Below are 56,669 nucleotides of genomic sequence, written 5' to 3' on the forward strand. Positions count from 1 at the left end.
GTTCTCGGTGCTCCAGTTTCCCCGGGGCTCAGCCAATCTCACGTATCGGGTCACCGTGGGTGACACACCGCTCGTGGTCCGTCGCCCCCCGTTCGGGAAGCTGGCGCCCGGTGCCCACGACATGGGCCGGGAATACAAGATTCTGTCCCGGTTGTACACGGCATATTCTCGCGCTCCGCGGGCACTGCTGCACTGCGCGGACCCCGCCATCATCGGCGCCGAGTTCCTCGTCAGCGAGTACCGCGAGGGAATAGTGGTGTGGGATTCGATCCCGGAGTCCATGAGTACCGTCGGCGACGCCGGTGTGCGGATCGGTCTGGCGGTGATCGATGCCCTGGCCGATCTGCACGAAATCGATCCTGTCGCGGCCGGACTGGAAGACCTCGGTCATCCCGAGGGATATCTGGAGCGTCAGCTGACCGGGTGGCAGAAGCGATGGGCGGCGGTCGAGGCCGAGGTCGGCGACGAGGACACGGTAAAGCTGGTTCGGGACGTCACAATTCGCCTGACGGCCCGCACACCGGTCAGTCAACGCAGCGGCATCGTGCACAACGACTACAAGGTCGACAATTGCCAGTTTGCTCCGAGCGATCCCGATCGGGTCACTTCGGTGTTCGACTGGGACATGGCCACAGTCGGTGACACCCTCGTGGATCTGGGAACGTTGTTGAACTACTGGCCCGACGACACGGTGGAACCGGGGTCGGACGCGGCATTCACCGCGGTGCCAGGAATGCACGCGCTGGGCCTGCCGTCCCGCCGCGCCGTTATCGAGCAGTACGCCCACCGCAGCACCCTCGATCTCGACGACATCCACTGGTACGAGGCTTTCGGCTGCTGGAAGACGGTCGTCATTCTGCAGCAGCTCTACGCACGATTCGTGCGAGGGGAAACCATCGACGCACGGATGGGTGAACGGGGTGCAGCCGTTGCGCCCCTGGCTCGGCGGGCTCGGGACCTGCTGGCTTGATTCGAGCCGGTGCCCACACCCCGGGCGTCGGAGACGCCCGGCTTCCGCGTTTTTGTGTTTCGCCCGCACACTGTGCGGGCAGAGAGAAGGTGCCAGATGCGAGATCACACACTCGAGGAGTTCCGTACCGCAGCGCGGGACTGGTTGGACCGGTCGGGAGTGCCCAGGTGCAGCGCTGCGGGGGCGGGGGTGCCGGTGTGGGGTGAGGGTTCCGATGATGTGTCGGTGTTCCACGATTTGTCGTTCGAGGCGGAGAAGGCACTGCTCGACCGGTTACGGGAATGGCAGCGGACCAAATTCGAGGCGGGGTACGGGGCGTTGACGTGGCCCGAGGAATTCGGTGGTCGTGGACTTACGCCGGAGTTCGAGGATGCATTCGTCGCCGAGGAGCGTGCCTTCGACACCGGTGGTGCGCATGAATTGTTGTCGGTCACTCTCCATCTGATCGCGCCGACAATTCGGTTGCTGGGCACCGCGGAGCAGCGGCAGCGGTTCATCGAATCGTTTCTGAGCGGGCGGGAGCTGGCGTGTCAGCTGTTCTCCGAGCCGGGGGCCGGTTCGGATCTGGCGTCGCTGGGAACGCGGGCGGTGCGCGATGGTGACGACTGGGTGATCAGTGGGCAGAAGGTGTGGACGTCGGGTGCGCAGTTCGCGCAGTGGGGTGAGCTCATCGCGCGAACCGATCCGGGGGTTCCGAAGCATCAGGGGATGACGGCGTTCCTGGTTCCCCTGGATCTGCCGGGGATCGAGGTCCGCCCGTTGCGGCAGATGTCGGGCGGGACCAGCTTCAACGAGGTGTTCTTCGACGAGGTACGCATTCCGGACAGTCAGCGACTCGGCAACGTCGGGGAGGGGTGGAAGGTGGCGTTGACCACCCTGGGTTTCGAACGTGGTGCCAGCTCGTCGACCGCCGGGGTGGGTGGCAGTGTGCTCCAGACGGTCGGTTTGGCCGGCTTTACCGGCGCGGACCGTGACCCGGTACTTCGGCAGCAGCTCGCGGAGGTGGTCATCGCGCATCGGTTGGGGGAAATCGCCCATGCCCGTGACGAGCACGCCCGTACGCGCGGCGAACCTCTGGGAGCGGTCGGTTCGATCCGCAAGATGCAGTGGGTCAGCCGGATGCGGGGCATCTCGGATTTCGTCGCTGCGGCGCTCGGGCCGCGGCTGGTGGTCGACTCCGGCGAGTGGGGCACCTTCGCGTGGGGTCGGCACGTGCTCGGGGTGCCGGGATACCGCATCGCGGGCGGGTCGGACGAGATTCAACGCAACATCATCGCCGAACGCCTGCTCGAGCTGCCTGCCGAGCCGCGTACCGACCGCACTACTGCGTGGCGTGAGAGCCGACGCTGACGGGTGGATGCGGTGTGCGCCGGCACACCGCACACGCAACGAAAATCAACACTTGCCCATTTTCCTCATGATGAATACAGTGAGCGGTATTGGGTGTGATCCGCATCCCACCCCGACCGACGGGCGTCAGCCGTCACCAGGGCGTGACGCCGCTTCCCGGGTCACCTTGTCCACCCCGTCATCGCGCCGCAGGCGTACCAGGAAAGGAAGGACGTGAAAGCGATGCCGTACCGACTGATCGACCGGACCCTGTTCTCGAACGATATCGACACCGGCGCCGGAACCGATCCCGCGCTGTGCGGGAGTCGATGCGAGGATTGCGCGACAGTGGTTTTCCCTTTTCATGACGCGTGTCCACGGTGTAGTCGCACGAACACCCGCCCACACGAATTGCCTCGCGAAGGAACACTGTGGGCTTTCACCGTGCAGGGATTCGAACCGAAGCCGCCGTACCGCTCCGACGGAGGATCGTTCACTCCCTACGGAGTGGGATACATCGATCTCGGAGACGTCCTGGTCGAATCCATCCTGACCGAGAACGACCCAGATCGCCTGCAGAACGGGGACCGCTACGGACTTCGGTTGATCCCGGCGTTCACCGATCCCGACGGGACGACGGTACTCACCTTCGCTTTCGCCCCGATCGACGCGGACCGGGAGGGTGCGTGATGAGTTCGAACGACGTCGCCATCGTTGGCATCGGAATCCACCCGTTCGGCCGGACGCCGGGTGTCAGTGGGCGCTCGCAGGGCGCGCACGCGGCCCGGCAGGCCCTCGCCGATGCCGGGGTGAAATGGGAAGATATCGAGTTTGCCTACGGAGGAAGCTATTCCGCCGGTGACGCGGACACGCTTGTCTCAGAGCTCGGGATGACCGGACTGCCGTTCATCAATGTATCGAACGGATGCGGGACGGGCGGATCGGCGTTGACGTCGGCACGGCATGCGATCCTCTCCGGTGCCCATGATCTCGGCATGGTGGTCGGTTTCGACAAGCATCCTCCCGGCGCATTCAACGAGGATCCGTTGAATCTGGGGCTCGGCGCCTGGTACGGCGAGACCGGAATGATGGTCACCACCCAATTCTTTGCCATGAAAATCCAGCGCTACATGCGCACGCACGGCATCGACCCCTCGACCCTCGCCGAGGTGGCAGCCAAGGCATTTCGCAACGGCTCACTCAACCCCCACGCGTGGCGCCGCAAGCCGCTGTCGGTCGACGAGATCGCCGCCGCACCGATGATCAGCTACCCACTCACCCAGTACATGTTCTGTTCTCCCGGGGAAGGGGCAGTGGCACTCGTGCTGGCGCGAGCGGACCGCGCGAAACAGTACACCTCGAATCCGATCTACCTGCGGTCGTGCGAATTCCGGTCGCGCCGATTCGGATCTTTCGAGGTGTACAGCCCATGGACGTCGCCGACCGTCGCGGACGGTCCGACCGTCGAAGCCGCAGCGGCAGCCTTCGACGCCGCCGGAATCGGCCCGGAAGACATCGATCTGGCACAGATCCAGGACACCGAATCCGGCGCCGAAATCATGCACATGGCCGAGACCGGCCTGTGCGAGCACGGAGAGCAAGGCGCGCTGATCGCCGCCGGCGCCACGGAGATCGGTGGCCGGCTCCCGATCAACACCGACGGTGGTGTCCTCGCGAACGGCGAGCCGATCGGAGCGACCGGATTGCGTCAGGTGTACGAAAACGTCCTGCAATTGCGCGGTCAAGCCGGGGAGAGGCAAATTCCGGGGTCGCCGCGGGCCGCTTTCACCCACGTATACGGTGCCCCCGGCATCAGCGCCTGCACCGTGCTCACCCGCTGAGCCCACAGAAGAGAGAGACCACCATGAGCTGGGGATTCGAACCCGACGACGACTACCGCAAAGATCTGGACTGGGTCGAGGACTTCGTCACCACCGAGATCGAGCCGGTCGACCGCGTCGTCGAGCACGCCTGGAACGTCAACGATCCGGTCCGCAATTCGCTGATCAAACCGCTCCAGGCGCAGGTCCGCGAACGCAACCTGTGGGCCTGTCACCTCGGTCCCGAACTCGGCGGCCCGGGCTACGGGCAGCTGAAACTCGCGCTGCTCAACGAGAAACTCGGCCGCACCCACAGCGGCCCGGTCGTCTTCGGCTGTCACGCCCCAGATTCGGGCAACGCGGAGATCCTCGCGCACTACGGGACCGAGGAACTCAAGAAGCGTTACCTCGAGCCGCTGCTCGAGAACGACATCGTCTCGGCCTACTCGATGACCGAGCCGCAGGGTGGCTCGGACCCCACGGCCTTCATCACCCGTGCCGACCTTGTCGGAGACGAATGGGTGATCAACGGAGAGAAGTGGTTCTCCTCGCACGCGAACTTCGCATCGTTCCTCATCGTGATGGCAGTCACCGATCCGGGCGCCGACCGCCACCAGCGGGCGTCGATGTTCGTGGTTCCCTCCGACACCCCTGGAATCGAAATCATCCGCAACGTCGGTGTGTCCGGCCACGAAAGCCTCGGCGGTACCCACGCCTACATCCGCTACACCGACGTCCGCATCCCGAAAGACCACCTGCTCGGCGACCGGGGCCAGGGATTCGCCGTGGCCCAGACCAGGCTCGGCGGCGGACGAATTCACCACGCGATGCGCACCGTCGGTCTCGTCCAGCAATCGCTCGACATGATGCTCGAGCGCGCCGTATCGCGACAGAGCCGCGGTGGCACGCTCGCCGATCACCAACTCGTACAGGAGATGATCGCCGACTCCTGGATCCAGCTCCAGCAATTCCGCTTGCTGGTTCTGCAGACCGCATGGAAGATCGACAAGTATAACGACTACCGCAAGGTCATCGTCGACATCTCCGCCGTCAAGGCCGCGATGCCGAAAGTGCTGCTCGACGTCGCCGGCCGCGCAATACAACTGCACGGCTCCCTCGGAATCTCCACCGAGATGCCCTTCGGTACCTGGGTGATGGAAAGCTTCCACATGGCACTTGCCGACGGAGCCACCGAGCTCCACAAGATACAGGTCGCCAAGCAGTTGCTGCGCGGCGTCAAACCGGCCCCGGGACTGTTCCCGTCCGGCCATCTGCCCGCCCGCCGGGAACAGGCACTGACAAAATTCCGCGAACTTCTCGCGGACGACGAGCTCCTCCCGAGCTGACACCCGTGCGAGCAAACCTCCAGTCCTTCAGAAAGTAGACGAGACATGAAACCGGGAACCAAACTCCGTAGCACCGTGTGCGACACGTCCGTGGTCATCGTCCGGCCGGCCGGCGACCTGGTCATCGACTGCGGCGGTCACCCGATGATCGACGCCGCAGACCCCGACACTGGCGCCGGCCAGCCCGCCGCCGGACTCACCGACGGCACCCTAGTCGGAAAGCGATACGAAGACCAGGACACCGGGCTCGAGGTGCTGTGCGTCAAGGCGGGCGTGGGATCACTCACCGTCGACGGCCGTCCGCTCACGCTCAAGTCCTCGAAGCCCCTCCCGTCTTCGGACTGAGGACAGACCGATGAATCTCACCATGCTCCTCGAAATGGCCGCCGACACCGGACCCGACCGTGTCGCCGTCGGATCCCGCGACGGCGGGGTGACCTACCGCCAACTGCTCGACCGAGCCCGGACCCTGGCCGCGCAGTTGACAGTGTCCGAACATCGGCACGTCGCGCTTTTGGACCTCAACACCCCGGCCGTTCCGGTCCTCCTCTTCGGAGCGGCCGCCGCCGGGCTGCCGATCGCACCACTGAACTACCGGCTCACCAACCAACAACTCGACGAGGCCGTTGGTCGGCTCGCCCCGGCGACGGTCGTGACCGGCGCCGACACGGCCAGTCGCCTCACTCCGCGGGCAGACCTGGTGATCCGCCGTACCGACGACGTCATCCGCGAGGCAGCGTCGAGTGCCGCCGAGGCCGACCTGCCCTTCGTGGACCCGGACGACCCGGCCGTGCTCCTGTTCACCAGCGGGACCACGGGAGCACCGAAGGCTGCACTCCTGCGCCACCGGCACCTCACTAACTACATCGTGAGCACCGTCGAGTTCTGGAACGCGGACGAGGACGAGGCCATCCTGGTCTCGGTTCCGAACTACCACATCGCCGGCATCAGCTCGATCCTCAGCTCCGTGTACGCGGGACGCCGCATGGTTCAGCTGCCGTCATTCACGCCCGAGGGTTGGGTGAAACTTGCTGCCGCCGAGAGAATCACCCAGGCCATGGTGGTCCCGACCATGCTCGGCCGGATCCTCGACGTTCTGGAAGAAACCGGAACATCGCTGCCGACGCTGCGCGCACTGTCCTACGGCGGCGGCCGGATGCCCCAGCAGACCGTCGAACGCGCGATGACGCTGCTTCCGCACGTCGACTTCGTCAACGCCTACGGCCTCACCGAAACAAGCTCGACGATCGCCGTCCTCGGCCCGGACGATCACCGCGCCGCGCTGAACAGCGACAGCCCCGAGATCCGGGCCCGTCTCGGGTCGGTCGGACGGCCGCTGCCCTCGGTGGAGGTGGAGGTCCGGGACCACAATGGCTCCCCGGTCTCGGCCGGGGAGTTCGGTGAGGTGTTCGTTCGCGGCGAGCAGGTCGCGGGCGAGTACACCTCCCACAGCGCCCTCGATTCCGACGGCTGGTACCCGACGCGGGACCGCGGTCGACTCGACGCCGAGGGCTTCCTGTTCCTCGACGGACGTGCCGACGATGTGATCGTCCGCGGTGGCGAGAACATCTCGCCCGGCGAGATCGAGAACGTCCTCGTCGACCATCCCGCGGTTGCCGAAGCCGCTGTCGTCGGTGTCGCCGACCCTGAATGGGGCGAGCGAGTCGAGGCGGTCGTCGTCGCCGCGCCCGGAACGGTCGTCCTGGAATCCGAACTGCAGGAATGGGTCCGCGATCGGCTGCGCTCGACGCGGGTACCGACACACGTCCACGAATGGGATGCACTGCCGTTCAACGAGACCGGAAAGCTGCTCCGGCGCGCATTGCGAGACGAACTGAATGCCCGCGCCCCGCTGCGAAAGGTGACCCGATGATCCTCAAAGAGGACGAGAACCTCGTGACACTGCGCGAGGTGGTCCGAGACTTCCTGGACGAAGGAGACATCACCGCCGCGCCCGAAGGCCAGCCGAGATGGGACCCGGCGCGATGGGCCCGCGCGTGCAAGGAACTAGGGCTCGCCGGCGTTGCGGAACCCGAAGAACTGGGCGGTGCCGGCATCGGCCCGGCGGGTCTGATGATCGTGCTCGAAGAAGCGGGACGGGTGCTTTCTCCCCTGCCGATCCTCAGCTCCGTCGTCCTCGGTCAAGGTCTGCTCGCCCGGGCCGGAGACTACCACGCCCGAGCCGAGATGCTCCCGGCGCTGCTCGACGGATCACGCACGGCGACAGTCGCACTCGGTGCGTTCGGTGACGGCGGTACCGGTTTCGAGGCCCTCGACGCCGCTGCGAACCCCGACGGAACCTGGACGCTCACCGGATTCACCTCGTACGTCCTCGACGGTGCCACCGCCGGATGGGTGTTCGTTCGCGCCCGCGCCGCAGACGGACCGAGACTGTTCGCGGTCGACACCGACGATCCCAATATCACCTGCACGGTCCAAGAGTCGATGGACCTCACCCGGGCTTTCGCCCGCCTCGATCTCGATCGGGCGTCGGCCCGTCCTGTCGGTGATCCCGGCATCGCAGACGCGGTCCTCGCCGATCTGCGACACCTTCTGACGATCGCGGTGGCGTCCGAACAATTGGGCGGTGCGGAAACGACCGTACGCATGGCGGTCGACTATGTGAAGGTGCGGGTACAGTTCGGCCGCGAGATCGGTTCGTTCCAGGCAATCAAGCATCGTTGCGCGGACCTGGCGATCGAAGTCGACGACGCTCGCTCCGCCGTCGCCTACGCAGTCTGGGCGCTGCAGGAAGGATCCGACCAGCTGGCGATGGCGGCATCGATGGCGGCCGTTGTGTGTACGCGTGCGTTTGTCGACGGCGCTCGGGAAAACATCCACCTGCACGGGGGAATCGGATTCACCTGGGAGCACTCGGCCCACCTGTACTTCCGCCGTGCCACCTCCGACGCCGCACTGTTCGGAGACAGCAACCACCATCGTGAGGCAGTACTCGACGCTGCCGGAATCTGATTCCTCCAATTTCGTATCAGGTCAAACGTGCTATCCCACGCTGCGGCGAGGGAACCCAGAACATACCGCGGCATCGGGAGTTGCGGTGATCGTGATCAGACCAGCCTCAGCGTCGACGACGATGTCGGATGCATTCGATGCCCCTATCGCTCCGCCGATATCAGTATGCCGTTGTTGGATAACTTTGAATCATACTGTGCCTGCTCGGTTTCCTTCAGTCAGGTGGTGGTGGACCGTCGCACACCGGGACGCGCCCTGGCCAAACGCCCTTCGAGTCGCGGGGTGTCCGCACCAAACACAATGCAAACGCGCGTATAGATGGATGGTCGGCGGTCACGTCTTAGCGCCGATACTGAATCCGGCCGCGGATAACGGTGCAGCGCAGGGACTCCGCATTGGGAGTGTCGAGTGCGTCAGTGAGTGAGCGGTCGAGCAGGACCAGGTCCGCGGGCTCTCCCACCATGACAGTGCGGGGCGGACCTCCGGGGCGATCGAGAGGGGGCAGGTACCGGTCGAATGCCTCTGTGGTGGTGATTCGTTCCTGCGGGCCGATGACGTCGCCGGTGGGTGCGCGGCGTGTGGTGGCGGCGGAGATTACCGCCCAGGGGTCGAGGGGGCCGTAGGGGGCGTCGCTCGACAATGCAAGGGGGACCGAGTGATCGAGTAGGGATCGGCAGCGGTACAGGTCCGGCAGATCCCTGGTCTCGACGCGGTCGAGATAATCGTCACCGCGATGCGCGAGGAACCCGGGTTGGGTGACGACGACCAACCGGAGACGGCGCAGCTCGTCGATGGATTCGGCCGGGATCAGCGCCCCGTGCTCGATGCGGTCCCCGGGCACGGTTCCGACATGGTCGAAGACCGCGAGCAGCAACAGCAGTGCCTCGCGGCTGACGCAGTGCACGGCCACCGGCCGTCCGCGGGTGTGGCTGTGTCGGATGGTGTCGGTGAGGGTGTCAAAATCGGGCAGGCCGGAGTCGGCGAGGACGATCTTGTACGGCCCGACGGTCACGGTCGCCGGTCGGCTATGGGACTCGTCATTCACGGGCGCGCCGAGGAGATGTAGTCGTTGCGGCAGGGCCCCGGAGCGGTGCGCGTCGATCAGCGCGGCCATCGAGTCCGCTGGAAGGTCGGGTGTGGCGTCGGTGACCCCGGTGACCCCGAACCGGGCCAGGTCCGCGCCCACCGTGTCGAGCGCCGGAGGACCGGCCGCAGGTAGTCGTTCGCGCAGCCACGCGTCTGCTCGCCATACCCGTCCGGTGGGGCGACCGGTGTCGTCGCGCTCGACTCCGGGCTGCTCGGCTGAGTCGAGCCCGACGAGGGCTGATGCTTGGGTGTTGAGGATCCACATTGCGCCGCTGCGGTGCTGCAATCGCACCGGTCTTTGCGCGTGCAGGCGGTCGAGGGCTGCGGCGTCGAGCAAGCCGGCGACCGTCTCGACGTAGCCGACCCCCCGAATCCACCCGTTCCCTGGTGCTGAAGCGAGGGCGCGGGCCAGGTCGTCGGGTGTCCGCACGTGCGGGGGGCCGCACCGAACGGAGGACGCGTCGGCGGCGATCGCGTGCAGGTGCAGGTGGTGATCGTGCAGTCCGGGCAGTAGCGCTCCGCCTCGGCCGTCGATCACCTCGGCACCGCGGGCGTCGAGTTCGATCCCGATCGCGGAGATGGACTCGTCGCGGATCAGGACGTCGCGCAGTCCGGCCGGAAGCTCGACTCCGCGCAGCAGCAGGGCTGTCATCGGGTGATTCCCAGCTCGGTGAGGACCGCGGTGGTGTCCCGGCCCGATTCGGCGACGTTCCCGCGTGGGGGGCGTGGTCGGGGTTCGGCGAGCTCGACCGTGACGGTTGGAGTGTCGACGTACCAGCGGCCTTGGGATCGATAGGGCTGTGCGACACCAGTGCCCGTACTCGTCAGGGTCGCGGCCACCACCGAGGACATGGCGACATCCCACAGCACCCCACCCCCGTCGGCGGGCGCGGACATCGCCAACGCTGCCGCCGTCAGCCCGGTGAGCGGGTCGGCGATCGCGTCACCGACGAAGACCGGGCCGCCGTGGGTGTAGCCGACGAGTCCGGCCGTGGCGGCGATGTCGTCCCCGAAACCGACCCGGTTCGAGGTGCGTCCGTGCGCGGTGATCGACACCCACGTCCCCCCGTTCGCGACGAAGTCGGCGGCGTCGAGACCGAATCCGATCAGGGCGCGTGGTCGGGAGGCCTCGATCACGATGTCGGCGGCCGCGACGAGCGTGGCGAGCGCGTTGCGGTCGCCGGGGAGGGTGGGGTCGAGCATCACCGAGTCGTGGCCGCCGTGCAGCAGGTGATAGAAGTCGGGGTTTCCGCGGCGCGCACCGTCCGGTCGGGACGGGGTCTCGACCTTGACCACGCGGGCACCGGCCAGACTCAGCAGATGCGCGCAGAGCGGTCCCGCCCACAACGCGCTGAAGTCGACGACCAGACGGCCGGACACCGGCCGCGGCGCGAGTGGCCGGTAGGGCTCCGGGGCCGGGGTCTGTGGTGCTGCGACGGGTCCGGCGGCCACCCCGAGCAGTTCGGCGCGCTCTTCGAGTTCGGACCCGGCGTGCTCGCGCAGCCAGGCCTCGACCGCCGGCCACGGGTCGTCCCCGATGTCGGCACCCACCAGGGCGCCCAGCAGCAGTGGGTCGTCGAGGCGGGCGCAGGAGACGGCGGCCCACCCGTCGGCCGTCGGCAGAAGCCGGCACGATCCCCCGGGCGATGTTGCTCCGGAACGGCGGTGCCCGGTGAAGGCGGCGCGCTCGGCGAGCAGTCGCGCACCGTCGAGGGCGACCGCGCCGCCGGTGACGTCGGCGATCCACGCGGTTCGCTCCCGTGCGACGGTTGCCGCGCGGCCCGGCGGAATCAGCAGGGGACCGTCGGGACGACCGGTGAGAGAGGCGATTCCGCTTTCGGCCCAATCTCGTATCGGGTCGGGGTGCACGGTGGTCCACACCCTGCCGATGCTACATTCCGCACAACGACTTCCAGGACGGCAAACTATGGACGCAGGCGTACGAACCATCACCGTGGCAGAGCTCGCGGACGGCGCCGCGGATACCCCCGTACTCGGCGACGCCGCCGCCCTGCTCGAACCCGTGCTGATTGTCGACCTCGACGACGCCGACGCCGACTCGGGAATGATCGCGAGGGCGGCCGCCCGGATTCCGGTGTTGGACAGGATCACCGTCGGTCGCTGCACGGGCGGTGTCCCGGCCGCGCTCGCACCGCTGACCGCCGCGCTGGACCTCACCTACGCCACGGGTCCGGATCCCACGGATCGCGCGGTGGTCGGCACCGAGAACGTCGATGCGACTGTGGCCGAGTTCGTGAACGGGGTGGCTCGGTGTCCGCAGTCGGCGCTGGTCGCCGCACAGGTCGTGCGGATCTCCCAGACGCTCCCGGTGCCCGAGGCGGTCGACGTCGAATCCCTTGCCTACTCCACCCTGCAGGGCGGCAGCGAGTTCAAAGGATGGCTGGACGAGCGCCGCACGCTCGGGCGGCCGCTGCCACCGCCGCCGGCCACGGATCCGGTGCTGATCGACCGCGACGGTGACACCCTGCGGATCACGCTCAATCGGCCGGAGCGCCGTAATGCGTACGGCACCGCGTTGCGCGACGCCCTGGTCGAGGCGCTGCGCCTGCCGCTGCTCGACGACACGATCGTGACGGTGGTTGTCGACGGCGCCGGCTCGTCGTTCTGTGCGGGCGGTGACCTCGACGAATTCGGCTACACCCCGGACACTGCGACCGCGCACCTGATTCGCACCCGCGGTGGTGCCGGCCGTTTGATGGCGCGGCTGGCGGACCGGACGGAGGTGCGGGTGCACGGCCACTGCGTCGGTGCCGGAATCGAGGTCCCGGCGTTCGCCGGTCGGATTGTTGCCGCCGCCGACACGATCTTCCGGCTACCGGAGGTCACGATGGGGTTGATCCCCGGCGCCGGCGGCACGGTGAGCGTGCCTCGCCGCATCGGACGATGGCGGGCGCTGCACCTGTTCGTCACCGGCGCCGCGCTGGAGGCCCCGCGCGCACTCGCGTGGGGACTGATCGACGAAATCTCTTGATCGAGTCGGCCGCCGTCAGTCATGCCGATCGGAGTCAGCATTCGCAGAGCCTCGAAGCATGTTGGCGTTTCTGCGCTTCCCTCCTTTTCGATTGAGTTTCGGAATCCGGCGGTGGGGTCACCGCGCGAGGAATTCGGCGGTGCATGACGTGGGGGAAGGAACACATAGATGGGGCCCACGAGACCGATGAGCGGTAGGTGCTATTTGTCCTGAAAGTGAGAGGGCGAAGGACCCGCAGTGCAGCACGCCGGCGGTCACGCGGCGGTTCTCGGTCCGTGCGGGCGAGGGCCAGGCGAGACACCAAAAGCTGCAAGCGGTACGACGCTTCGTACGGTCTTTCCGCAGTGGCACCTTTCAATGACGACTGTATGACAGCGAAGAAAGATGTCGCCGGTTGGTAGCCGTCGCTGCTTTTCAGCCGAAGGGTAGATTCACAATCGGGTTGACGTTGTGACGACGATCTCACTATGCGGTAATCGCTCCGCCGGGTCGTTCGTCACATCCCAGAACGTGCAGGCTGTCGGTGATGTGATGGTGAGGATGGTCGGTTGACGACACAACGAAACGACGCCGCCGTGAAACGCGAGTTGAGCGCGTCGGGGTTGACGGAAGCCTCCGAGATCGGCCGTGGCGGGTTCGGAGTGGTGTATCGGTGTTTGCAGCCGTCCTTGGATCGCACGGTCGCGGTCAAGGTGCTCATCGGCGCGATCGACGACGAGAATCGAATCAGATTCTTCAGGGAACAGCGTGCCATGGGTCGCCTGACCGGCCACCCGAACATTGTCAATGTCCTGCAAGTCGGTTCCACGACGAGCGGCCACCCGTTCATCGTCATGCCATATCACCCCATGGACTCGCTCGATACGCTGATCCGGAACGACGGCCCCCTCGCGCCAGATCAGGTGTTGAGACTCGGGGTCAGAATCGCGGGTGCAGTGGAGACCGCCCACCGACTCGGGATCCTGCACCGCGATATCAAACCCGGCAATATTCTGCTCTCGAGCTACGGCGAACCTGCGCTCACCGACTTCGGTATCGCACATGTTACGGGCGGTTTCGAGACGTCCAAGGATCTGATCACGGCTTCGCCGGCCTTCACGGCTCCTGAGATCTTGAGAGGAGATCCGCCGACCCCGGCGTCGGACGTGTATAGCATAGGCGCGACCCTGTTCTGTGCTTTGACCGGGCACGCAGCCTTCGAGCGCCGGTCGGGTGAGCAGGTGGTTGCGCAGTTCGTCCGTATTGCGAGACATCCGGTCCCTGATCTGCGGGAACGTGGAATTCCCGACGACATCGCCGTAGCCGTCGAACATGCCATGGCACGCGAGCCCCGAGACCGTCCTGGCAGTGCTGTCGAGTTCGGCGACGAGCTGCGTGCCATCCAGGCGCGGAATGGGCTCGAGGTGGACGAAATGGCGCTTCTGATGGAGCAGCGAGTGGCACCGCTCGGCCGGCGCGATGCGGTCGCGACAACATCCGGCGAGGAGAGCTCAGGTCACCGAACCGTACGTCAGAGTCGCGCGGGAAATCTCCCCCTCGAGTTGACCAGCTTCGTCGGGCGCCAGGACGAGCTGTCCGAAGCCAAGCGCATGTTCCACACTGCACGTCTGGTCACGTTGACGGGAATCGGAGGGGTCGGGAAGACCCGGCTCGGATTGCGACTCGCTGCAGACATGCGGGACGAGTTTCCGCACGGCGTATGGCTGGCGGAGTTCGGCGAGGTTCTGGACGAGTCGCTTCTCGTCGACGTCATTGCACGTGCGCTCGGTCTGAGAATCAGTCGTTCGGAGCCCATGGAGGAGATCGTCGAGTTCCTGATCGACCGGAAGCTGCTGATCGTCCTGGACAACTGCGAGCACGTGATTACGCCGGTGGCGCGGTTCGCGGAGACGGTTCTTCGGACCTGCCCGGACATCTCGATCTTGACGACGACTCGTGAGCCTCTGAACATTGCCGGCGAGTCCGTTCTTCGTGTGCCGTCGTTGAGCACACCTGACGCCGATCACGAGCCCGCATTGGTGGTATCGCCGAACTATGATGCGATTGCCCTGTTCGAGGAACGGGCTGCCGCCGCGGTGCCGGGTTTCGAGCTCGACGACGACAACATCGACATCGTGGTGCAAATCTGCCGACAACTCGACGGCCTGCCGTTGCCTATCGAATTGGCGGCAGCGCAATTACGGGCGATGTCGCTCGACCAAATCGCTCAGCGGCTGACCGACCGATACAAGCTTCTCACCCATGGAAGCCGCGCCGCGCCGGCTCGTCAGCGCACGCTTCGTCTGTGCGTCGAATGGAGTTACGACCTTTGCATGCCGCAGGAACAGCAGATTTGGATCAATCTGTCCGCGTTCGTCGGCAGCTTCGAACTTGATGCGGCGGAGTTCATTTGTGAGGAAATAGATCGAGACGAACTCTTCGACGGCGTCCTTTCGTTGGTCGACAAATCGATTCTCATCCGGCAGGAGCACGGCAGCTCTGTCGGATTCCGGATGTTGGAAACGATCCGCGAATTCGGACGAGTGAAAGCGCGCGAATCCGGCGTTTACCCAAAACTACGTCGTCGCCACCATGATTGGTATCGGCAATTGGTACTCGACGCCGAGCGGGACTGGATCAGTCCTCGTCAACTCAGGTGGATCGCACGACTAGGGCGGGAACAGTCGAATCTCCGTGAGGCTCTGGAGTTCGCGGTGCTCGAGTTCGACGAACGAGAGTTTGGGTCCGTACTTGAAATCGCGGCGGCACTGTTTCCATTCTGGCTTTCCCGCAACCTGCTCAGTGAGGGACGATTCTGGCTCGATCGCGCCCTAGGATCGCGACCGGTGCGGGCGTCGGAGGAGCGAGTCAAAGCCCTCTACGCGAGCAGCGTGCTCGCCGGGATTCAGGGTGACCTTTCCACTGGATTCAACCTCACTTCTCAAGGTGAGGTGCTCGTGGCCGAGTTATCGGATCCAATCAGTACCGGGCGCATCGCTCACGCGAACGGCATTCTCGCGCTCTACAGCGGCAACGCGGTGCAGGCAGCGGAGAGACTGGAAGAGTCTCTACGGATCTTCAGTGCACACGGTGATGTCGGGGTGCGCGTGTGGATTCTGATGATGCTGGGAGTGGCCTACGACCTGGACGGCAACAGCAAACGCGCGGTCGCATGTCACCGCGAGGTAATCGACATCACCGAATCGCAGGGGGAATCGGTCTTTCGCTCGTATTCACTGTGGGGACTCGGTGTTGCGGTCTTTCGGCAGGGCGACCTTCCTCGCGCCGAAGAGTATCTGAGGGAGTGCCTACGGTTGTGTCATCTGATCGACGAGCCACTCGTCACCGCAGTTTGTCTGGAAGCCCTGGCTTGGATCGCCGGGCGTGATCAGGACTTCGGACGAGCCGCCATGCTGATGGGCGCGGCGGATTCGTTGGGGTCTGAGGTGGGAAGCTCACCTCTCCTTTTCCATCAACTTCGTACCTACCACACTCAATGCGCCGAATCGGCCTGCAACAGCCTCGGCGACAGAGAATTTCGATCACGACAGCGCAAGGGTTCGCGGTTGGCGACAGAAGAGGTCATCGCCCTCACCCGCACCGAATCTGGTCTAAAATCTGCAACAGACCCAGACGTGGACGGCATCGAGTTCACCCCACTCGAATGGCGGGTCGCCGAGTTGGTCAGTAAAGGTCGGTCCAAGCAGGGGATTGCGGAATCCCTTGGTATCTCTTCCGGCGCGGTCCAGGGGTGCATAGAACGGATCTTCGCGAAACTCGGTGTCACCTCGCTTAAACAACTTGCATCGTGGATGCGTCGACACGCGGTGAGTGACCTCCGCTGACATCGGATGCGGTTGTTCCTCCGCCGATCCAGCGCAACCCGGCCGCCGAGATCGGCCGTACCGAGTGTGGTCGGCGGTGTGTGTCTCTACTGGCCGTACATCTCCCAAGTCAGGGTCTGATTCATCACCTTTGGATGCTTTCGTTCGAAGAAAGCACGAGTCTCTTTCATATGCTCGGTCATAGCATCCCGCGCGCGGTCACTGTCGCCGTCCTCGATCGCTTCACAGATTTGATCGTGGATCACCGCGACGTGCTTGCGAGACGCCTGGCTGTAGACCACCCCTAGGCGCGCGCCGTCGATGATCCAGTCCAGTGAATTGAGAAAATAGGAGAGCAGCGGATTCTGAGCGCCTTCGGCAATCAGTTCATGAAACCTGTGGTTCTCGTAGAGAAACGCACTCTCGTCCGCGATGTTCGCGCGCATTGCTCCGACCGATTGACGGAGGCCGTCGATGACCCGATCATCACCGTTCTGTGCGCAGAGTGCGGCGGCGATCGGCTCGATGTATTCACGAGTCTCCAACACGGATCCAAACGGCGTGTCCGAGAACTGCATCAAGAGGGCAAGTGTGCTCGCTAGGTGACGCGAATCCGGTAGCCCTACGGTAGGACCGCCTCCGCGGCCGGGTCGGATAACGATCACGCCCTGCTGCTCCAGCACGCGCAGCGCCTCACGAAGCGTGCTTCTCCCGACCCCGAACGATTCGTACATGTCCGACTCGACGGGGAGTGGATCGCCGGGCTTCAGGCCCTGTTCTTGAATCATGTGCACGATGCGCTGAGCGATCATCTCAGCGCGTTTCGGCGGCATGCCAGGGGGCCGCGTCAGCGGGGTGACATCCCGGAACAGCGGCAGAATCTGAGTGACGGTCTCGCCGCCGCCGGCGGTCGAACGACCGGTGCGTGTGCGACTACTGGCCGTAGTCGACCCGGCCGTCTTTTTACCTGGCATATCTTCATCATACATTTGCGCGGCGGAAGTAGGTGTTCCCGCCGTGCCGAGCCGTTCTTGGCGTTCAGAACAGCACATCGCAAGCCTCGCCTGTGCTCGTCTTGTGGGTATAGCGGCGTCGCAGCCGCGGTTGGACGTCTAGCGGGGTTGACTGAACGAATCCACCTCTGCAAACATAGCTATGTTATGCATCTCACCCGGATTCTTGGTGGGCGCGAGAGACAGGCGACATCAGTCATCAGTCGTGACCGAAAGGAGTCCGCATGCGAACCTATCGGCCGCATCCGCGCCAAATGGGCAGGGCCTGGGAGGGTGCCGACGTCAAAGTGTTACAGCCGATGATTCTCACGGGGACTCACGCTGTGGTGACAGGTGCCGGAAGCGGCATCGGGCAGGGCATTTGTGTCCGCTTGGCCGAGCTCGGTGCGACGGTAACCGGGATCGGTCGTAACGACTCTGCGCTGCAGCGGACGGCGGAGCTCGCAGCGAGTGCACAAGGCAGCTTCCGGTGGTATTCGGCCGATGTTCGAGAGTGCGCGCAGATCCGGTCCGTCATCTCCGAAGCGTCAGCCGAGTTGGGCATGGACATTCTCGTCAACAACGCGGGCGGCCAGTTCTACGCTGCAGCAGACGAAATCTCCGACAAGGGATTCCGATCGGTGGTCGATTTGAACCTCAATGCGGTCTTCACCGTCATTGCCGAAGCCAAGCAGTTTCTCGCCCGGCGGGGCGGCAGTATCGTCAATATCTCACTGTCCGGTGTCGAGCGAGGAAGCGTGGGTCTGGCGCATTCGCTGGCCGCTCGCGCGGGCGTGCTGGCAATGACGAAGACAATGGCGCTGGAATGGGCTCATCTGGGCATCCGCGCCAACTGCGTTGCGCCGGGGGTGGTGATTTCGGACTCGTTACCCGACTCGATCGCTTCAACCCTGCGTGATCACGTTGTTCCCGAGTCCGTGCCGGCCGGCAGGCCCACACCGACTGCAGACGTCGCCGAACTCGTCGCGTTCCTCGCGACGCCGGCGGGTCGCATGATCACCGGTCAACTGTTGCAGATCGACGGCGCCGCTCATCTCGGGCGCGGTCTGCACATGGTCGACGACTGGCCGCCGGAGGAGGCACGCGGATGACCGGAGACGCCGACATGCTGGCGTTCGCCGTCAAGTGGCGCGGAGGGAGTAGTTCCGACATCTTCCTCGAATTCGGTACTTCGCCGGACACGTACTTTGCTCGGTTGCCTGCATTCTGGAGAGTGTCGGGGCGCGCGGGTGGCGTCGGTGGAGCGGGTGGCGTCGGTGGAACAGTATGCTCGTTGAACTCCGAGTACCACTGGACTGGAACCGGCTGTGTCGACAGGGAAGTCGGCACAGCCGGTCGTCGATGGACCTCTATTTCATCAGGTCGAGTAATCCAGGGACGGCTCGTCCGTCGGTGATCAAACTCCATGCCCCATCACGTCCGGTCTCGACCGCGGTCTGAGTGAGCAACCGGTCCCATCGGCCGACAGACCCGAACTCCGAACGCCACGCAAGTACGGGTTTGGTGTATCGATGCAGGTCGTGCTCGAAGGTCGTTCCGATTGCGCCGTGTACCTGATGCGCGTTGCGGACAACAGTCGACACTGCGTGTCCCGCACAGGATTTGGCCACCGCCACGGCAAAAGTCGTCCTGTGGTCGTCCCAGGCGGTGCGTTCGACGTGGGCGACGGCAGCGTCGGCCGCTGCCCGAGCCAGGGCGGCCTCGGCGGCGGTCGCGGTGACGAGACGCTGCACGGCCTGAAACTTCGACAGTGGCCGGCCGAACTGCTCGCGGCTCGCGACGTGTTCGATGCACAGCTCCACGATGCGGTCCATGGCCCCGCACACCTGGAGGACCCGGGCTAGCGCACCCCGCAACAGGAAGGTTTCGGCCGTACCCTCGGGTACCGGTGACCACGTCACGGTGTCGACCTCGAGTGTCACGGTGTCCCGCGGCTCGCCGCCCAGATTCTGGGACGGGGTGACGTGGACACGGTCGGCGGCGATGTCGGCCACCAGCCAGTGCGAACCGTCGTGCCGAAGCGGGACCACGAAGTCGGCATGGCGCGCCCACGGCACAGAGGGGGTGGTACCGGACTCGCGCATGAGGAACGCCGTCCGGAACCCGTCGGTCATGGGAAGTTGCGCGGTTTCGAGCAGCCAACCCGCCAGCAGGTCGTGTTCGACGACGGGTGCCGGCACGGCGGCGCCGGCCGCTGCGGCCAGTAGCGCTGATACGGCGTGCCAATCCGCGCCGCTGCCACCGTGCGAGTCCGAGCCGGTCAGCCGCACCAAACCGACTTCGTCGAGAACCTTCCACAATGCCCCGTCGAACTCGACGGTGCCCGTCGCGGCGATGTCGGGTTTCCGGTGTGCGGCGAAGACCGACTCCATCATGGCGACCAGATCGGGATCGATCAGTGTTGTCGAATTCATCAGCGTAGTCCTAGTTCGCGGGCTACGACGCCCTCGAGTATTTCGGTGGTTCCACCGCGCAAGGTGAAGCCTGGCCGCTGTAGAAGGGCGCGATCGACCAGGTCTCGGTAACGACCGGACTGTTCCGGTTCCGCATCGCGATCGAGATGGAGATCGGCGTACTCGGCGATGTCGCCCTCGGTCACCGTCCCGAGCAGCTTGACGGCAGCGGCGGCGCTGTCGGCACGTTCGCCGCGCCGAAGAGCTCCGGCGATGGCGGAGGACATGTGGTGCAGGCCCGCGATTCGGGCCATCAAGCGACCGATGCCGCCGTCGCTCATCCGGCCGGCAGCGGCGTGCTCCGCGGTCCCGGCAAGCAACGGGAACGTCGACAAGAATCGTTCGGGACCACTGCGCTCGTAGGCGAGTTCGGAAGTGACCTGACGCCAGCCGTCGCCGATACCGCCGAGAACCATTCTGTCCGGGACGAACACGTCATCCATCATCACCTCGTTGAAATGGTGGCCCCCCGTCATCGACACGATGGGGCGCATCTCCACCCCCTCCGCGCGGAGGTCGACGATGAACTGACTCAAACCCGCGTGCCGGGCCGCGGAATCTTTCGGCGAGGTCCTCGCCAGCGCGAAGAAGGCGTCGGCCTGATGGGCGCCGGAGGTCCACACCTTGGTGCCCGTGATCCGCCACCCACCGTCGACCTGCACCGCCTTCGTGCGGACACTAGCGAGGTCGGATCCGGAGTCGGGTTCGCTCATTCCGATCCCGAAGAAGCACTCAGCCTTCGCGATGGCGGGTAGGTACTTGTGCTTCTGCTCCTCGGTTCCGAACCTCAGCAGCGACGGGGCGATCTGACGGTCGGCGATCCAATGCGCAGCGACCGGTGCTCCCGCGGCGAGGAGTTCCTCGGTGACGACGAACCGTTCGACGTGTGACCGGCCGTGGCCGCCGTACTGGTTGGGAATCGTCATTCCGATCCACCCACGGTCCGCGAGGCGACGGGAGAACTCCGGATTCCAGTCGGTCAGCCAGGTGTCCACCCCGGCAGTGAACGCTCCGGATTCCTTACTCTCCCTGAGGAAAGTGCGCACCTCGTCCCGTAACCCGGCATGGTCGTCCGGATCGTCGACCGTCCGCGGCAATAACCGTTTCGAATTCACGTCATTCTCCTCGGGAGCTGGTGGTGTGCGGGAAGTAGCGGCTGGATGGGGTTCGGGACGCTCACGCCCGACCGGCGTCGAGAACTTCGCCGATCCTCTGCAGACCGCCCTGATACATGCCACTGACGGCCTGCGCCAGCTCTGCACCGCCGGTCTCATCGTTGGCTTCGAACTGCGCTGTCCAGAGGATGTCGGAGCCCCCGTCTGCAGCGGGAACGACCGCGAAACGCGAGCTGAAGGCCTCGAGCACCAAGGGGCCGTCGATGTAGTCGTAGTCGTAGTAGTGGAGTGCGTCGTTGTGCTCGGTGATGCGTTCGCGTGCCTGCCCCGCGCCACCCGCCAGTTCTGCGTACCGGACGTCGCCGTCGAACCAAGACTTCTCCACAGCCGGAAGCCACTTGTCGATGCCACCCGGGGCGCCGCACAGCGCCCAGATGTCCTCCGTCGGATGGGTGTAATGGGCGGTTTCCTTGATCGTCATTTGCACGCTCATATCGCTCTCCTCGTTGCGTCACAACCGGTTTCGAATCAAACGTCAGCGTCCACCTGTTTCCGGTGCCACCTCGGTGCCGCTCCGCGAGTGGCCCAGGGTCTGGCGCATAAGCTCCGCTGCGTTTAATATGACAAATATAATCAGGTTAACTGGTCATGGCAAGGGCCACGGGGGAGTGCCGGGCCGATTCTCCAATGATCGGGGACCGGACAAACTCCCGACAGCGAAAGGATTGACTACATGGACCTGCGACTTGGTGGGAAAGTTGCGATCGTGACGGGCGCAAGCCGCGGATTGGGTAAGGCCGCGGCGGAAGCCCTTCTCGAAGAGGGTGTATCCGTTCTTCTCGTCGCGCGATCGCGAGAACTCCTGGAAGAAATTCATGAGAGGTATCCCGAGCGGACGACTGTGCAACCGTGCGACATGCGTGACATGGATGCGGTCGCCGCGCTCGCCGATACCGCAGTGGAGGCCTTCGGGCGACTCGACATCGTGGTGAACAACGCCGGTATCGCTCCCGCCGGTCGATTTGATGAACAGCCGCAGAAGCTGTGGGACGAGGTGTTCGATGTCAACGTCCGTGCGCCGGCTGTGTTGACGCGCGCGGCGGCGCAGTATCTGCTGCCCCAGGGTTCGGGCAAGATCATCAACGTGGCGAGCACGTCCGGGATCAAGGGGAAACCGACGTTGGTCGCCTATTCGTCGTCCAAGGGTGCCGTGTTGCAGTTCACCAAGGCGCTCGCCGGTGAATGGGCGAAGAGGGGGGTGCAGGTCAATGCCATCGCCCCGGGCGCCTTCTCCACGGACGCGCAGAGCGCCGTCACCGAGTCTCCGGACGTGCTCGCGAAGCGATTGAAGAAGATCCCCGCCGGTCGTATGGGCGACCCGGCGGAGTTCGGTCCGCTGGTGGCATACCTGGCGTCCCCATTGTCCGATTTCGTCACCGGTTCGGTCGCCGTCATCGACGGCGGCGAGGTCAGCCGGCTCTGAGAGGGTTTCCATGATCATCGACGCACATACACACATGTGGCCGGACGCGGTCGCAAAACGCGCGCTGGCCGGATCGGTCCCGGATCTCGAGCGGCGCGGTGACGGAACCGCGAACGGTCTCGAGGAATCGATGGCCGCAGCGGGGATCGACCGCTCAGTCTGCCTGGCTGTGGCCAACGACGGAGAGGCGGTCGACAAGGCCAACAAGTTCTCCGGATCGCTCAATCCCGACTACTTCATCGGATTCGGGTCGGTGCACCCCGAGCTATCGGTCGAGGAGAATGTCGACAGTCTTCGCCGACACAGTCTGAAGGGAGTGAAGATTCATCCCTTCTTCCAGAAGTACGCTCTCGACGACCCGCGCATGGACCGATTGTTCGACGCGATGCAGGGTGAGTTCGCCGTCATTATCCATATTGGATCCATCTCCACCGCCAGTTCCGAGGGTGTCTGCAGTCCTGCGATGCTGGCAGACCTGGTCCGCAAATTTCCCAGGCTCGACGTCATCGCCTGTCACTTCGGTGGCTACCGGCAGTTTCAGGCGGCGGTCGATACGGTCGTCGGGCTGCCGGTGTACCTGGACACGTCGTGGCCGCCGAGTCTTGCCGAACTCGACCCTGCCGAGGTCCGCAAGGTCATCGAGAAGCACGGGCCCGAACGAATTGTCTTCGCTTCGGACTGGCCGATGGCCGACCAGGGCCGCGAGATCCGAGCGGTACGAGACCTCGGTTTGGCCGACGACGACGTCGATCACATCCTCGGGCAGAATCTTGCGGCTCTGTTGAACATCCCTGCCTGACCCCAATCAGGTGAAAGGAACCGTCGGTCGGGGAGTGGGCCACCGTCCATCTCCCCGACCGAATGCGTTGTGGCGACGAACGGCGGACCCCGCGACGACACCCATCGCGAAAGGCCCTTCTGAGGAAATTCGCGGAAAATTGTCGTCACCCTTGCGCTAAAACATGAATATAGTTACGTTGTTTAGTGCACGTGTCGTGCATCACACAATAAGCCCGCCGCCCGCTCCAAGCGAAGTCGGCCGGTCTTGATCTGGAGGTCATGGTGACAACCGCAACGGGTTTCGATCCCCTCACATACCTTGTTCAACAGAATCCGTATCCCTTCTACAAGCAGCAGCGCGAGAACGTGCCTGTGCAGTTCATCGACTCGGTGGGCGCGTGGGGAATCTTTCGGTATGCCGATGTGGAGAGCACCTTCAAGCGTCCTGAACTCTTCTCCGCGAAAGACTTCACCACCAGCGCATTCGGTGAGTTCGACCCCGTGCCCGAGGTGAAGTCGATCATCGCCACGGACCCGCCGGAACATTCACGCATCCGCCGCCTCGCCAATGCCGGATTCCGCCCGGGCGCCATCAAGTCCATGGAGCCGAAGGTCGATGCTGTAGTCAACCGGTTACTCGACAATCTGGAAAACAGGCGTTCGGAGTTCGACCTGGTATCGGATTTCGCCGCCTACGTTCCGGTCAACGTCACAGCGGACCTGCTTGGCGTCGAGGATCCGGACGTGCGGGAGGACTTCAAGCGCTGGACGATGGACATGTTGAAGTCGCCCAGCCGCGGAGTCCTTCCCGAGGAAGAACTCGACCAGATCCGCAGGAGTGTCGCCGAGCTCCGTGCTTACTTCACCGAGCAGATCGAATACCGTCGAACCAATCCCGGGACCGATCTGGTCTCTGATCTTGTGCGCGCTGAGGAAGAAAGTCAGACTCTTACCGCCACCGAGATCCTGAGTCTGGTCGCATTGATGCAGTTCGGTGGCTCCGAGACGCCGTCCCACCTCATCAGCTCGACGGTGTACAACTTGTTCACCCACCCGGAGATCCTCGACGAGGTCAAGCGTGATCCGAGCAGGGCCATGGCCGCGGTGCAGGAGACCTTGCGGCAGAATTCACCGGTCCAGATGGTCTTCCAGACCTCAACCCGAGATGTGGAAGTTGCGGGTGTCACCATCCCCGCCGACTCGATGGTGTTCGCATACATCGCGTCGGCGAACCACGACGACACCGTGTTCGACCAGCCGGAACGATTCGTCCTCGACCGCCCCAATCTCAACAAGCATCTCTCTTTTGCCACTGGTGCCCACCACTGCATCGGAGCGCCGCTCGGCCGCATGATGTGCGCGAAGGCCGTGAGCGGGCTGCTCGCTCGCTTCCCCGATCTGCAGCCGCTGGAGTCGGATCCGCAGTGGATGCCGTCCTATTGGGTGCGGGGTCTGGCTCGGTACCGGTTCACTGCCTGAACGTGCATGTGCCAGGGGAGGGCGTGACCGCACCCTGCGGTGCGATCGTTCTGGCCGGGATCGCCGGTGGCACTCTCGCATTCGGCTACACGAGCCCGAACCGGGAAGTGCAGGTGAGCACGAGTTCGCGGATCGCGTGCAGACCTGGCTACGGTCATCAACCTGTGGAAGGAACACGGAATCGACGCCGACGCCACGCGTTACAGTCTTGACGTGGTCAATCAAGCCATTCGAGGCCTTGCGGACCACAAGATCGCGGAGCGCGGAGTCCTGGTCATGTAGGACATCAGGCGGAGGCTTCCGTCCTTTGTCACCAGCGGCCCTGGTTCGATCTCGCGCAGAGATCGGACCAGGGCCGTTTCGATTCCACCGCGAGGCGTGCCTACCCATCAGGTCGTGGATAAGCCGAGTTGAACCGATTGTTCGGAGCACAATACGACCCGGGTCGGTCTTCACCGGCCCGGGTCGCGTGATGTCCGAGATCGTTCAGCGGTGTCGCCCGTCCTCCTGGAGATCGGTTGCGACTACAGCGGGCGACGGAATCGATCAGACGTAGAGTGCCACCTCTTCGCCCTCGACATCGACCTTGTAGACACGGGCGCGGAGCTTGAGCTGAGGCGCTACGACCGACTTGCCGTCGGACAGGTTGAATTCGAAGCCGTGCCAGGGACACCGCACGATCTCGCCCTCGCGTCCCCACTCGTAAACATCCGGTACGCTTTCGAGCATCATGCCGGTGGGGGGGAGTGTGCACAGCGAGGCGCCCTTGTGGGGGCAGGCGTTGCGCATCGCGTGGAAGGCGCCGCCGACATTGAAGACGGCGATTTCGACGTCCTCGATGTCGACGACGCGGCGGGTGTCGTCGGGAAATTCGTCCAGTTTGCCGATCACGTGGCGTGTCATTGTGGTGCTCCAGTCGTGCGATGAGGCCGTTCCCGTCGACGGGAACGGTGGGGGTAGGGGTCAGTTCCGCTCGATCAACGTGGCGGTGCCGAGGCCTCCGCCGCAGCACATTGTGACGAGACCGAAGCGGGCGTCGGTGTTTTCCATCCGGTTGACGATCGTGGTGAGCAGCCGGGCACCCGTGGCGCCCAACGGGTGCCCGATCGCGATGGCTCCGCCCCAGGAGTTGACGCGGTCCATGTCGGGCTGGAATTCGCGCTGCCAAGCGAGCACGACCGACGCGAATGCCTCGTTGATCTCGATGGCGTCGATGTCACGGATGCTCAGGTTGTTGCGCTCGAGGATGCGCGTGGTCGCGGGGATGGGGCCGGTCAGCATGTCGACGGGGTCGACCCCGAGAACAACTTGGTCCACGACCCGTGCGCGGGGCCGGAGTCCGTATTCCTGCGCGAACTGGGCGCTGGAAAGTAGGACGGCGGCGGCTCCGTCCGAGATCTGCGAGGAGTTGCCGGCCGTCACTTTCCCACCGTCCGCGAAGACCGGTTTCAGCGCTGCCAGCCCTTCGGCTGTCGACGCGGCCCGGATGCCCTGGTCGGTGTCGATCTTGGTGCCACTGACGTCGATCGAATGGATTTCGCGTGCCAGGTGCCCGTCCCGCGCGGCCGCAGCGGCGCGTTGATGAGACCAGGCGGAAAACTCGTCCATTTCGGCGCGACTGATCTGATACCGGTCGGCCAACCGCTCGGCGGCCACGCCCTGGGAGACCAGGGGGTGCCGCGAGCGTAGTTCCTCGGTGAACGCCTGACCCCACTGCTCCTGCGAACCATGGTGTACACGGAAGCCGTTGCGGCCCATATGTTCGATGCCGGCGGCGATCACCGCACGATCGATGCCGGCGGCGATCGACGATGCAGCGTAGTGGGCTGCCTGCTGGCCGGAACCGCATCGGATGTCCACCGTCGTCGCGCCGGTGGTGGCCGGCAGTCCCTTCTGCAACCATGCGGTACGGGCGATGCCCGAGGACTGTTGCGCGATCTGATTGGCGCACCCGGTGATCACGTTGTCGACGGCGGCCGGATCGATGCCCGCGCGTTGCACGACACCTTCGTAGCACTGCCCGAGCAGATCCGCGGGGTGCACGTCTCGCAGAACTCCCTTGTCGGCGTGACCGCGGCCCACCGGAGATCGCACTGCGTCGATGATGACGGCCTGATGCGCCGCATCATGGCTCATCGTCGGAGTCCTTCCTGGGTCGTCGCCGCCCGGCCCGCGTCGTCGGCGAGGACGGCGCTCACGAGCGTCTTGGAGATACCGAGGCGGAGAATTTCCGAGGAACCCTCATAGATCCGCATGGGGCGGGCCTGGCGGTAGAGTCGCTCGAGCTTGGAGTCGCGAACCAGCCCGAAGCGTCCTGACATCTGCACCGCGCGGTCGGTGATGCGACCGGCGGTCTCACTGGCAACCAATTTCGCCATGGAGCTGAAGTGCAGCGATGCCGCCGGGTCTACCCGCGCCATGTCGGCAGCCTTGTAGCTCAGCAGGCGGGCCGCCTCGAGTTCGGCCCAGGATGTCCCGAGCATGTCGGCGACCGCGCCGAGCTTGGCCAGGGGCCGCCCGAACTGCACACGTGTCCCCGCGTGCCGCGCTGCTTCGTCCAGGGCCGCCTGGGCGAGGCCGATCGATGCACCCGCGACCGAGACGCGGAACACCGCGAGGGTGGCGAGCACATGCTCGAGTCCTTTGCCGATTTCGCCGATGCGGTTGTCCCCGTTGACCTCGACGTTGTCGAAGGTGAGTTCGGCCAGGATGTGGGGAGCGATGATCTCCGGGGTGGGGGTGATCGCCAGGCCGGGTGCGTCAGCCGGGACGAGGAACAAGCTCAGGCCCTCGTCCTCCCGGGTCAGCACGCAGTAGAAGCCGGCCGCGCCGCCGTTGGAGATGAAGGACTTGTTGCCGGTGAGCACCAGACGTTCACCGTCTCGGTGTACTTCGGTGACGATGTTCTTCAGGTCCGAGCCGGCGTCCTGCTCGGTGAGACCGAGACCGGCCAGTACGTCTCCGGAGGCGACTTTGGGCAGCCATTCGTCGCGGAGCTTGTCGCTACCGGCCCGCGCCAGTCCGAAGCTGCCGATGCCCTGCAGCGCAAAGAGCGAATCCAGGTGCGCCGAGGTTCCCATGAGAACTTCCCGAACGACGCACACCGCGAGCGGGTCGACGGTCTCGAACCGCCCGCCCCATCTGGCCGGAACCGTCAGGCTCCACAGACCGCTGTCGGCGAGGATCTTCCGCATACCCTCGTGCACGGTGCTCATCGCATCGGCCTCGATGGCGAACGGTTCGGCCGCTGCTGCGGCCGCGGCCGCTTCGTCGCGAATAGCGAGGTACTTCTGGTCCAATTCAAAAGCCATCAATTTTCCTTGTCTATCCAGGCGTTGTCGGCTCCGAATCCGGGCCGTTCAGGATATATCTGTTGCTGTGCAGAGTTTTTCACAGGTCCAACTTGAGGCATTTGCTCTTGGCGCGTGAGACGCAGATCATCATGCACTCGCCGCTCTCGCGCTCGCTCTCGGTGAGAACCACATCGTGGTGCTCAGGAGTGCCCTCGAGCACCATCACTTCACAGGTTCCGCAGGTGCCTTCCTCACACGAGGCATCCACTTCGACACCGGCCTCGGTCAAGACCTCGAGGATGCTCTTGTCGGCCGGCACCGTCAGCGTCATGCCCGACTGGGCGAGTTCGATCTCGATCTGGCGGGCGTCCGTCAAGTCCGGCAAATCGGCGCGGAACCGTTCCACATGGAGCGCACCCGCGGGCCATGTCGACGCGCAGTGATTCTCGATCGCGGCCAGCAGCGGCTCGGGGCCGCAACAATAGATCGCGGTCCCGGGCGAGGGATCGGCCAGCTCGGTCGCCAGGTCGAGCAGCCCGAGGGTGTCCTGCGGATGGATGCGCACCTTGTCGCCGTAGCGAGCCAGATCGTCCTTGAAGGCCATCGAGTCGAGTGAGCGCCCGCCGTACAGGAGCGTCCAGGGGGTGCCGGACGCTTCCGCCGCGCCGATCATGGGCAGCATCGGGGTGATGCCGATACCACCGGCCACGAACTTGTATGCACTCGCGGGCTCGAGCGGGAAGTTGTTGCGTGGACCCCGGCACTGCACCTTTGCTCCCGCGGGCATTTCGTCGTGGATGTAGTCGGAACCTCCCCGGCTGCTCGGTTCACGCAGCACCGCAACCGTCCACCTCTGACGATCGGCCGGATCGCCGCACAGCGAGTACTGCCGGGACAGGCCGTTGTCGAGGTTCATCTCGACGTGTGCGCCGGGAGCCCACGGGGGAAGCAGCTCAGCATCATTCGCCTGAAGATCCAACGCCACGATATCGGCCGTCAGCATCCGTCGGTTGTGGACAACGAGACTGAGATCGACCCCGTTGTCGTTCGCGGCAGTAGTCAGATTCATGACTGTGGTATCCCACTCAGCTGATGCGGTCACCGTAAAACTCCCGTGGATTGTCGAACATGATCCGGCGCTGGAGGTCCTCCGGCAGGCCGGCGAGGGCGTTGGTGGGGTCGTTGTAGTTCCAGTGCGGGTAGTCCGAGCTGAACATCAGCACCTTCTCGGCGTTGATCATGTCCATCAGCGCGGTCAGGTGCTGGCGCTTGGGCGGTTCGACGAACGGCTGCGTGGTGAACCGCATGTTCTCATTGAGGTAGTCACTCGGATGCCGCTTGACCCAGGGGATCTCGTCGCGCAGCCCGTGCCAGTCGGCGTCGAGCTTCCAGGTGAGCTCCGCGATCCAGGCGATACCGCCTTCGGCGATGACGATCTTCAGCTCCGGGAAGCGTTCGAATACACCGTGGCACAGCAGGCTCGCGGTGTTCGCCTGATGGATCTGGCCGAGCAAAGCGTGCCATTCGATGTAGTAGGTCGGGGTGCCGGCCATCCGGGGGGCGCGAGCGTAGACGTTCTCGGTACCGCTCGGGTGTACGCAGATGGGAAGCCCGTGGCGCTGTGCGGCCTCGTAGATCGGGTAGTAGTGCTTCTCGCCCATGAGGATTTCGTGCAGTGGCATGAAGATCTCGACGATTCCGGGACGATCGGCCATTCGATCGATTTCCTTGACGGCTAGCTCGGGATCCTGAGGGGCGATGACGAGGCCGCCGCGGTACCGCTCGTCGAACTGCAGCCAGCGTTCACACATCCAGTCGTTGTACGCCGACGCGATGGTGGCGGCGACCTGCGCATCGGGCATCGCTCCGATACCCAGTAGGTGTCCGGACAGCAGAATCGCGCGATCGATGCCGGCTCCGTCGAGGAGCTGGGCTGCGGTGAATGCGGGGTCGGTCGCCGGGGACATGCCTGGGCGGGAGGTATCGCCACGCATCCCGCCGGAGGAGTTGATGTAGAGGTAGTCCAACGGCAGGTGGAACTGAGACGCCACCGTGTGGCCGCCGCCCAATCCGCTGCCGATGCGTTTCTGCCACGCCTGGCTCATGTAGGGCACCAGAGTCGCGAGTCCGTTCTCCATATAGGGGTGGACGTCGGAGTCGATGATCGTTAACGACTGCTTCTTTTCAGTGGCCTGTTGTACTGCATACGCGGTGCTCATGGGCACTTTCCTCGCTTCGACGGTGGCTCGTAAAATAGTGCTATGTTATGTACCTTACAGATGGCTGGGAGGGATGTCGAGACCTGCATCACAACGTCCGGCTGCCGAGGTCCGTGGGGTCGGGGGCGGGCGATTGACGATTAAACATGACTATGTTATCTCTGTTATAGCTGTAATCTCCATCACAGAATTCCGTGCGTACTTCAATCTGAGAGGTTCCGATGACAACTACCACCGAGACCGTTCACGAACTCGACATCGCAGTTCCTGGACTCGACAAGGTGTTCATCGCCGGAGAGTGGGTCACCTCCACCGATTCCGGAACCATCGACGTGGTCATGCCCTCGACGGAGGAAGTGGTGGCCACGGTGCCCGCCCCGACTACTGCCGATGCCGATGCTGCGGTGACAGCTGCTCGTGAGGCGTTCGATGCGGGACCGTGGCCGCGCATGACAATCGAGGAGCGCGCGCGTGTGTGCCGCGTGTTCGCCGACGAACTCGAGGCGCGGTTGGACGCGATGAATCGCGCGTGGATGTTCGAATCCGGATACACCCTCGCGCACAGCGAGATGATCAACTCCGGTGCCGGACCGGCGATCTGGGGCCATGCGATTGGAATTGCCCCCTCCCTGAACTGGGAGGAGATTCGCAAGAATGCCGCCAGTGAAGTCTTGATTCAACGTCAGCCCGTCGGCACCGTCCTGGCGATTCTCACCTACAACGGTCCGGTTCCGCTGATGGGAATGAAGGTCATCCCTGCCCTCCTCGCCGGCTGTACGGTGGTGGTCAAGTTCGCGCCCGAATCGCAGTTGACGTCCCGGCTGATTCTGGACGCCGCCAAGTCGGCCGGCTTCCCACGAGGCGTAATCAGTGGACTTGCGGCGGAGTTGGAGACGAGCAAGCACCTCGTTCAGCATCCCGATGTCGACATGGTTCACATGACCGGCGGTACGGCGGTGGCGAAGGAAGTGGTCCAGCAGACTTCGCACCGGCTGGCGCGGACGGCACTCGAACTTGGCGGGAAGTCGCCTGCGATCATCGCCGACGACGTCGATATCGACGAGGTGCTTGCGACCCTCGTACCCGGCGCCACCGGCGGCTGTGGACAGGTGTGCGTTGCACTGTCGCGAATTCTCGTCTCCCGCAACCGTTACGATGAGGTTGTCGCCAAGCTGGCCGAGGCGTTCGATGCCATCAAGGTCGGCAACCCCTTCGACCCGGGCACCGATCTCGGGCCGCTGGCCAACAAGCGTTCCGTCGAGCGGACCGAACGGATGCTGGCCAAGGCAATCGAGCAGGGCGCGGTGGTGGCCGCCGGCGGCATGCGGCCGGACGGTCTCGAACGGGGCTTCTATTTCGCGCCGACTCTTCTGCGTGATGTCACCAGCGACATGGAGATCGCGCAGGAAGAGGTCTTCGGCCCGATCACTGTTGTGATCGCCTATGATGACCTCGACGATGCGGTTCGGATCGCGAACGACACCGAGTTCGGGCTCGCCGCCTCGGTCTACGCAAAGGATCGGGACAAGGCGCTCGAAATCGCGAAGCGGATCCGGTCGGGCGGAGTGGCGCTCAATCTCGCGGGTTGCTCGCTCACCGAGCCTTTCGGCGGAGTCAAGCAGTCCGGGTGGGGTCGCGAATGCGGTGCCGAGGGGATCCTCGAGTTCACCGAACTCAAACAGATTCTGCTCAGCGGGGCGTACTCGGGATAGCGCCTCTTGCCACGGAGTGGTGGGGAAGAGTCGGTGAACTCTTCCCCACCACCGCTCTGGTTTGCTGTGGTCGCGGCATTTCGACATCGCCCGCCGTCGCAGGAACATGCATCTACCCGGCAGCGAAAGAGACCGTATCCGGCCCGAGGAGGGCGGATACGGTCTACTTGTGTCGCAGGCACGTCAGAGGCCGTAGAGTTCCCACGACACCACTTGACGCATGACATCCGAGAACTTCTTCTCGAAGTACTTCACCGACTCGACCATGTGACGTTTCATAGCCTCTCCCGCCGCGACCGTCTGGGAGATCGTGTCGTGCACCGCGAGTCCGATGGCCACAGCGATCGGCTCGATGGATCCCCGGAGCTCCACGACAGGGCGGAACGTGTTCTCCGAGAACTGCATCAACATTCCATGGTGTTCGCGAGATGTCGTGAATTGGGTGCGGCCACGACAGGTTCGCCACCGCGTACGGGCCGGATCTCGATCGCCGGAGAAGCTCGGGAATTCGCAGCCCTTCTCGAAGCGTGCTACGGCCGGCATTGTAGAAGACTCACATCTCGGTTTCCGTTGCCAGTGGATCGCCGGGACGAAGCCCCGAGTCCGGATGTCCTTGATGATCCGCTGTGCGATCACCTCGGAACTCCTCGGGGGCATTCGCTTCCAGCATCCGATGCGCCTTGTGCCTGGTGCCGCTGATGAAGCCGCAAAGGGCGAGCGAGTTGCTCAGCGGCCAGTCCACTCGGGCGGTCGTTTCTCGGCGAAAGCGGCGGCGCCTTCTCGGGCGTCGGACGAGCGGCGCACCGGGTCGACGATGACCTCCTGACGCTCGAACGCTTCCCCGGTCGCCCAGTTGCCGGACTCGACGATTACCTCCTTCGACGCCCGCACGGCCAGCGGGCCGTTGCGGCTGATTTCCTCGGCCAGCTCCATCGCAGTGTCGAGTGCACGGCCTGGTTGTGCGATCCGGTTGATCAATCCGTTTTCCGCGCACCAGCGGGCGGTCAGGCGCCGTCCGGTCAGGACTGCTTCCATTGCGAGGTGATAAGGGATGCGAGACGGCAGTCGTAGCAGCCCACCGCCTGCGGCGGTGAGCCCGCGCTGGACTTCGGGGAGGCCGAACACGGCGTCCTCGGCGGCGACGATGAGATCGCACGAGAGCGCGATCTCGAAGCCTCCGCCCACGGCGGCGCCCTCGACAGCAGCGATGATCGGCGTGACGGGAGGTTTGCGCACCAGCCCGAATGGCCCGCGGCTTTCGTCGACCGGGCGTTCGCCCGTCGCCCGGAATGCCTTCAAGTCCATTCCCGCCGAGAAGTGTCCACCGGCGCCGGTAAGTACGATCACTCGGCAGTTCGGGTCGTTGTCAAGCGTGTCGAGGGCGCGGCTGATTGTCCGAGCGGTGGCCAGATCGACGGCATTACGGGCTTCCGGCCGGTTGATCGTGAGAACCGCCACCCCACTCGCCAGGCGATCGACCGTCAACGATGGCCGGGCTTCGGTGGTGCTCATCGCGGCGCCATCCGAATCGCGCCGTCGAGTCGAATCGTTTCACCGTTGATCATCGAATTTTCCATGATGTGGACGGCGAGTTCGCCGAATTCCGCCGGATCACCGAGGCGACTGGGGTGCGGTACCGCCTGTCCGAGCTTGTCGCGCACGGTCTCCGGAAGCCGTGCGAGGAGCGGGGTGTCGAAGATGCCGGGCGCGATTGTCGCGACCCGGATCTGATGGGTGGCGAGGTCTCGCGCGGCGACGATCGTCATACCGACCACGCCTGCCTTCGACGAAGCATAGGGAATCTGCCCGACCTGGCCCTCCCAGGCCGCGACCGATGCTGTCATCACGATCGCGCCGCGGTCTCCGTCGAGTGGTTCGTTGCTTACCATTCGGGCGGCACTGAGCCGCAGCACATTATAGGAGCCGATGAGATTGGTTTGGATGACTCCCGAGTAGTTCTCGAGCGAGTTGGGTCGCCCTTCTTTGTCGAGGATGCGCATCGTATGACTACGCCCGGCGCAATGCACTACCGCACGCAACGTGCCGTAGGACTGCGCGGTGTCAAGCGCGGCGGACACCGATTCCTCGTCGGTGACATCGGCGGGAGCGAAGCTGGCGCTCCCGCCGAAACTCGCGGCAACCTTCTCGCCGGCGGAGCTGGGCAAGTCCAGGAGGGTCACGTGCGCACCCCGTTTGGCCAGTGCGCGCGCGCTGGCCAATCCTAGGCCCGATGCCCCTCCCGTGACCAGCGCGGATGTTCCATTCAGATTCATACGATTTTCCTTCGTCTCGAAGCCCCGGTCGACTCTTTTCGACAGAAGCAGAGGTTTAACGTAGATAATATAAGCATGATTAACGTCGCTGGTCGAGACCCCGAGCCGGTCCCCGGGCGTACGGCTCAATGTCAAAGGCCCTTCTCAGGAGGCTTTAAATATGCTTATGATATCACCACATAACGTTTCAGGTTTGTGACGAGCACCGAACTGGCGAGGAGAAGTGACGTGGGAGAGACCCTGCTGGAGCGGGAGAAGGACCATCCCCAGGAAGTTGTCGCGGAGCGCGACGGGCGACGGATCATCATCATGGACTCCGCGCGGTGGGTAGATGAGCGGAATACCGATCGGGATGTCGTCCTGCCGGCGTCGTACATTGGCGTCCTTCCGGCCCGCATGTGTGCCATCCACCGTCCCCGCGGCGTCATTGGGCACGACGCGTGCGTCGGCAAGGACGGGGCCGGGATCGCCGGACTCTGGTACCTGGAGGCCCTGGGAATCCCGGCCGCCACCGCGGACGGGATGACCGTGGAAATGGGCAACGGCCGCGACCTCTACGACAACGGCCTGATTTCCCACGTGAACTACCACGCCGAAAGCTTGGGAGTGACGGTCGGAATGCCCGTTCGCGACGCCGCCGAACTGCTCCGAGACAAGGAGCTGGCTGACGCCACCGTCGGAAACAAGATCCGGCGGGACATCGTCGAGGAACTCGAGGACGGTCGCCGGATCGTGGTCACCGACTCCATCGTGTGGGCTCTGCCGGAGGACGCCGGCCGCAGTGTCATGGTGACCGCGGGCCATACCGGCCGGAGTGGCGCGAAGTTCCTGCTCGAGGCCGATCCGTGGGCCTTCATCTGCCACGACGGAGGCATGTCGAAGAACGACTCCGGCATCGTCGGCCTGCGCACCGCGGAGGACGCCGGTCTCGCGGGTGCGTGTATCGACGGGCGAACGGCGCCGATCGGGGACGCGTTCCGCGGCTACCGCGAAGGGCTGATCAGCGCCTGCAACGGACCGGCCCGCGACCGCGGTGTCACCATCGGCATGTCCGTCGCGGATGCCGCTCATCTCCTCCTCGTTGGTGGCCGATGATCGAGGTGCAATATGCGCGGCCGCTGCCCACTTCGAGCGAATTGACGGCGCCGTTCTGGGCGGCCGCTCGTGAGCATCGCCTGGTCCGTCCCGTTTGCGACGACTGCCTGCGCAGCTTCTTCACACCCCAGCTGATCTGCCCCCACTGCCTCGGCGAGAAGTGGAGTTACCAGATCAGCACCGGCCGCGGAATCGTGTACAGCAGCACGGTCGTTCACCGGTCCCCGTCTCCGGCGCTGCAGGCACCGTACGAGCTGGCAATCGTCGACCTGGACGAGGGATGGCAACTGCTCACCAACATCGTCCCCGCCGGTCCGGGGCCGGCACGGATCGGTGCCCGCGTCGAAGTGAGCTGGGTCGACATCGACGAACATTGGACCTTCCCCGCCTTCCGCACCATCGACACAGAGGATCCGCGATGAACATCGGACTCGCCTTCAGTAGAAACGCTCGCCGGACCCCAGAGGCCATCGCGTGCTTCGCCGGAACCCGGTCGCGAACCTGGGCGCAGGTCAACGATCGGGCCAACCGCCTGGCCAATCTCCTCTCCGACCGGTACGCAGTGACCCGCGGTGACCGCGTCGCGGTCCTGGTCGCCAACCGCATGGAGGTGCTCGAGCTCGTCGGCGGCTGCGCCAAGGCGGGGGCCGTCTACGTCGGCCTGAACTTCCGGCTGGGCGAGCCCGAATATGCCGACATCTTCACCAACTGCTCCCCGAAAGTCATTCTCACCGATACGGAGCTGGCGCCGATGGCACGGCGGCTCACCGACGGAACCGACATCGTCGTGCTCGATATCGACGAGAGCCAGTACGAAGCCCAGTTGAGCGCTTCACCGGACATCACCCCGCAGATCGAGCGGCAGGTGGGCGCGGACGACGACTTCTGCATCGTGTACTCGAGCGGCACAACCGGTCGCCCGAAGGGCATCCTCTTCAGTGTCGGCGCCACCCTGCAGCACGCCGCGGTGGCAGTGACCGAATACGAACTCACCCCACAGACGCGGTGGATGATCACCATCCCGCACAACTCGAGCATGCAGATCACCCTTGCCCCGCTCGCCCTCCTCGGTGGAGCGATCGGATTCTCGGACTCGCGGGGTTTCAAGCCCGCGCGGTTCGTCGAAGACGTGCAATCGAACGCGGTCACCCACACCTTTCTGGTCCCGACCATGCTGATCAGGCTCCTCGAATCCGAGTTCGGCCCCGATGCGATCCCGACCCTGCAGACGATCGGCTACGGCTCCGCGCCGATCGCCCCCGACCGGGTGGCTGCCCTGGTCGAACGATTCGGTCCGATTTTCGTCCAGTTATACGGGATGGCGGAGATCGCCTCGATCGGCACCATGCTGCGCAAGAGCGACCACGCCGCTGCGGCGGGCGGTCGTCCGGAACTGTTCTCCACCTGTGGAAAAGAGTCGATGGCGGTGATGGTGCGGCTGATCAACGAAACCGGATCCGACGTTCCACCGGGGGAGCGCGGCGAGATCGTGTTCGGCACGCCGTACACGATGGTCGGCTACTACCGCGAACCGGAGCGGACCTCGGAGGTGCTCGTCGACGGATGGATGCACTCCGGCGACATCGGGCAATGGACCCCCGACGGCTTCCTGGAGATCGTCGGCCGCAAGAAGGACCTCATTATTCGCGGCGGATTCAACATCGCGCCCACCGAAATCGAGAACGTGCTGACCCTGCACGAACAGGTCCGCGAGGCCGCCGTCGTGGGGCTCGACGATCCCGAATGGGGTGAGGCGATCGCCGCGGTCATTGTCGCGAGCGGGACGCATGCGCCCTCGGTGGAAGAACTCAGGCAATGGTGCCGAGAATGCGGCCTGCCGAGCATCAAGGTTCCCGAGCGTATCGAGGTATGGGACGAGCTCCCCCGCAATGCGGTCGGCAAGATCACGAAAGCCCAAGTCCGGGACACGTTGGTGTCTCCGGCCGGTGTGTCATGACCACTCGCCACCCATTTCACAACATCGCGGTCGTTGGCGTCGGCATGACCGAGCAGGCCCGCCGACTGGAGATGAACTCGCTGACCGCCAGTGTGCGCGCCGCCAAGGCGGCCCTCTCCGACGCCGGTATCGATCGCAGCGGGGTCGACGGCATCTGTGCTCGCTGGCCAGGTCCTGGTGGCACCGTCTTCCAGCCCGGATCGGCGGACTGGGCCGGACTGCTGGGAATCCCGGTGCGATGGATCGGCGACACCTACCCACAGGGAGTGCCCGCAGTCCTCGACGCCGCCGCCGCGATCGCGACGGGTCAGTGCCACACGGTGCTGATCACCGGCGGCCAAGCCGGGGTGATGAGCGCCGAGGCCGGACGCGTCGCCTCCTACACTCGTCCCGCAAACGAGTTCGTCGAACCTTTCGGGTCGTTCACCACAGCTCAGTTCGCGCTTGTGGCGCAACGCTACCTGCACGAATATTCGCATGCCCGCGAAGCGATGGCCGAAGTCGCCGCCGCCATCCGGAACACCGGATCGGTCAATCCCGACGCAGTGATGGCCGGCCGCGGCCCGTACACCGCCCAGGACATCCTCGCCGCACCAAAGCTCGTCGATCCCTTTACCCGGTTGGAAGTATGTCTGGCCAACGAGGGCGCCGCGGCACTGGTCGTGACCACGCTCGAACGAGCCCGTGATCTCCCGTCCACACCGGTTCGGATTCTCGGGGGAGGTGCCGAATGGATGCGGCAGCAGTATGTCGACCCACCCCGGTACGACGACGTGTGGATGATCGGAGCCGACGCCTCACGCCGGGCCTATGCGACCGCCGGACTCGAACCACGCGACCTCGATTTCGTCCAGTTGTACGACGTCAACTCCGCCGAAGTCCTCAGGCAGTACGAGGCACTCGGGTTCTGCAAACAAGGTGACGGTGGACCGTTCGCGCTCGACACCGGAATCGGAATCGACGGAGGACTACCCACCTGCACCGATGGTGGCGTCATGTCCTTCAGCCACATCGGTTGGGGCGCGCCAACCTTGAAGATCATCGAGGCCGTCCGGCAAATCCGCGGAGACGGTGGCAGCAGGCAGGTACCCGGAGCCCGGACCGGTCTGGTCGCCGGTGCCGGATCCGGCGCCCAGTACTACAACGTCCTCGTCCTCGGAGCCGCGGACTGACCGTCGCCCGCAAGCAGGCCGCCGAATCGCCGGCCGCTCCCATTGAAGGAACCATCATGGCAGACATCGACTATGCAGTGGCCGACCACATCGCCACCATCACACTCAACCGGCCGCAGCGCAAGAACGCCTTCACCTTGGAGATGATCGACACGTGGGCGAACGTATTGATCGAGGCCGAACACGACCCGAATGTCCGCGTCGTCGTCCTGACCGGTGCCGGTGGAACATTCTGCTCGGGTGTCGATCTCGCGGTGCTCGACACCATCGAACCAACACCCCTCGGCGCCAAGAACCTCCTCACCCAGCACGTGCACCGCGTCGCCCACGCTGCTGAAGCGCTCAGCAAGCCCTACCTGGCCGCAGTCTCCGGGGACGCATTCGGCGCCGGAATGGACATGGCGCTGCTCACCGATATCCGGCTGGCATCCGAGTCCGCCCGGTTCTCCCAGGCATATATCAGAGTGGGCCTGGTACCCGGTGACGGAGGATGCTATCTGCTACCTCGTATCGTCGGCACCGCCACCGCCCTGCAGCTGATGTGGACCGGCAAGGTCGTCGCCGCGCAGGAAGCGTTCTCCCTGGGACTGGTCAGCGCCGTCCACCCCGACGACCACTTGGACGAGGCCATACTTGCGTTGGCCACCGAAATAGCTCATCAGCCCCCCGTCGCGGTTCAGATGATCAAGCGCAGCGCGAAACTGGGCGAGAAGCACGACCTGCGAACGGCGCTCGACCTCATCTCCTCCCACCACGCGGTCGTCATGTCTACCGAGGATTCCCGCGAGGCCCGGCGCGCCCTGACCGAGAAGCGGACGGCGCACTTCATCGGAAGCTGACCGTCCGCCAGCGAATCGAGAATGCGGGTGGAGGGTAGTGCCCAATGCTCCGCCCTGTATTCAAATGTGGTTGGTGGACAACGACATACCGCGCTGATTTCATGTCTCGGCGTAGGGTTGACAACCCGTGGGGATCGGATAAAGATGCATATATTATCCTTAGTAACCTGGATCACGGCGGCTACCGCGATAGCCGAAGACTCTGAGCGTGGAACCCCAACAGGAGGTTGGACATTGTCCGTCGAAGACAGTCGCACTCGCGCGAGTGCCGCTCGAACCGAGTCCCGCAAGAAACGTAAGGCGCTGCTCGCCGGATCAGTCGGCAACACCGTCGAATGGATCGACTGGGCACTCTACAGCGCGCTCGCACCGGTGTTCGCCACCCAATTCTTCCCGCCTGCCGCGCCTGCTGCGGGCCTTCTCGCGACGCTTGCCGTTTTCGCTGTCGGTTTCGTGATGCGCCCGGTCGGTGGGGCTGTCATCGGCGCCTTCACCGATCGCTACGGGCGCAAGAAGGGGCTGACACTGACCATCACGATGATGGCAGGCTGCGCCTTCGTGATCGCGCTGTGCCCGACCTACGAGCAGATCGGCGTGGTGGCGCCGATCGTGCTCCTGCTGGCGCGCCTTGTTCAGGGATTCTCAGCCGGAGGTGAATTCGGCTCGTCCTCCGCGCTGCTCGTCGAATCGGCCACCGGGATGCGCCGCGCCTTCGCGGGATCGTGGCAACAGGTGTCGGCAGGACTGGGTGTGTTGATCGCTGCCGTGCTCGCCCTGGTGCTGACGTCCGCCCTGGAACCTGAGGCCATGTCGTCCTGGGGTTGGCGGGCCGCCTTCATCGCGGGCGGACTTCTTGGCATGGTAGGTCTATGGCTGCGTGTCGGTCTCGATGAGACCGACAGCTTCCGCGCCGCGCACGAGGAGGGCCGCATTCCGCGTAATCCTCTGACCGAAGTGTTCCGCAAGCACCCGCGGGCGGCGCTCCGCGTGATCGGGATGGCGGCCGCCGGCGTGCTGATCTACTACATCTGGATCAACTACATGCCGGGCTACGTCAGCGCGGTGATCGGCACGATGACGCTGCAGACGGCGCTGGTGGCGAACACGATAGCGCTGGCCTACTTCCTGTGCCTTCTTCCCTTCGTCGGAATCATCGCCGACCGCGTAGGGCGCAAACCTGTGATGTTGACGTTCGCAGCCGGATTCCTGGTCTTCGCGTACCCGGCATTCCGGCTGCTCGAGACCGGCGGCTTCTGGACACTGTTCGCCGTGGAGATCGTAGGTGTCACGCTGTTGGCCTGCTATGCAGGGCTTATCGCGACGGTCATGGCCGAACAGTTCCCCGCCGAGGTGCGCACCACCGGGATCGGCTTCCCTTTCGCGATCGCGGTTGCCGTGTTCGGCGGAACGGCACCCTACGTCACCACCTGGTTGGCCACTAACGGTTTGCAGGACTGGGTATGGCTCTACGTCGCCGCGGCGGCACTGGTGGGCGTAGTCGTATATGCACGGATGCCGGAGACCCGTGACCGCGTGTTGACCTAGGCCGAAGACGTCCGGCAACTGGACCGGGCAGTCCGCGCCCCACAGCCCTGATGGGGCATATGCACGAACGACCCTCACCCGAGTGAAAGGTTCACCATGACGCACACCCCGGAAGCGAATCCGTTCAAGCGAGACATGTTCACCGACTTCGATTTCGAAGACCCGGAGTTCAATGAACGCTTTGACGAAGTGCTCAACGAAATGGCCGCCAGATGCCCGGTCGCGCACAGCACCACTGGGCATGGTTACAAGGTGATCAATACCTACAAGGATGTGAAGAAGGCCGCACAGGACTGGCGCACCTTCAGTTCGGCGAAGGGCTACGCGGTCAACCGTCCCGAAGGAACGCCCACGATCCTGCCCGAAGAATCAGATCCTCCGTACCACGACAAGTGGCGCAAGGTACTCAATCCCTTCTTCTCGCCGACGGCCATCGCCGAGTTCGAAAATCAGATCCGGACGATCGCGAATGAGTTGATCGACAAATTCGAGGCGAAGGGAGATTGCAACTTCGTCAGTGACTTCTCCGCCCACCTGCCGGGCATGGTGTTCTTCCGGTGCGTGATGGGCGTGCCCGAAGCGGACCTCCCAGAGCTCTTCGAAGGAATCGACAAAGGGACCTTCGGCCCCGTGGAGCAAAGGCCTCAGTACTTCGTGAAAGTGCGGGACTACCTCGCTACCTACATGGAACAGCGCAGTAGGGAAGCTCCTCGAGGCGATGTCGTCGACATCGTCAACGCCGGCGTCACGACGGAAGACGGAGAGCCGGCACCGTGGGAGGACAAGGTCGCGATCGTGTTGGATCTTGTGTTCGGTGGACTGGCGACCACCACCCACGCGATGACGGCGGCGGTGAACTACCTCGCCCAGCATGATGATGTGCGCAAAGAGCTGTGCGACAACCCCGACCTCATCCCGCAGGCCGTCGAGGAATTCGTTCGACTGTTCGCCCCCGTGGTGGCACCGGCCCGCTACGTCACCCAGGACACAGTTCTCGGCGACCTCGAGCTCAAGCAGGGTGACTGGATCGCTCTCAACTATGCGGCGGTGTCGCGCGATCCCGCCACCACAGAAGACCCCACCACCCTGAACATTCATCGCAAGGCAGTGGTGCACTCGGCGTTCGGCATGGGACCGCATCGCTGCCTCGGATCCCACCTCGCCCGGCTCGAACTCAAGGTCACCCTCGAGGAGTTCCTCCGCCGCATCCCGAATTTCCACATCACCGACGGAACGACGGCCAAGACCGAAACGGGCCAACTCAGGACGACGACATCACTGGAAATCACCTTCGATGTCGAACAAGAAGCGAAAGGCTGACGACCATGAAGTTGAGGATCGACGGAGCATTATGCACAGGACACGGACGGTGCTACTCCATCGCCCCCGACGTGTACACACCCGACGACGACGGCTTCTCGGAGAACCGCGACGTCGAACGGGAAGTGCTGCCCCAACATGAGGAATCCGCCCGTATCGGCGCTCAGAGTTGTCCCGAGGGAGCCATCACACTGAGTGAAGACTAACTCGATTACCGCTGATCCAGTGGAGGTTGTGGTCTCGTAACCCCGACGAGTCCATAGCCTGTACTGGTGTCGGTCACGCAGAACCCACGAAACTGGGATGTCCCGACGCAGACATACCTCCAGCGGTAATTCGACTACTTCACGGCTGCGTAACTCAGAGGCGATGAAGCTATGCGAGCTATCCATATCTCGATGTGAACCGAGTCGAATCCAATGAAGTCGGAAGACCCACGATCACGCCCGGACACGTTCCGCTGCGTGTTGCCGCTGCCGGTATCTGCCAAACCGACATTCATGATCGCGCAGCCTCCGAGCAGATGGTCCCCACGGGTTGTGCTCGGTCATGAGATCGCCGGTCATGTCGTCGAGCGGGTCGACGGCGTGGATAGACCGTCGGTCGGGGACCTCGTCGTCGTACACCCAGTCTGGTCCTGCGACCGCTGCCGGCAGTGTGTCGCGGGACGGGAGAACGCTTGCCTGAGCACAGGGGGATGGATGTATCCCGCTGCCACCCGCGGAATCTCCGTCGACCGGGGGATTGGCCGATTTCGTCACAGGTCCCGCTTCTGCCCTCGTCCCCGCCGACGGGCCTCGACCCCGCATTGGCGGCGGTCCTCCCTGACGTCGGCCTCGTTCCCTACCACTCCATCAATGCCGCCAAGGACGAACTGCGCCCGGTTCAACCGCGGTGGTCATCGGGATGGGGGCCTTGCCAGTTCGCTGTCGAGTTGCTCCGGGCACTTACGAGCGTGCGGATCATTGTGCTCGACCTCGGGGAATCTGCATGGTAGAGGATGTGCAAAGCCGTATTGCGCTCGCTGAAAACTCCGTACCGATGTCACCGAATTCGGTTCTTCACCAGTCGATATCAGCTACCGCTACCAGGGAAATCTGAGACCATGGTGGGTGCAGCGGTCAGCGAGAATGGACGCGGGGGAACGCGCCCAGCGCGATGCCGCGGGCGGTGCGGGCCGCGGTGGTCAACTGCGCGGCGACGGCGGCCACCGCGGTGAACCCAGACCGCTGGCGGCCAGGCCGGCTCCGTAGCCGATAGAGCCGGCCAGGGGCAGGTCGAACATGCGCAACACCACGCCGAAGGCTCCCGTCACGATCGATGCGCCCGCGGCGACGGCAATCGCGACCGTCAGTCCGGCGTACCGGCGGACCGAGGTCGAATTAATTGGTTCGGCGCGCCCGGTTTCCTCCTCGGCCCGGGTGTGCCGGATCACGGTCAGGATCACCGCGACAGCGATGATCGTGTACAGCGCGCCGGCATTCCAGATCGTCACCGCGCCGGTGCTGGAGTTGAATATCGGTCCGTACATCGCGATCTGGGCGGGACCGGCTGCGGTGGCCGCCGCAAACTTCGCGAGATCGGCCGCCGTAGGGTGGCATGTCCGCTTCTGTCCTGCTCCACTGTCGCCGATCGATCGGGGCTGTACTAGGGCCTTTCGTCTGCGATCTGCCGTTGCCGCGCGACTCCGCGAGAGGGTGGGGGAGGTGGTGACCAATGACCCTGACGCACGGATGGAGCGCCGCCTCACACTGAGACTTCGGGGACACCGGACCGGGAGGAGGTGCCTATGCGAAGCGGCAGAGTGGCTGTCCTGGTCCTGGGATGTCTCAGCGCCCTGGCCGGATTTGCTCTGCTCAGTGCCTCGGCGTTTCTCGGGTGGGCATATTTCATGCAACGCGACGGCGGGCACTTCACCTCGCCGCGTGAGCACTATCAGACGAGTGAGAGTGCCCTCGTCTCGGAGAAGGTCGATCTCTTCGAGGGCGCCGACCTTCCGAAAGGATTCAGCACCGAGAACCTCGGCCGGATACTTCTGCGTGCAACCGCGACCGATCCAGGCCAAGAGATCTTCATCGGGATCGGCCCCCGTGACGAGGTCGACAAATACTTCACCGACGTTGCTCGCACCGAGGTCACGGAGGTGCAATTCGCTCCGTTCCGGCCCACCTATCGGCAGATCCCCGGCACCCGAACCGCGGAACAACCAGGCACACAGTCGTTCTGGTCGGTCTCGTCATCGGGGCCCGGTACACAAGAGGTGCGCTGGGAGCTGCAGCCGGGGTCCTGGACGGCCGTCGTGATGAAGGCCGACGCGACGCCAGGGCTGTCCGTCGACATTCAGGCCGGAGCGCGCCTGACGTTTCTCGGACCACTTGCTCTGAGCGTCCTGATCGGAGCAGTCGTTCTTCTGATCATCGGAATTCCGTTGATCGTGGCAGGCGCAATCGGGTTGGGGCGGCACGGTCCGCCTCAACCACATCCCGTCGCGGAGGCAGCGGACACCGAAATCATGGGCGAGCCCACGCACCCGAAAGTTCCGTGGACCGTCTATCCCGCAAGACTCATCGGTCGAGGCGACGAACCACTGTCACGATGGTTATGGCTGGTGAAGTGGCTCCTGGCGATCCCGCACTTCTTCGTGCTCTTCTTCCTCGGGATCGCCTTCGTCGTCACCACCCTGGTGTCCGGCGTGGCGATTCTGTTCACCACCAGATACCCGCGCGCGCTCTTCGACTTCAACGTCGGCGTCCTCCGATGGTGGTGGCGAGTGCAGTTCTACACCTACTCGGCCTTGGCCACCGACCGCTACCCACCCTTCACCCTCGCACGTACCGACTACCCGGCGGACTTCGACGTCGACTACCCCGCGCGACTGTCCCGGGGACTGGTCCTCGTGAAATGGTGGCTGCTGGCGATCCCGCACTACGTGATCCTCGCGATACTCGCGGGAGGCTGGTTCGGCGGCTGGCGTGCCGGAGCGACCGCCACCGCCGGGGCGGACTTCCGACCGCCCTGGATTTTCGGTTCCCTACTCGGCATCTCGGTGACCTTCGCGGCGATCGCACTCCTCTTCACCGGTCGGTACCCACGTGGCCTGTTCGACTTCGTGATGGGCATCAACCGTTGGGCGTTCCGCGTCGCCGCCTACGTGACTCTCATGCGCGACGAGTACCCCCCGTTCCGCCTCGATCAAGGACCATTCGAGCCGGGCGAGCTCATCCCGGATGCCTGCGAAGGGGATCCTGGTCCCGGCACCTCCTCGGAAGGACCACCCGGATGACGGTTTTGGTGGCGTATGCGACCGCGAAGGGCTCGACTCGGGGCATAGCGGAGCGGCTCGGGTCGTCCCTCGAGGAGTTCGGGCAGCTGGTCGCGGTGCGGCCGGCGTCGGATGTGTCACATCTGGACTCCTACGACGTAATCGTCCTCGGTAGCGCGATCCATGGCGGGCAATGGCTCGCCGAGGCCTCCGACGCGGTCGAGCGCTTGTGGTCCGAGTTCCAGGGAAAACAAGTATGGGCGTTCTCGGTCTCGTCGGTGGGTGCTACGAGCACGACGCTGTCGAAACGGTTGGCGCGCATTCTGAGTCGGGTGACCCCGGAGCCGAGGGCAGTGCAAATGCTGCGCCGTGCCGCTGATGTCCGCGACCACCGATTCTTCGCCGGGGCGATCTCCCCGGGTGACTGGCCGGGCTTCGGACGAGTCGTCTTCACACTCATGGGCGGGCACTACGGCGACGCCCGGGATTGGACGGACGTGTGCTCATGGGCTGCCACCATCGCCACCCTATCGGACGGGGTAGGAAAAGACGGACGTCGGACGTAAATCCAGCGGCCGGCACCGAGGGGCCACCCTCCCGTTGCCCGGCGGCGAGATGACATCGGAGGTGCATCATGAGTTCGTTGACGACACAGGTGAGGTGGGCTCGGCTGACGCCTCTGCAGCGCGCCGCGCTGGTCGTGGCGGCGGCAGTGCAACTGGGACTGGCCGTGGCCGCCTGGACGGACCTGGCACGGCGTGATCCTGGCGAGATCCGGGGGAGCCGAACGAAATGGGCCGCCGTGATCGCCGTGAACTTCATCGGCCCGATCGCGTACTTCCGTCGGGCTCGCCGCAGCCCGGCCGAGACGCGGGTGGAAATCGGTCAGGTGAGCCGATCCCCGCACTCTGCATGACCTCCCGCCGAAACGCATCGAATTGCGGAAATTCCGAGCGCGATGAGAGATGAGATCGGTGCGGGACGAGCCGCCGTTCCGGCGTCGGATTGGCGAGAACTGCCCGGTCGGTGGTAATGCCACAGCAGGGTGTTGGCGTCGGGAGCACCCGCCCGGCAGCGGCGAGAACGCCGACACCTCGACCTTTTCGATCGGGTAATCCAGTGCTTCGTGGCGCATGAGGCACCCAAGAATTCGACGACGTGGGTCTGTAGCGCGGAGGCGCCCATCCCTCGCGCCCCGGTGCGGCGAGGATGGACAACGTGGTGTGCCCGCCTGAATCGGCTTGGATGTCGAACCGTCGTTACGGGTACGGGCGATGATGACCGGACTGGATGCAAACGCACGGCTCGAGAGTGTGACACACAGATTGTTCGCGTCGGTCGAGCGCGGTGATGTGACCGTGGGCACGGCCGATACCCGCTTCTTTCGTCGGCGACGTCCCCAGTGGGTGAACCTCACGAAACCCGACCGTGCCGATGGTTGGTCCAGCGCATCCAGAACGACGAAGTCCAAGCCCTGCGATGATGACGAACCGAGCGCACGGCTTGTTCTCAGCGGCGGACTCATCACTGTATTCCGGCCGGTCCGCGCTGGCCGCCACCATCAGTTCCCCGGATACCGGACGGAGCGGTGCGGACCGACGACGACGAAGCACGCCGCATGCATCAGCACGCCGCAGCTGCCCGGCCCAGACTTCCGTGCCGCGAACCGGCACCTGGACTCCGGGTTCCCCGGTTCCGACCGATGCTGCCGCTGGCATGAGTACTCGAATTGAGGACCCTAGGCCCTACTGTCATCACCCGATGACGAGTGGAATCGAAAAGGTCAGCAACAATTTCCGAATTCTGTGGAGTCAGCCATGAGCATTCTGTCCCCCCGCCGCCCCCACCAGGCCCTCCCCGCCTGGCCATCCTTGCCGGACTGGTCCGACCTGATGGCCAGATTCGAGTCTATGCCACCGTGGACCTCGCTCGAAGGCCACATGATCCGCGTGGAGGAACATCTCGACAAGGGTCGCTATACGCTGCGCGCCGAACTTCCCGGGGTGGACCCGGACAAGGACGTCGACATCAGCGTCCGCGATGGACAGTTGACGATCAAAGCCGAACGCACCGAACAGCATGAAGAGGGAGCCCGGTCGGAATTTCATTACGGCAGCTTCTACCGGTCCATGCCCCTGCCGGCCGGCGCCAAGGAAGACGACATCGACGCCAGCTACTCCGACGGCATCCTTACCGTCACGATGCCGGTCACCGAATCCCCGACACCGGAAAAGCACATCGAGGTCAAGAAGGCTGCTGCGCCCGGTAAGGAGCACAACGAACGCGGTTCGGGCACGAAGGATCAGTAGATCGCCGCCCCCGCGAATGCCGCTGCTGGCCAGTGCCGTCGCCGGGTCCGGACACCGCTGAAACCAGGACCCGGCCATTGAACATGATGTAGTGCAACCATTTTGGAGACAACACTCCCGCCGGTGGTCCCGCGGACACAACCGAACCGATCGCCACACCGACCAACCCGCATTCCTCGCGGAGTGTCGGGCTAGAGATCAGTGGCCAGATCGCACGCGAGATGGCCGCACGTCTCTCGGCGAGCCGGGTTCCGCATGCGCGTGTGGCGTCCGGATCAGCGACCGACGCAAGCGGGACCACTGATGGGTCCGGCTCTGCAGGGGGTCAGCGCATTCTCGATTACTTCGATCTGATGGTCCAATGCTGACAGTTCTGCCTGCGGTGCATGCACTGTCAACCGCTGTGCGCGTACTTCCACGACCAGGGCGTCGAACTCGGCGAACAGCGGTGGGACCAACTCGTTCAACTTCTGAAGCGACTCCAGCATCCGGGTCATCGGCACCGCAACTGGCTCAGATATCGCGTTGACCGCCTCGCGCCACTGTGTCCATGAGATGGGCCACGGCGCGCGTTCCCTCGATCAATTCCTCCAACGCGGAGTGGAGCACGCCAGCTCGGTGCGTCTGTCCCTGCTCGGTCATCTGTGCCATCTTTCTCCGCAATTGCTGTGGCCTATCCAGCGAACGGTGTTCTCCGAGAGCTACTCTGGAGAGCGGAAGACCCCGAATCGAGGCACCGAGCCCTACCCGCCCGCCGGGTCGTTCGACATCGACGGTCGGCTACGCCGACACCCAGCTCTGCGTTGTTCGTGCGCGACAGCGCTAACGGACTATCAGCAGGGGGCACGTGACAGTGTGTAGCAGTGCTCTGCTGGTCGAACCCATCAGTAGGCTCGCAAATCCGCCACGCCCACGGCTCCCGGTCACCAGCAGTTGAGCGTTCTCGGCCTGCTCACGCAGATACCGAGCAGGCTGGTCCATGACCACGACTGGGCGAACCTGCACATCAGGGAACTCTTCGGCGCGACCTGCCAGACTCTCGGACAGCAACGCCCGCTCGCGACTTTCGACCTGTGACCAGTCGACGTCACTGGGGAACGGAGCGTACAAATCGACATCCGACCACGCGTGCACTGCGACAAGTTCAGCCTTCCGCAACGCCGCCTCCTCGAACGCCGCCGAGATCGCCGGCTCGCTGTGAGCCGAGCCGTCGACACCGACCACGACAGGCCCTCCGACGTCATTGATCTCGGTGTGCGGCAGGCCACGCACGACCGCGACGGGTGCGTGCGCGTGCGCCACGACTGCTGCGCTCACCGATCCCAGCACAGCTCGATCGAAGATTCCGTGTCGGTTTGCGCCGACGACCACCATCAGTGCAGATTTCGACCGCTCGATCAGCTCACCCGAAGGTGCGCCCATACTGAACACCTTCTCGACCTCGAGGGGATGCTCTGATACGGCCCGAACAGCCACCTCCTCGCCCCGGACGAGCCGCTTCTTACCTTCGAGTTCCTCCTTCTCGAAGAAACTGGCAGGCACCCCGACCGGCACACCGTGGGCGCCGGGGACGAACATGGTGGTCACCAAGGTCAGCGGTGCACTCCGCAATGTAGCTTCGTGCGCCGCCCACGACACGGCCTGCAGGGACGACTGGGATCCGTCGACTCCGACCACGATCGAGCGGTGGGCTGTCATCATGTCTCCTCGGGATAACATGGATCACGACTATCACCATCGTCGCCGCAACCGTGATCGATGCCGTAGAGGAGAAGGTCCTCACATCCCGAACGTCTGAGCGGTTCGTCGTGGATGTTCAGTCGATCCCACCGGAGCGCGCAGCGCCGAAGTCTGTCAATCCCGAACCCCTCGGTGCCGCGTGTCGCCGCTGTCGGCGTACCGGTCCAGAACTTTGCGCATATCCGCGACGGCCTTCTGGCGGCTCACGGGATCCGGGATCTGAGCGAGTTTGCGCTTGAGGCCCACCGCAAAATCGGCGTAGTCGTTCTGCCAGTCGCGCCCGATCAGTTGTGCAGCATCCGTGCGTGCGGTGCCGGTCAGCTTCGCTGGGGTACCGGACTGCAACTGGTAACTCTCCCCGATGTCGGGGTCGATGATCGAGAGCGAGGGATCGTCCTCCGATACCAGTTCGGTCAGTGCCGAGAGTGCTCCCGGCTCACCATGGGTCAAAAACAGGCTGCCCGAGATAGGCTTCCGCTCCCTGATCCAGTCCAGCAATTCGGCCTGATCCGCATGTGCGGAATAGCTGTCGATCCGCCGGATATGGGCTCGAACATTGATGTCGGTGCCCGAGATTCTCACTTGCCGTGCGCCTTCGAGGATGATGCGTCCCAGAGAACCTTGAGCCTGGAATCCGACGAACAGTATCGTCGAATCCCGGCGATGCAGATTGTGCGCAAGATGATGGCGAATGCGTCCCGCTTCACACATTCCCGAAGCCGCAATGATGATGACTCCCGACATGCTGTTGATCCGCATCGAGACGGAAGCGTCGTCGACATAGTGGATCGCGGGATGATGGAAGATGTCCTTGCCACCGAGATCCTCGAGTTCGTTTGCATGCCTGGCAAAGACACTGGTCGCGCGGTTGGCCAGCGGTGAGTCGACGAAAACCGGCACGTTGGGAATTCGGTCCGCATCGGCGAGATACGCGATGTCGAGCAGCAGCTCCTGAGTGCGCTCCAGCGCGAAGGCAGGAATCACGAGATTTCCACCACGCGAAATGGCCTTGTTGATCTCCTCTTCCAACAGGGCACGCCGTTGGTCGATGCTCATTTGCGTGCGGGTTCGGCTACCGTACGTCGATTCACAGATGACGTAGTCCAACCCCGAAGGGCCCTCCGGGTCGGCGTGGAACGCCTTGTTCTGAGGACCGAGATCACCGGAGCAGAGCAGGCGCACACCCCCGACGTCGACCTCCGCCGACGTTGCGCCCAGGATGTGACCGGCGTTCCACAGCCGTGCTCTAAAGCCTATAGCGGGCTCGACCCATTCCTCCAACGGCACAGGACGTGTCTTCCGCCACGCTGTCCGTGCGTCTTGTTCGGTGTAGAGCGGGGCGATTGTCGCCTCTCCGGCACGATCGCGTCGTTGGTTTCGCCGCTGCGCCTCGAACTCCTGGATACGCCCAGCGTCGGCGAGCATGTATTGCAGCAGGTCGGAGGTTTGGGCGGTACAGAAGATCGGCCCTTCGAAGCCTTGTGCCACCAGTTTGGGCAGCAGGCCGCAATGATCGATGTGCGCGTGGGTAAGAACGACTGCGTCAATCGTGTCCGGCGCGAAGGCGAAGGCACCGTAGTTCAATGTCTCGAGGGTGCGGGATCCCTGAAACAGGCCGCAGTCCACCAGGATGCGTGTGCTCTCCGACTCGATCTCCATGCATGAGCCGGTCACTGTCTTGGCAGCACCATGAAAAGTGAGGTTCACGTGATTCGCCATGAGAGGCTCCTGGTAGTCGATCTGGCTTGCGGCCGAGACGCTCCGGCGTCGAAACGCCAGACGTTGCACTCCCAGGGCGGCGAGATTCGGCCCCCAATGCTCTCGCTCCCAGCGTCGTCTGGGTTCGGCGTCGAACGGTTCTCACGGATTGAGTGAACATCGGTGGGAAGCTGGGTCGGTAGGGTCTCCTGTCACCTCTTCGCCGCCGACGAAGCCCGCTCGCGGTCGCGACGAGCCAGTTGCATGATGTCGTGGCAATCCACGGCAACGTGATAGATTGCACTGCAGTGGTTTACGAGACCGCGATCTAGGCGTGTCGCAGCGAGTCCAGGTGGCGGTAGTCGATCAGCTGTCGAGCGTAGCGGAATGCGCAGCGGCCCGAGTCGACTGCGCGAACTCGATCGTTTGCGGCGAGGTGGGGGCTTCTGGCCATTCGTCATCACCGCCGGGGCTGCCCTCGACCGGATCCGGCTTCCGTTCCGGCGCCCGATTCCGAGGTGAAATCACACCGTGCTCATGCTCCCGGGGGAGCAGTTACCGGCCGCAGCCGCGGTTGATGGATGGGCGCGATGGCAGAAGCCGGTCGAGTCGGCGCATCGCGTGGCTCAAAATGGAGGCCTCCGGTCTGGGGGGTGCGTGTGAAGACCCTATGAACGACGTGGTCAGACCAGCACTGCGGCGAGCACGGCACAACCCAACATGGGGATGGCGGCGCTGACCGCAACCAACGTCGATCCGGTCCCCGCACCTGCCACAATCCCCGCAGTCGCCGCAGCGCTCAATTGCGATGGCAACTGTTGCTCCCCGCTGTGGTCGACCGATGGTAGCGTCGGCGCCCGGGTGCTCTTCCACTCTGCAAGGATTACGTGCGGGGGTCTCCGCCGCACAGGGCAATTGGTCCTCGATTCGGTGCGCCTGCGATCAGCGTTCGCGGAGGAGTCCGAATGTGATGACCGTCGTCCATATTTGGGAGGTCCGGGGACTCTCGGCGGCCGGGGATGATCGACGTGTGATGGAAGATGTGAACGCGATCGAGTCGTCCCGGCAGCGCTGCACCGGTATGCGGTAGTGGTCGATGGTCGCGCCGCCCGCTACGCGGTCGGCGGCTTCGGGGCACGGGTGCTCTTCCTGCACGGCTGGGGCCTGAGCGGACAGGCCTATACCCGCCCACTCGAAGAGTTGAGTGGGCGTGCGGGTCTACGCCCCGGCTCTTCCCGGGTTCGGCGGTACCGCCCGTCTCCCGGTGGAGCAGAGAACCCTCGCCGGGACGGCAACTGGGTGGGCCGCTTCGCCGACACGATCGGCTTGTCCCAGCCGGTGACCGTCGTCGGGCATTCCTTCGGTGGCGGTGTCGCGATCACCACCGCCCACCGATCGCCGGATCTGGCTGAACGTCTGGTGCTGGTGAATTCCATCGGTGGCACCGCATGGGCCGACTGCCGCGGTGTGGGAGGTCGGCCACCTGGCTCGGACGGCGAACCTCGCCCCGAACTCGCGGCCCTCGCCGAACGTCGTCTCCCGATCCTCGTGGTGTGGGGTAACGCGGGACAGGATCATCCCCGAATCGACGTCGTTGCCACTCCAGGCTGCTCTCGGTGACCTCTGAGGGGAATCCACACAAAGAACCGTGCCGGAGTGGGTGGGGGTGGGGTCCGCCGCCACGGTCGGTGGACGAGATCTGGGGGCCGAGGAACCGCCGGTCAGCACCGTTGACCGGGTCGCGGGGTGATGGTGAGCACCGACTCGATCGGGCGGCGGGGTGTTTGTCGCGAAGATGCGTCCGTGTCGGTCGAGCCGATTCGAATGAGGACCTGCGGTACACCGGAGTCCGGCAGCAGGCTGCCAATCATTTCTCGACTCTGCGCAGACTCGGTCATGTGGGTCAGCGGACAGGTTGCGTGTCCGGTGGCGGTGGCTTCGAGCAAGACAGTCGACAGGGCCTCGCCCGTGCGCAGCCACGCACCATTGTCATCGGCGTCGGTGCTGAGGACCAGAACCGTCGACAGATCGGGATGGAGGATCGAACCGCTGTCGGAGCCGGCGGGAAACTGGCGTCCGATGTCGACGAGGGCCTGATTGTCTGCGGTGGCCAGTGCCTCCACTTGGATCCCGTCCTCGGGTAGGGAATGTCCAGCCCACCAGTAAAGTTCGGTTTGGTAAGCCACGTCGAACCGTCGGGCGGCGCCGGTGATTTCCGTGGCGGCCGCGAGCACTGGTCGGGCGCTGTGCGGCAATATCGTCAGATGAACGCCGTGATGACGCACCGTGTTCTTCAGCGAGGCTGGCAACGGTGCATTCGGATCGGCCGGATCGAACGGGCGCCGATCCGAATAACGGAGACCAATCGCGGAAAGCAGATCGAGATCGTGCGGCTGGGGCCCTCGGGTGCAATGGTGGAACCGGACCTGGGCGAGGTGGGATGGGCTCGCCCGGTCGGGTAGTCGGCGAATGTCGGCCATCCAGCCCAGCGCAATCAATGCGGTGCTCAGATGATGTAAGGCAGCTCCACAGCTGATAACCAATTGCCTTCCCGACGGGTCCGCCGAGGCGAGTCGGCGCTTGAAATCGGCACGCAAATCGAGCACACCGCCGTCATAGCTCCAACACCACGGTTGGGTGTTGTGGACCGACGGCGCTCGACAGGCAAGGTCCACGGCGCGCCGAATGAGATCATCAGCGGGGACGGTAGGCTGCATCGGCATCTCCTCGCCTGCCCGAGCTTTTGACAACTCGGGGATTCCGCCTTCAGTGTTCACCGCGCGAGAAGCTCAGGTAAGGGCCGATGGTCATCGATGACGACCGCGTTCCACCGATGTGCACAGTTGAGCGCCGAGATGGGGCATCGACGGCGGGCAACGACCTGCGAGGGCCACGAGCGAATCGTTCGGCTGAGATCGTCCTTCTCATCCGGCTCATGGTGGTCGCCGGCGGCGCGACGTGACAGCGACGTATCGGGCACGCGTGTGGGATGCGTTACCCGTCACCGTGATCGGCTCACTATCCGCTGTTCGTGGAGGCCGAAATGCCCTCATGCAGGTGAGAGAAACCTTGCCTCGAGGTCTGTCGGGTTGACTTGTGACCCTACCTCTCGCGCGCTTCCGCATCGACACTGAGAAGACGGCAACCCGGGGGAGGCAATGATGGTCGTGGTCCGTGCCGGAGTGGGTCTTCCGGCCCGGAGGAGAGGTGAGAGTCGTGGAGCGGTTGACCGCACAAGATGTGATGACTCTGTGGCCGGACCGGGCCGGGTGGTCGCAGGATATCGGTCTCGTGGCCGTACTCGACGCCGGTGACTTCGTCGGCACGGATGGCCGGTTCCTGCTCGGGGACGTCCGGCGGTCGATCGAGGCACGGTTGCCTCGGGTGCCGCGTCTGCGGCAGGTGGTCTACGAGCCTCGGTGGGGTCTGGGACGGCCACTGTGGGTGGACGCGGCCAGCTTCGATGTTCGTGACCACGTGCGTGCCGTCTCGCCGGTGCATCGCGGCGGCGAGGCGCGGCTTCTCGAGGTGGTCGAGGAGTTGCGTCGACGTCCGCTCGACCGCGGCAAGCCGCTGTGGGAAATGTGGTTCGTACCCGGTCTGGCGGACGGCCGGATCGGGGTCTATCTCCGCGTGCACCACGTGATCGCCGACGGCCCGGCCGGGGTGGCCATGCTCGGCGCCCTGTTCGACGCCGGGCCCGACGGTCCGGTTCCCCGGGCCGAGCAGTGGGTGCCGGCACCGGTTCCGGCGGGGAGCGAGCTGATCGTCGACAACCTGCGGCGTCGCTGGGCCGAGGTGGCCCGTGTTCTGGCGGCGTGTTCACGGCCTGCGACGATTGTGTGTCATGCCCGAGGTGCGTGGTTATCGATGCGGGAGATGGTTTCCGTGGGCCGGGCACCGCGAAGCAGTCTGAATCGGCCGATCGGTGCCGCGCGTGAGTTCGCGGTCGTACGGACCGAACTCGCAACGATGAAAAGGATCTCCGACCGGCACGGTGTGAAGGTCAACGATGTGCTCCTTGACGTCTTCGCCGGTGGCCTGCGGGAACTGTTGCGCAGTCGAGGAGAACCTGTCGACAACCTCGAGTTGCGGGCGGTCGTTCCGGTGTCACTGCATCGAGAGCAGCCGGGGCCGGCGCGCGGGAATCTACTTGGGCAGATGATCGTGGCCCTCCCACTCGGGATCGACGATCCTGTCCACAGACTTGCGTCGATAGCAGCTGACACCGCCACCCGTAAACGGGGTGTCCGTCCACGCCGAGGGGCTGTGATCGGCGGCCGGGTGGTCCGGTGGATGGCGCCGACTTTGGTGTCTCGGCAACGAATGATGAACACGTACGTCGCCGATGTACCCGGCCCGCCCGTCCCGCTCTACCTCCTCGGCGCCATCGTGCGCGAGATCGTCCCGGTGGTGGCCCTGATGGGAAACATCGCGGTGGGTGCCGGTGCGTTCTCGTATGCGGGGCAGTTCACGATCACGGTCGTCGGTGACACCGCCGTATGTCCCGAGGTCGATGTGGTAGCTCGCGGAATGGAGGAGACGCTGCAGACGCTCGAGGCGCCACGACGCCCGGACTGATCCACCCACGGTGTTATGCCGCGACCGCTGCGACAGACGCGAACTCTCACGCCACAGAACCGGAAGGAGTACGCGACATCCGCACGCGCTCGGCTTCCATTTCGGCCGGGCGTCCGGCCGGTCGCGGGAGGGCGAGACCGTTCAGCGCCCTGTTGACCGCGTCGCGACAAGGATGGCGTGGGTCCACGAACCGATGACCCTCGGCCCTACCGTCACCGCTCGAGGGCGAGTGGACTCTGAGGTGTCGGCAACCACTACTTCACCCGCTTCGGGAATACCAGCTTTCACGGAAATTGCACGGAACAGCGACAATCGAATCGCGACACACCTACGGATCGGCCGTGTCGGATTGCACGAATGGAGATCGACATGCACGCAGAACCAGGGGACTGGCTGGTGGTGAAAGGCACGATCGTCGACAGCCCGGACGAGGTCGGGCACATCATCGAGGTACGCCACTCCGACGGCGCGCCGCCGTACCTCGTCAGATGGATTCGGGACGGTCACGAGGCGCTCGTATTCCCCGGACCGGACGCGCACGTGGTGACCGCCGCCGAGAAGGACCGGGAGGACACTCACGAACGGCACCGCATCTCCGCGGTACAAGACGCGATCGCCCGTAACCCACATCCCGGGCAGCGCACCCTCCGAACCCGCCACGCTGGTGCCTGAGGTGTATCAGGACTGGGCGAACTGAACGTCTGCGACGCCCGGCACGGTCTCGGCCAGGGCCGTCACGACCCCTCGTTCGGGGTCGCCGAGCGCGAGCCCGGCGATCGACACCTTGCCGTCTGCGATCCCCACCGTCCACCGCCGCGCTCCCGCGTACACGTCGAGACGGTGTTGAATTTCCTTCGCAATTCTTGTGTCGTCCATCGTCAAAGTCTCGAGAAGATCACGCCGGGTGACGATTCCGATGACATCGTGCTCGTGGACGATGGGGATCCCGCGCAGGCCCGAGCGCAGCATCGCGGACGCGAGGTCGCTGACGTCGGTGTCCGCGGTCATGGCG

51 protein-coding genes (2 of these 51 cut by a window edge) are annotated in these 56,669 nt (G+C 64.5%); 31 read left to right on the top strand and 20 right to left on the bottom strand.

The annotated features are described in order from the left end of the window. From ACFTWF_RS30735 to ACFTWF_RS30770, 8 genes are all read left to right on the top strand, one after another. Nucleotides 1-970 carry the 3' portion of a phosphotransferase family protein gene (locus tag ACFTWF_RS30735; RefSeq protein ID WP_378464883.1) on the top strand. The gene continues 122 nt to the left of window position 1, outside the view, so the window shows 970 of its 1,092 coding nt (coding positions 123-1,092); its start codon lies off the left edge, out of view; it ends in the stop codon at nucleotides 968-970. A gap of 96 nt (nucleotides 971-1,066) precedes the next feature. Beyond that, nucleotides 1,067-2,320 carry an acyl-CoA dehydrogenase family protein gene (locus ACFTWF_RS30740; RefSeq protein ID WP_378464884.1) on the top strand — a complete coding sequence of 418 codons (1,254 nt, stop codon included), beginning with the start codon at nucleotides 1,067-1,069 and terminating at the stop codon, nucleotides 2,318-2,320. Nucleotides 2,321-2,542: 222 nt separating this feature from the next. Beyond that, nucleotides 2,543-2,989: a Zn-ribbon domain-containing OB-fold protein gene (locus ACFTWF_RS30745; protein ID WP_378464885.1), complete on the top strand. Its 447-nt coding sequence runs from the start codon at nucleotides 2,543-2,545 to the stop codon at nucleotides 2,987-2,989. Next, a complete protein-coding gene (locus tag ACFTWF_RS30750) occupies nucleotides 2,989-4,140 on the top strand; it encodes a thiolase family protein (RefSeq protein ID WP_378464886.1) in 1,152 nt (383 codons plus the stop codon). The genes ACFTWF_RS30745 and ACFTWF_RS30750 overlap by 1 nt, the downstream gene beginning before the upstream one ends. Before the next feature lie 23 nt (nucleotides 4,141-4,163). After that, nucleotides 4,164-5,465 carry an acyl-CoA dehydrogenase family protein gene (locus ACFTWF_RS30755; RefSeq protein ID WP_378464887.1) on the top strand — a complete coding sequence of 434 codons (1,302 nt, stop codon included), beginning with the start codon at nucleotides 4,164-4,166 and terminating at the stop codon, nucleotides 5,463-5,465. Between the two features lie 45 nt (nucleotides 5,466-5,510). Then, nucleotides 5,511-5,810 carry a hypothetical protein gene (locus ACFTWF_RS30760; RefSeq protein ID WP_378464888.1) on the top strand — a complete coding sequence of 100 codons (300 nt, stop codon included), beginning with the start codon at nucleotides 5,511-5,513 and terminating at the stop codon, nucleotides 5,808-5,810. A 10-nt stretch (nucleotides 5,811-5,820) separates the two neighbouring features. Beyond that, nucleotides 5,821-7,338 carry a class I adenylate-forming enzyme family protein gene (locus ACFTWF_RS30765; protein WP_378464889.1) on the top strand — a complete coding sequence of 506 codons (1,518 nt, stop codon included), beginning with the start codon at nucleotides 5,821-5,823 and terminating at the stop codon, nucleotides 7,336-7,338. Beyond that, nucleotides 7,335-8,438 (top strand): acyl-CoA dehydrogenase family protein, encoded by a 1,104-nt coding sequence (locus ACFTWF_RS30770; protein ID WP_378464890.1) that lies wholly within the window; start codon nucleotides 7,335-7,337, stop codon nucleotides 8,436-8,438. The genes ACFTWF_RS30765 and ACFTWF_RS30770 overlap by 4 nt, the downstream gene beginning before the upstream one ends. A gap of 340 nt (nucleotides 8,439-8,778) precedes the next feature. Here ACFTWF_RS30770 and ACFTWF_RS30775 read toward each other — a convergent pair whose 3' ends face one another. Together ACFTWF_RS30775 and ACFTWF_RS30780 are read right to left on the bottom strand one after the other, a co-directional pair. Beyond that, nucleotides 8,779-10,176 carry an amidohydrolase family protein gene (locus ACFTWF_RS30775; RefSeq protein WP_378464891.1) on the bottom strand — a complete coding sequence of 466 codons (1,398 nt, stop codon included), beginning with the start codon at nucleotides 10,174-10,176 and terminating at the stop codon, nucleotides 8,779-8,781. Beyond that, nucleotides 10,173-11,405: a CoA transferase gene (locus ACFTWF_RS30780; RefSeq protein WP_378464892.1), complete on the bottom strand. Its 1,233-nt coding sequence runs from the start codon at nucleotides 11,403-11,405 to the stop codon at nucleotides 10,173-10,175. Before ACFTWF_RS30780 ends, ACFTWF_RS30775 begins: the two co-directional genes overlap by 4 nt. Nucleotides 11,406-11,451: 46 nt before the next feature. On the opposite strand from ACFTWF_RS30780, the gene ACFTWF_RS30785 reads away from it, so the two are divergent. Further along, nucleotides 11,452-12,516 carry an enoyl-CoA hydratase/isomerase family protein gene (locus ACFTWF_RS30785; protein ID WP_378464893.1) on the top strand — a complete coding sequence of 355 codons (1,065 nt, stop codon included), beginning with the start codon at nucleotides 11,452-11,454 and terminating at the stop codon, nucleotides 12,514-12,516. Between the two features lie 548 nt (nucleotides 12,517-13,064). Further along, nucleotides 13,065-16,340 carry a protein kinase gene (locus ACFTWF_RS30790; RefSeq protein ID WP_378464894.1) on the top strand — a complete coding sequence of 1,092 codons (3,276 nt, stop codon included), beginning with the start codon at nucleotides 13,065-13,067 and terminating at the stop codon, nucleotides 16,338-16,340. A gap of 86 nt (nucleotides 16,341-16,426) precedes the next feature. Here the strand turns inward: ACFTWF_RS30790 and ACFTWF_RS30795 are convergent, their stop codons facing one another. Further along, nucleotides 16,427-17,308: a FadR/GntR family transcriptional regulator gene (locus ACFTWF_RS30795; protein WP_378464895.1), complete on the bottom strand. Its 882-nt coding sequence runs from the start codon at nucleotides 17,306-17,308 to the stop codon at nucleotides 16,427-16,429. A 248-nt stretch (nucleotides 17,309-17,556) separates the two neighbouring features. Between ACFTWF_RS30795 and ACFTWF_RS30800 the strand changes: the two genes are divergently transcribed. Further along, on the top strand, nucleotides 17,557-18,423 hold the full coding sequence (locus ACFTWF_RS30800; RefSeq protein ID WP_378464896.1) for an SDR family NAD(P)-dependent oxidoreductase: 867 nt from the start codon (nucleotides 17,557-17,559) through the stop codon (nucleotides 18,421-18,423). A 258-nt stretch (nucleotides 18,424-18,681) separates the two neighbouring features. Here ACFTWF_RS30800 and ACFTWF_RS30805 read toward each other — a convergent pair whose 3' ends face one another. The 3 genes from ACFTWF_RS30805 to ACFTWF_RS30815 all read right to left on the bottom strand — a co-directional run bounded on the left by ACFTWF_RS30805 (nucleotide 18,682) and on the right by ACFTWF_RS30815 (nucleotide 21,393). Further along, entirely contained in the window at nucleotides 18,682-19,746 is a 1,065-nt protein-coding gene (locus ACFTWF_RS30805; RefSeq protein ID WP_378464897.1) for an acyl-CoA dehydrogenase family protein, read from the bottom strand. Further along, complete coding sequence (locus ACFTWF_RS30810) at nucleotides 19,746-20,900, bottom strand: acyl-CoA dehydrogenase family protein (RefSeq protein ID WP_378464898.1); 1,155 nt, start codon at nucleotides 20,898-20,900, stop codon at nucleotides 19,746-19,748. The genes ACFTWF_RS30805 and ACFTWF_RS30810 overlap by 1 nt, the downstream gene beginning before the upstream one ends. A 61-nt stretch (nucleotides 20,901-20,961) precedes the next feature. Then, nucleotides 20,962-21,393, bottom strand: a complete 432-nt coding sequence (locus tag ACFTWF_RS30815; RefSeq protein WP_378464899.1) for an SRPBCC family protein — start codon at nucleotides 21,391-21,393, stop codon at nucleotides 20,962-20,964. Nucleotides 21,394-21,633: 240 nt separating this feature from the next. Between ACFTWF_RS30815 and ACFTWF_RS30820 the strand changes: the two genes are divergently transcribed. The 3 genes from ACFTWF_RS30820 (at nucleotide 21,634) to ACFTWF_RS30830 (ending at nucleotide 24,642) form a co-directional block, all read left to right on the top strand. Further along, on the top strand, nucleotides 21,634-22,383 hold the full coding sequence (locus tag ACFTWF_RS30820) for an SDR family NAD(P)-dependent oxidoreductase (RefSeq protein ID WP_378464900.1): 750 nt from the start codon (nucleotides 21,634-21,636) through the stop codon (nucleotides 22,381-22,383). A gap of 10 nt (nucleotides 22,384-22,393) precedes the next feature. After that, complete coding sequence (locus tag ACFTWF_RS30825; RefSeq protein WP_378464901.1) at nucleotides 22,394-23,182, top strand: amidohydrolase family protein; 789 nt, start codon at nucleotides 22,394-22,396, stop codon at nucleotides 23,180-23,182. Between the two features lie 260 nt (nucleotides 23,183-23,442). Then, nucleotides 23,443-24,642 carry a cytochrome P450 gene (locus ACFTWF_RS30830; protein WP_378464902.1) on the top strand — a complete coding sequence of 400 codons (1,200 nt, stop codon included), beginning with the start codon at nucleotides 23,443-23,445 and terminating at the stop codon, nucleotides 24,640-24,642. A gap of 546 nt (nucleotides 24,643-25,188) precedes the next feature. Here the strand turns inward: ACFTWF_RS30830 and ACFTWF_RS30835 are convergent. The 5 genes from ACFTWF_RS30835 to ACFTWF_RS30855 form a co-directional block, all read right to left on the bottom strand. Next, nucleotides 25,189-25,533: a Rieske (2Fe-2S) protein gene (locus tag ACFTWF_RS30835; RefSeq protein WP_378464903.1), complete on the bottom strand. Its 345-nt coding sequence runs from the start codon at nucleotides 25,531-25,533 to the stop codon at nucleotides 25,189-25,191. Nucleotides 25,534-25,605: 72 nt separating this feature from the next. After that, nucleotides 25,606-26,778, bottom strand: a complete 1,173-nt coding sequence (locus tag ACFTWF_RS30840; RefSeq protein WP_378464904.1) for a thiolase family protein — start codon at nucleotides 26,776-26,778, stop codon at nucleotides 25,606-25,608. Further along, nucleotides 26,775-27,953, bottom strand: a complete 1,179-nt coding sequence (locus ACFTWF_RS30845) for an acyl-CoA dehydrogenase family protein (RefSeq protein WP_378464905.1) — start codon at nucleotides 27,951-27,953, stop codon at nucleotides 26,775-26,777. Before ACFTWF_RS30845 ends, ACFTWF_RS30840 begins: the two co-directional genes overlap by 4 nt. 79 nt (nucleotides 27,954-28,032) lie before the next feature. Continuing rightward, nucleotides 28,033-29,004, bottom strand: coding sequence for a PDR/VanB family oxidoreductase (locus ACFTWF_RS30850; protein WP_378464906.1), 972 nt, complete (start codon nucleotides 29,002-29,004; stop codon nucleotides 28,033-28,035). Nucleotides 29,005-29,020: 16 nt separating this feature from the next. Continuing rightward, on the bottom strand, nucleotides 29,021-30,154 hold the full coding sequence (locus ACFTWF_RS30855; RefSeq protein WP_378464907.1) for an amidohydrolase family protein: 1,134 nt from the start codon (nucleotides 30,152-30,154) through the stop codon (nucleotides 29,021-29,023). A gap of 221 nt (nucleotides 30,155-30,375) precedes the next feature. Between ACFTWF_RS30855 and ACFTWF_RS30860 the strand changes: the two genes are divergently transcribed. Beyond that, nucleotides 30,376-31,866, top strand: a complete 1,491-nt coding sequence (locus tag ACFTWF_RS30860) for an aldehyde dehydrogenase family protein (RefSeq protein ID WP_378464908.1) — start codon at nucleotides 30,376-30,378, stop codon at nucleotides 31,864-31,866. A 183-nt stretch (nucleotides 31,867-32,049) separates the two neighbouring features. On the opposite strand, the gene ACFTWF_RS30865 is transcribed toward ACFTWF_RS30860, so the two are convergent. From ACFTWF_RS30865 to ACFTWF_RS30880, 4 genes are all read right to left on the bottom strand, one after another. Then, on the bottom strand, nucleotides 32,050-32,271 hold the full coding sequence (locus tag ACFTWF_RS30865; RefSeq protein WP_378464909.1) for a hypothetical protein: 222 nt from the start codon (nucleotides 32,269-32,271) through the stop codon (nucleotides 32,050-32,052). Between the two features lie 148 nt (nucleotides 32,272-32,419). After that, entirely contained in the window at nucleotides 32,420-32,608 is a 189-nt protein-coding gene (locus tag ACFTWF_RS30870; RefSeq protein WP_378464910.1) for a hypothetical protein, read from the bottom strand. Next, on the bottom strand, nucleotides 32,593-33,378 hold the full coding sequence (locus ACFTWF_RS30875; protein ID WP_378464911.1) for a crotonase/enoyl-CoA hydratase family protein: 786 nt from the start codon (nucleotides 33,376-33,378) through the stop codon (nucleotides 32,593-32,595). The genes ACFTWF_RS30870 and ACFTWF_RS30875 overlap by 16 nt, the downstream gene beginning before the upstream one ends. Beyond that, nucleotides 33,375-34,139, bottom strand: a complete 765-nt coding sequence (locus ACFTWF_RS30880) for an SDR family NAD(P)-dependent oxidoreductase (protein WP_378464981.1) — start codon at nucleotides 34,137-34,139, stop codon at nucleotides 33,375-33,377. The genes ACFTWF_RS30875 and ACFTWF_RS30880 overlap by 4 nt, the downstream gene beginning before the upstream one ends. 228 nt (nucleotides 34,140-34,367) lie before the next feature. On the opposite strand from ACFTWF_RS30880, the gene ACFTWF_RS30885 reads away from it, so the two are divergent. The 9 genes from ACFTWF_RS30885 to ACFTWF_RS30925 all read left to right on the top strand — a co-directional run bounded on the left by ACFTWF_RS30885 (nucleotide 34,368) and on the right by ACFTWF_RS30925 (nucleotide 43,095). After that, nucleotides 34,368-35,234: a hypothetical protein gene (locus ACFTWF_RS30885; RefSeq protein WP_378464912.1), complete on the top strand. Its 867-nt coding sequence runs from the start codon at nucleotides 34,368-34,370 to the stop codon at nucleotides 35,232-35,234. Further along, complete coding sequence (locus tag ACFTWF_RS30890) at nucleotides 35,231-35,656, top strand: Zn-ribbon domain-containing OB-fold protein (RefSeq protein WP_378464913.1); 426 nt, start codon at nucleotides 35,231-35,233, stop codon at nucleotides 35,654-35,656. Before ACFTWF_RS30885 ends, ACFTWF_RS30890 begins: the two co-directional genes overlap by 4 nt. Next, nucleotides 35,653-37,191: a class I adenylate-forming enzyme family protein gene (locus ACFTWF_RS30895; RefSeq protein WP_378464914.1), complete on the top strand. Its 1,539-nt coding sequence runs from the start codon at nucleotides 35,653-35,655 to the stop codon at nucleotides 37,189-37,191. The genes ACFTWF_RS30890 and ACFTWF_RS30895 overlap by 4 nt, the downstream gene beginning before the upstream one ends. Further along, nucleotides 37,188-38,363, top strand: coding sequence for a thiolase family protein (locus ACFTWF_RS30900; protein WP_378464915.1), 1,176 nt, complete (start codon nucleotides 37,188-37,190; stop codon nucleotides 38,361-38,363). Before ACFTWF_RS30895 ends, ACFTWF_RS30900 begins: the two co-directional genes overlap by 4 nt. A 56-nt stretch (nucleotides 38,364-38,419) precedes the next feature. Continuing rightward, nucleotides 38,420-39,202 (top strand): enoyl-CoA hydratase/isomerase family protein, encoded by a 783-nt coding sequence (locus ACFTWF_RS30905; protein ID WP_378464916.1) that lies wholly within the window; start codon nucleotides 38,420-38,422, stop codon nucleotides 39,200-39,202. Nucleotides 39,203-39,346: 144 nt separating this feature from the next. After that, the gene (locus ACFTWF_RS30910) at nucleotides 39,347-40,747 is read left to right on the top strand and encodes an MFS transporter (protein ID WP_378464917.1); all 1,401 of its coding nucleotides are present in this window, start codon (nucleotides 39,347-39,349) and stop codon (nucleotides 40,745-40,747) included. A gap of 96 nt (nucleotides 40,748-40,843) precedes the next feature. Beyond that, nucleotides 40,844-42,067, top strand: a complete 1,224-nt coding sequence (locus ACFTWF_RS30915) for a cytochrome P450 (protein ID WP_378464918.1) — start codon at nucleotides 40,844-40,846, stop codon at nucleotides 42,065-42,067. 5 nt (nucleotides 42,068-42,072) lie between these two features. After that, nucleotides 42,073-42,273 carry a ferredoxin gene (locus tag ACFTWF_RS30920; RefSeq protein WP_378464919.1) on the top strand — a complete coding sequence of 67 codons (201 nt, stop codon included), beginning with the start codon at nucleotides 42,073-42,075 and terminating at the stop codon, nucleotides 42,271-42,273. Between the two features lie 294 nt (nucleotides 42,274-42,567). Then, nucleotides 42,568-43,095, top strand: coding sequence for an alcohol dehydrogenase catalytic domain-containing protein (locus ACFTWF_RS30925; RefSeq protein WP_378464982.1), 528 nt, complete (start codon nucleotides 42,568-42,570; stop codon nucleotides 43,093-43,095). 158 nt (nucleotides 43,096-43,253) lie between these two features. On the opposite strand, the gene ACFTWF_RS30930 is transcribed toward ACFTWF_RS30925, so the two are convergent. After that, complete coding sequence (locus tag ACFTWF_RS30930; RefSeq protein ID WP_378464920.1) at nucleotides 43,254-43,562, bottom strand: hypothetical protein; 309 nt, start codon at nucleotides 43,560-43,562, stop codon at nucleotides 43,254-43,256. 294 nt (nucleotides 43,563-43,856) lie between these two features. Between ACFTWF_RS30930 and ACFTWF_RS30935 the strand changes: the two genes are divergently transcribed. From ACFTWF_RS30935 to ACFTWF_RS30950, 4 genes are all read left to right on the top strand, one after another. Next, a complete protein-coding gene (locus ACFTWF_RS30935) occupies nucleotides 43,857-45,350 on the top strand; it encodes a DUF4389 domain-containing protein (protein WP_378464921.1) in 1,494 nt (497 codons plus the stop codon). Further along, nucleotides 45,347-45,895: a flavodoxin domain-containing protein gene (locus ACFTWF_RS30940; RefSeq protein ID WP_378464922.1), complete on the top strand. Its 549-nt coding sequence runs from the start codon at nucleotides 45,347-45,349 to the stop codon at nucleotides 45,893-45,895. The genes ACFTWF_RS30935 and ACFTWF_RS30940 overlap by 4 nt, the downstream gene beginning before the upstream one ends. Nucleotides 45,896-45,963: 68 nt before the next feature. Next, nucleotides 45,964-46,245, top strand: a complete 282-nt coding sequence (locus ACFTWF_RS30945) for a PLDc N-terminal domain-containing protein (RefSeq protein ID WP_378464923.1) — start codon at nucleotides 45,964-45,966, stop codon at nucleotides 46,243-46,245. Between the two features lie 901 nt (nucleotides 46,246-47,146). Continuing rightward, a complete protein-coding gene (locus ACFTWF_RS30950) occupies nucleotides 47,147-47,638 on the top strand; it encodes an Hsp20/alpha crystallin family protein (RefSeq protein ID WP_378464924.1) in 492 nt (163 codons plus the stop codon). A gap of 822 nt (nucleotides 47,639-48,460) precedes the next feature. Here the strand turns inward: ACFTWF_RS30950 and ACFTWF_RS30955 are convergent. Next, a complete protein-coding gene (locus ACFTWF_RS30955; RefSeq protein WP_378464983.1) occupies nucleotides 48,461-49,336 on the bottom strand; it encodes a universal stress protein in 876 nt (291 codons plus the stop codon). Nucleotides 49,337-49,492: 156 nt separating this feature from the next. Beyond that, complete coding sequence (locus tag ACFTWF_RS30960; protein WP_378464925.1) at nucleotides 49,493-51,097, bottom strand: MBL fold metallo-hydrolase RNA specificity domain-containing protein; 1,605 nt, start codon at nucleotides 51,095-51,097, stop codon at nucleotides 49,493-49,495. 1,068 nt (nucleotides 51,098-52,165) lie between these two features. Here ACFTWF_RS30960 and ACFTWF_RS30965 point away from each other — a divergent pair. After that, nucleotides 52,166-52,696 carry an alpha/beta fold hydrolase gene (locus ACFTWF_RS30965; RefSeq protein WP_378464926.1) on the top strand — a complete coding sequence of 177 codons (531 nt, stop codon included), beginning with the start codon at nucleotides 52,166-52,168 and terminating at the stop codon, nucleotides 52,694-52,696. Between the two features lie 101 nt (nucleotides 52,697-52,797). Here the strand turns inward: ACFTWF_RS30965 and ACFTWF_RS30970 are convergent, their stop codons facing one another. Next, nucleotides 52,798-53,793, bottom strand: a complete 996-nt coding sequence (locus tag ACFTWF_RS30970) for an Acg family FMN-binding oxidoreductase (RefSeq protein WP_378464927.1) — start codon at nucleotides 53,791-53,793, stop codon at nucleotides 52,798-52,800. A 499-nt stretch (nucleotides 53,794-54,292) separates the two neighbouring features. Here ACFTWF_RS30970 and ACFTWF_RS30975 point away from each other — a divergent pair, with 499 nt between their 5' ends. Further along, nucleotides 54,293-55,657, top strand: a complete 1,365-nt coding sequence (locus tag ACFTWF_RS30975) for a wax ester/triacylglycerol synthase family O-acyltransferase (protein WP_378464928.1) — start codon at nucleotides 54,293-54,295, stop codon at nucleotides 55,655-55,657. Nucleotides 55,658-56,014: 357 nt separating this feature from the next. Further along, nucleotides 56,015-56,329 carry a DUF1918 domain-containing protein gene (locus tag ACFTWF_RS30980; RefSeq protein WP_378464929.1) on the top strand — a complete coding sequence of 105 codons (315 nt, stop codon included), beginning with the start codon at nucleotides 56,015-56,017 and terminating at the stop codon, nucleotides 56,327-56,329. A 6-nt stretch (nucleotides 56,330-56,335) separates the two neighbouring features. On the opposite strand, the gene ACFTWF_RS30985 is transcribed toward ACFTWF_RS30980, so the two are convergent. Further along, nucleotides 56,336-56,669, bottom strand: the 3' portion of a protein-coding gene (locus tag ACFTWF_RS30985; protein ID WP_378464930.1) for an HPP family protein. Its footprint extends 230 nt past the window's final position; 334 of the gene's 564 nt are visible here — the last part of the coding sequence; the start codon falls outside the window, past its right edge; its stop codon occupies nucleotides 56,336-56,338.

It is taken from the genome of Rhodococcus sp. NPDC056960 (assembly GCF_042674125.1).
GTDB lineage: Bacteria > Actinomycetota > Actinomycetes > Mycobacteriales > Mycobacteriaceae > Rhodococcus_F.

Bases quoted from the DNA above. Each gene is read 5' to 3' on its own strand.
- ACFTWF_RS30900 (WP_378464915.1), top strand. From the start codon at position 37,188: ATGACCACTCGCCACCCATTTCACAACATCGCGGTCGTTGGCGTCGGC.
- ACFTWF_RS30765 (WP_378464889.1), top strand. From the start codon at position 5,821: ATGAATCTCACCATGCTCCTCGAAATGGCCGCCGACACCGGACCCGAC.
- ACFTWF_RS30800 (WP_378464896.1), top strand. From the start codon at position 17,557: ATGCGAACCTATCGGCCGCATCCGCGCCAAATGGGCAGGGCCTGGGAG.
- ACFTWF_RS30740 (WP_378464884.1), top strand. From the start codon at position 1,067: ATGCGAGATCACACACTCGAGGAGTTCCGTACCGCAGCGCGGGACTGG.
- ACFTWF_RS30760 (WP_378464888.1), top strand. From the start codon at position 5,511: ATGAAACCGGGAACCAAACTCCGTAGCACCGTGTGCGACACGTCCGTG.
- ACFTWF_RS30755 (WP_378464887.1), top strand. From the start codon at position 4,164: ATGAGCTGGGGATTCGAACCCGACGACGACTACCGCAAAGATCTGGAC.
- ACFTWF_RS30770 (WP_378464890.1), top strand. From the start codon at position 7,335: ATGATCCTCAAAGAGGACGAGAACCTCGTGACACTGCGCGAGGTGGTC.
- ACFTWF_RS30825 (WP_378464901.1), top strand. From the start codon at position 22,394: ATGATCATCGACGCACATACACACATGTGGCCGGACGCGGTCGCAAAA.
- ACFTWF_RS30905 (WP_378464916.1), top strand. From the start codon at position 38,420: ATGGCAGACATCGACTATGCAGTGGCCGACCACATCGCCACCATCACA.
- ACFTWF_RS30840 (WP_378464904.1), bottom strand. From the start codon at position 26,778: ATGAGCCATGATGCGGCGCATCAGGCCGTCATCATCGACGCAGTGCGA.
- ACFTWF_RS30830 (WP_378464902.1), top strand. From the start codon at position 23,443: ATGGTGACAACCGCAACGGGTTTCGATCCCCTCACATACCTTGTTCAA.
- ACFTWF_RS30955 (WP_378464983.1), bottom strand. From the start codon at position 49,336: ATGACAGCCCACCGCTCGATCGTGGTCGGAGTCGACGGATCCCAGTCG.
- ACFTWF_RS30880 (WP_378464981.1), bottom strand. From the start codon at position 34,139: ATGAATCTGAATGGAACATCCGCGCTGGTCACGGGAGGGGCATCGGGC.
- ACFTWF_RS30860 (WP_378464908.1), top strand. From the start codon at position 30,376: ATGACAACTACCACCGAGACCGTTCACGAACTCGACATCGCAGTTCCT.
- ACFTWF_RS30875 (WP_378464911.1), bottom strand. From the start codon at position 33,378: ATGAGCACCACCGAAGCCCGGCCATCGTTGACGGTCGATCGCCTGGCG.
- ACFTWF_RS30815 (WP_378464899.1), bottom strand. From the start codon at position 21,393: ATGAGCGTGCAAATGACGATCAAGGAAACCGCCCATTACACCCATCCG.
- ACFTWF_RS30910 (WP_378464917.1), top strand. From the start codon at position 39,347: ATGCATATATTATCCTTAGTAACCTGGATCACGGCGGCTACCGCGATA.
- ACFTWF_RS30845 (WP_378464905.1), bottom strand. From the start codon at position 27,953: ATGGCTTTTGAATTGGACCAGAAGTACCTCGCTATTCGCGACGAAGCG.
- ACFTWF_RS30805 (WP_378464897.1), bottom strand. From the start codon at position 19,746: ATGAATTCGACAACACTGATCGATCCCGATCTGGTCGCCATGATGGAG.
- ACFTWF_RS30890 (WP_378464913.1), top strand. From the start codon at position 35,231: ATGATCGAGGTGCAATATGCGCGGCCGCTGCCCACTTCGAGCGAATTG.
- ACFTWF_RS30980 (WP_378464929.1), top strand. From the start codon at position 56,015: ATGGAGATCGACATGCACGCAGAACCAGGGGACTGGCTGGTGGTGAAA.
- ACFTWF_RS30960 (WP_378464925.1), bottom strand. From the start codon at position 51,097: ATGGCGAATCACGTGAACCTCACTTTTCATGGTGCTGCCAAGACAGTG.
- ACFTWF_RS30745 (WP_378464885.1), top strand. From the start codon at position 2,543: ATGCCGTACCGACTGATCGACCGGACCCTGTTCTCGAACGATATCGAC.
- ACFTWF_RS30940 (WP_378464922.1), top strand. From the start codon at position 45,347: ATGACGGTTTTGGTGGCGTATGCGACCGCGAAGGGCTCGACTCGGGGC.
- ACFTWF_RS30775 (WP_378464891.1), bottom strand. From the start codon at position 10,176: ATGACAGCCCTGCTGCTGCGCGGAGTCGAGCTTCCGGCCGGACTGCGC.
- ACFTWF_RS30915 (WP_378464918.1), top strand. From the start codon at position 40,844: ATGACGCACACCCCGGAAGCGAATCCGTTCAAGCGAGACATGTTCACC.
- ACFTWF_RS30925 (WP_378464982.1), top strand. From the start codon at position 42,568: ATGATCGCGCAGCCTCCGAGCAGATGGTCCCCACGGGTTGTGCTCGGT.
- ACFTWF_RS30950 (WP_378464924.1), top strand. From the start codon at position 47,147: ATGAGCATTCTGTCCCCCCGCCGCCCCCACCAGGCCCTCCCCGCCTGG.
- ACFTWF_RS30865 (WP_378464909.1), bottom strand. From the start codon at position 32,271: ATGCAGTTCTCGGAGAACACGTTCCGCCCTGTCGTGGAGCTCCGGGGA.
- ACFTWF_RS30855 (WP_378464907.1), bottom strand. From the start codon at position 30,154: ATGAGCACCGCGTATGCAGTACAACAGGCCACTGAAAAGAAGCAGTCG.
- ACFTWF_RS30970 (WP_378464927.1), bottom strand. From the start codon at position 53,793: ATGCAGCCTACCGTCCCCGCTGATGATCTCATTCGGCGCGCCGTGGAC.
- ACFTWF_RS30750 (WP_378464886.1), top strand. From the start codon at position 2,989: ATGAGTTCGAACGACGTCGCCATCGTTGGCATCGGAATCCACCCGTTC.
- ACFTWF_RS30820 (WP_378464900.1), top strand. From the start codon at position 21,634: ATGGACCTGCGACTTGGTGGGAAAGTTGCGATCGTGACGGGCGCAAGC.
- ACFTWF_RS30945 (WP_378464923.1), top strand. From the start codon at position 45,964: ATGAGTTCGTTGACGACACAGGTGAGGTGGGCTCGGCTGACGCCTCTG.
- ACFTWF_RS30935 (WP_378464921.1), top strand. From the start codon at position 43,857: ATGCGAAGCGGCAGAGTGGCTGTCCTGGTCCTGGGATGTCTCAGCGCC.
- ACFTWF_RS30850 (WP_378464906.1), bottom strand. From the start codon at position 29,004: ATGAATCTGACTACTGCCGCGAACGACAACGGGGTCGATCTCAGTCTC.
- ACFTWF_RS30895 (WP_378464914.1), top strand. From the start codon at position 35,653: ATGAACATCGGACTCGCCTTCAGTAGAAACGCTCGCCGGACCCCAGAG.
- ACFTWF_RS30795 (WP_378464895.1), bottom strand. From the start codon at position 17,308: ATGTATGATGAAGATATGCCAGGTAAAAAGACGGCCGGGTCGACTACG.
- ACFTWF_RS30920 (WP_378464919.1), top strand. From the start codon at position 42,073: ATGAAGTTGAGGATCGACGGAGCATTATGCACAGGACACGGACGGTGC.
- ACFTWF_RS30785 (WP_378464893.1), top strand. From the start codon at position 11,452: ATGGACGCAGGCGTACGAACCATCACCGTGGCAGAGCTCGCGGACGGC.